The following is a 57,671-nucleotide window of genomic DNA, read 5'->3' as shown; positions in this document are numbered from 1 at the left end:
GGCACACACATCTAGAAAGAGGCTCATTAACGTGAGCCTCTTTTTTTATCTGTAAAATTCTATCTATTCAGGTTTGTAGAAAGCTTGATGACGAAAACGCCTAACGCTTCAATTGACAAGAGTTATAAACAAATTGGTTCGTAGTGGGCTGCCGTTAAGTTGGCTTTGATTTTTTCACGTAGAGCGATGTGGGCTGGGTTGTTTACCTCTCGCTTATGGTAGACGAACTTGTAAGGGATAGAGCGTATCGAAATGGGGCAGGGCAAAATTTGAAGTTTGAGCGCTTTGCTCCACTTGTTTGCAAAAGATTGAGACACGATCCCTAAACTGTCTCTTTGGGCGACATACAGCGCCATGCCCGCTAGCGAAGATGTGATCAAGTCGACCTTTCTTTCTTGAATTGTTTCCTTTGCTAGTTGCTCGAACCCCGACATGTTGTTCCATTTTCCTGAAAATAAACAGTGAGTTTCCTCATAAAATTGCTCTTTTGTGAGCGTGCCGTGTACACGGGGATGGTTCTCACGACAGATAACCACGGCTTCTTCCTCATAGGCATCTTCAATAATAAACGCTGCATCTTTCGTGATCACCGTATCGATTACTAGATCGACTTTTTGTTGTCTTAACAGCTCAAATAATAGGAATTTTTCGGGTGGTGATTCATAAAAAATAGTGTTCTTTATCGGGTCCATAATGTGCAACAAAATTTCCGAACAACACACTTCAAAATGATTTCTATCAGATATCGCATTGTCAATAATACTAACCGCTTGCTGGAATTGCGGCAGTAATTGATAAGCGGTGGAGGTTAGTGCGATACCTCGTCCTTTTTTAACGAATAATTGCTTATCTACGACTTGCTCTAAACGCTTTATTGCAGCGCTCACAGCAGGTTGTGTAAGTCCTAATTGTTCCGCGGCTTTTGTATAAGATTGAAACTCCGCAACAACAAGAAAAGTTTGGATCAAATTCAAGTCCATAACGTCACTCATAAATTTAATTTATAGGTTAACTAATTTTGACTGCATTTATCGCCTGAAATTAGTGCTTTATCTTATATCAACAATGGTATTGAAAAGCGAATACCGTTTTTTACGCACTAGCGAACTCTTGGAGATAATATGAAAAATGCGACCAAAACGAGCAGTAAAAAACTCGTACTTAACGCATGTACGTTAGCTTTGGGCGCTGCATCTGCAGTTGCACATGCAGCGGACAAACCCAACATTCTTGTCATCTTTGGTGATGATGTTGGTTACTGGAACCTTAGTACCTATAACCAAGGCATGATGGCGTACAACACGCCAAACATCGATAGCATTGCTAAAGAAGGTGCGAAGTTCACTAACTTCTACGCACAGCAAAGCTCGACAGCAGGCCGTTCTGCATTCATCACTGGTCAAATGCCTAAACGTACAGGTCTATCAAAAGTGGGCTTACCAGGCGCTCCGGAAGGTATCTCGGAAAAAGATCCGACGATTGCAACCGTGCTTAAACAAATGGGTTACGCAACCGGACAATTTGGTAAGAACCATTTAGGTGACCGAGACGAGCATCTTCCTACCAACCACGGTTTTGATGAATTCTTCGGCAACCTATACCACTTGAACGCAGAAGAAGAGCCAGAGAACGTGGATTACCCTAAAGATCCGGAGTTCAAGAAGAAATTTGGTCCTCGTGGCGTTATCCATTCTTACGCTGACGGCAAAATCGAAGATACCGGTCCACTTACGCGTAAGCGTATGGAAAATGTTGATGGTGAGTTTCTTGATGCCGCAGAGAGCTTCATAGAAAAGCAAGTAAAAGCGGACAAGCCGTTCTTTACTTGGTTTAACACCACTCGCATGCACAACTTCACACATGTTCCTGAAGAATACCAAGGTAAAACAGGTGCCGGTTTCTACGCGGATGGTGTTAAGCAGCACGATGACCAAATCGGTCAGCTACTTAACAAGATCAAAGAGTTAGGTGTGGATGACAATACAATCATTGTTTACACCACTGACAACGGCCCTATGGTTGATTTGTGGCCGGATGCAGGGATGACACCGTTCCGCTCAGAGAAAAACACTGGCTGGGAAGGGAGTTTCCGTGTGCCAATGTTGATTAAATGGCCTGGAAAAATTGAGGCAGGTAAAACATTCAACGGCATGATGTCATTAGAGGACTTTTTCCCGACACTAGTTGCTGCGGCAGGTGATACCAAAGTTAAAGACGAACTGCTAAAAGGCAAAAAAGTTGGCGATATGGACTACAAAGTTCACCTAGACGGTTACAACCAACTGCCATATTTAACGGGTAAGTCAGACAAATCCGCACGAAATGAGTTCGTTTACTGGAGCGACGACGGCGATCTTGTGGCATTGCGCCAAGGAAAGTACAAGTTCCACTTTATGATTCAAGAGAATGAAACGGGTATGGATGTATGGCGTAAGCCGTTCACTAAACTTCGTGTGCCACTGATCTTTGACTTGAGCATTGATCCATTTGAACGAGGCGATCAAGGCATGGGTTATTCTCGTTGGATGTACGAGCGTTCATTCTTAATGATGCCAGCAATGGATACAGTGAAAGAGGTGATGGGTACATTCAAAGAATTCCCGCCTCGTATGGAAGCAGGTTCGTTCGTACCTAAGTCTTCTAAGTAAATTAAGATTATATAGCGCTTTTTGGAGCGCTATATACCCAAATAGCTTCACTTTTGCTGTACAGCGCTCACGAGGTTATTTGGGTATATGTAATAGTGAGAAACGTATGAGTAAGATTTCCCCTCGCCATTCTACTACCATGCCTATTGTTCCTCTTAAAACGGCTTCTAAAGCACCAGTTTCGGGCGCGTATGACCGTCGATTCCATGTGATGGCAAAGCCAGGCGGAGCAAAGTGCAACATCGATTGTCAGTACTGCTTTTATCTGCATAAAGAAAATCTACTGCACCAAGAAAAGCAGCCAAAAATGGACGACGCAACACTGGAAGCGTTCGTGAAAAGCTATATCGAAAGTCAGGATGGCGAAGAAATTGTATTCTCATGGCAGGGCGGGGAACCGACGCTGCTTGGGTTGGACTATTTCCGCAATGTCGTAGCTTTGCAAAAGAAATATCAGCCGAAAGGCGTTCGCATTGAAAACGACCTTCAGACCAACGGCATTTTGCTAAACGATGAGTGGTGTGCGTTTTTAAAAGAGCACAACTTCCTAGTTGGCTTGTCGATTGATGGACCACGAGAGCTGCACGACAAATATCGCAAAGCCCGCAGCGGTAAGCCAACGTTTGATCTCGTGATGAAAGCGGTAGATAAGCTCAAAGCGCATGGCGTGAAATTCAACGCGTTGGTCACGGTGAATCGTCACAATGCGAAATACCCGCTCGAAGTATATCGATTTTTAACCCAAGAATTGGGTGTGACTTATATTCAGTTTGCGCCGGTGGTAGAAGCCAACAACTTCCAAACAACCGCGCCGCAGTTTTGGAACGAACAGATGATCCCAACCAAAGGCAGTGATCTGGCTAAACCGGGGCATCCAATGTCGATTGTAACGGATTGGTCAGTCGATCCTGAAGACTGGGGACGCTTTTTAATGGCGACCTTTGAAGAGTGGGTGAATAACGATCTTGGCCGTGTGCTGGTTAATCTGTTTGAAACCGCGGTGGCGCAAGTAATGGGGAAACCGTCTCAGCTTTGCGTGACGGCGGAGTTTTGTGGCAAAGGGTTGGCGATTGAGCACAATGGCGACGTGTTCAGTTGCGACCACTATGTGTATCCAGAATACAAACTCGCCAACATTCATGAACACTCACTGAATGAAATGGCCTTCTCTACAAGACAATATACTTTTGGCATGGCAAAACGCGATTCATTGCCGACGTATTGTAAGCAATGCCCTTACTTGCCTTATTGTTGGGGTGAGTGCCCAAAAAACCGTTTGATCAAAACGCCGAATGGTGAGAGTGGTCTAAACTATTTGTGTTCGGGAATCAAAATGTTCTTTGATTATGCGTTACCGATGTTGGTTGGTCTTGCACAACTTCTCCAATCTCAAGAACCGCAAAGATAACATAGTGAATATAACCTTAAGTTATTTCATTTGTTCTTATACTTAACTATCGAAAAGACGGCTTAAACCATTGAAAAGGTATCCTATGAACCACGCACAACAAGCGATAAAAGAACTCATCGAACAAACAGAAAAAAGCGTCATTGGACAAAGCCACGTGGTTCGAGCTTTAGTCATCGGGTTATTAACAAATGGGCATATTCTGCTAGAAGGTTTACCGGGAACGGCAAAAACACGTTCCGTAAAATCGTTGGCGAACTTGTTAAACACCAGTTTTGGTCGAATCCAGTTTACGCCGGATCTTTTACCATCTGACGTGACGGGTACTGAGGTTTATCAAGAGCTGGATGGTAAGCCGCAACTCCACTTTCAACCTGGGCCCATTTTTAACAGCATTGTACTTGCTGATGAGGTCAACCGTGCACCTGCCAAAGTACAAGCGGCACTGCTTGAAGCCATGGCCGAAGGCACAATCACAGTAGGCGATAAAACTCACGTATTGCCAGACTTATTTATGGTGCTTGCAACGCAAAACCCAGTAGAGCAAGAGGGCACGTACCCACTGCCAGAAGCGCAAATGGACCGCTTTATCATGAAGGTTACCGTCGATTATCCAGAAGATGACGCAGAACGTGACATCATTCGTTTGGTGCGCAGTGAAGAATTGGGTGCGGAAACCAGCAGCGAAATTATTACGCCAAAACACATCGAGCCAGACGTGGTGCTAGAAGCGCGCCGTCAGTTACCAAACATCGTGGTATCAGACCTAGTGGAAAACTACATCGTTGCGTTAGTGATGGCGACTCGTAAGCCAGAGCGTTATGCTGATTCAAACTTAGCAAAATGGATTGAGATTGGCTCTAGTCCTCGTGCTTCTATCGCACTCGACAAATGCGCTCGTGCGTATGCGTGGATGCAAGGACGTGACCACGTTACTCCTGACGATGTGCGTGCCATGGTTCCGTCTGTATTGGGCCACCGTTTTTCTTTGACCTACGATGCACTGGCAGATGGGGTCGATCATCAACGAGTCGTACAAGAGCTGCTAGATTGTGTAGAAATTGGGTAAGTGGGAGGCATTATGGCTAAGCCAACTCTTGCGCCAAAATCACAGGGGATGGATCCCCGTTTGTACTGCGATTATGCTCGTTTAGTACGTCTGCAAGCACAAGCAGAATCATTCAGTTTACTTCCTCATCTAAAAGCGGGTAGCGTATTCTCTGGCCGACACAATTCGTTGTTTCGCGGTCGTGGATTGAACTTCGAAGAGCTGCGCCATTACCAATTGGGTGACGATATTCGTAACCTTGATTGGAAAGTTACGATGCGTACAGGTAAGCCGCACGTGCGCAGCTATACAGAAGAAAAAGATCGCAACGTAATCGTGTGTGTCGACCAGAGAAGCACAATGTTTTTTGCTTCGACGCAAGTAATGAAATCAGTTGTCGCGGCAGAGATCGCAGCGATGTGTGGGTGGCGAGTATTAAAAGATGGCGACCGAGTCGGTTTTGTCATCGCATCCCCGCAGGCGTTGTTTCACAGCAAGGCACAGCGTTCGCAAAACGATCTTCTGGCGCAACTTAAACGTCTCGCTAAAGTCAATCAATCGCTCAATGTGGACTCCTGCAATTCCGAAAAAGTAACGTTCAGTCAATGGATTGAGCTTATTAAACGCATGAAGCCCAAGCAATCCACTTTGATTTTTATCAGCGACTGGAGCGACTGCGAGGAGCACCACCTTGATCACCTTAAACAGCTACAACAGCACAACGATGTTCTTGCAGTGATGGTCAGTGACCCATTAGAACAAGCGCTACCAGACGATTTGGCAAAATCGAAATGGGTGGTTGGTGATGGGCAGTATCAACTCAATTTAGACAGCAAAGCAAAGGTAGAAGCTGCGAGCGCAAAGCTTGAGGCTCGAACTAGCTTACAGCGTCAATCACTCTCTCAACTTATGGCGATGAAACACCTTCCGCACATCGAACTCGATACGACAGGTGAGCACATTAAACAATTCCAAAAACTGGTAGGAGGGCGTTAAATGAGTGAGCTTCCTACGCCTCCAAGTACCTACATACTCAGAGAGCTGCATGATGTGGCCGTACCATCTAGCGTGAGTTGGTACCCGCAAACTATTGGCTGGAAAATTTTAGCGGCGGTTGCGTTCATTGCATTGGTATATTTCGCATATCGCTTGGCTCGGCAATGGTGGCATAATCGTTACCGAAAAGAAGCACTACTGGCGATTTCGCAAATCAACCCGAGCGACAAAGACATGCCAAAAGTATTGTTCTCTGTGCTTAAAATAGTGCTGATTCATATTGATAGCCGCAACGCGAAATTGTTTGATACCGCCTTTCTGCGCAAGCTCGATGCGCTGTATCCGCAAACCAGAGACTCTCAAGCAAACTCGCAAATGGTTTTTAACGATGAGCTTTCAAAGTGCTGGCTACAAAGTATTGTTGACCCAAGCGTTACGCTAACCAACGAAGAGCGAGTAACGCTTATTGCTCGTGCGAAAAACTGGGTGAGTGAGCACCGTTGTGATGCTCAAAAAAGCGCGGCAAATAAATCACCACGATTGAAACGCAAAGCACATCAGGGAGGTCAACATGAATGATCTTCTTGCATCGATAACTGGTTTGTCTGGTTTTGAATTTGCTCACCCAATGTGGTTTCTGGTTTTGCCCTTGCCGTTGGTGGTGTACTACTTGGTGCCCGCATATCGCACTAAGCAAATGGCGATCAAAGTGCCGTTTTTTAGTCAGCTGGTGGAAGCGATTGGCGAGACGCCATCAGAAGGTGCAAGCCAGTTGACCCCGAGTTGGTGGCAACGAGCAACGTTAATTCTCTCATGGCTTTTGGTGGTGTGTGCGATGGCAAAACCCACCGTGTTAGGCGAGCCTCAAGTTCGCGAGAGTTTAGGCCGCGATGTGATGGTGGTGGTGGATCTTTCGGGCTCCATGGCCGAGCCAGATTTCACCTCACGTACAGGCGAAAAAATTTCTCGTCTTGATGCGGTAAAAGAAGTGCTGTCGGAGTTTGTTCAGTCTCGTAAAGGTGACCGATTAGGCTTGGTGCTTTTTGGTGATGCTGCTTTCGTGCAAACGCCATTTACCGCAGACCAAAAAGTGTGGCTCGAACTGCTTAACCAAACCGATGTGGCAATGGCAGGGCAGAGTACCCATCTTGGTGATGCGATTGGCTTAGCGATTAAAGTTTTTGAGCAAAGCGATAAGTCGCGTGGTGCTTTAGAACAAGACCAAAACCGTGAAAAAGTCGCGATTGTATTAACCGATGGTAACGACACGGGCAGTTTTGTTGAACCGATTGATGCGGCGAAAGTTGCGAAAGCCAAAGGCGTGAGAGTACACGTCATTGCGATGGGCGATCCGGAAACGATAGGTGAAACCGCGTTGGATATGGACACGATTCGTCGCATTGCGAAAGAATCCGGCGGTGAAGCGTTTGAAGCACTCAACCGTGATGAACTATCGGCTGCCTACGACGAAATTGGCAAACTGGAACCTCAACTTTACGAAAGCACCACATACCGCCCAAAACAAAGCCTTCATCATTACTTGATGGCGTTAGTGGTCATCATGCATTTGCTCGCGTTCAGCGTCGCAACACTCAAAAGAAGGGCTGTTACACGATCATCATTAGGAGAGAGCGATGTTTGATTCTCTTAGTTGGACGCAATTCTTTACGCAGTTTCATTTTATTCGACCACTGTGGTTACTGGCTTTGGTCCCCATGTTTTTCTTGGTGTGGTTACGCTGGCGAGAAGAAAGCAAGCCAAGCTGGAAGGATATTCTGCCCGAACATTTACGCAATGCTTTGACGATAGGTGAGCGAGGTTGGCGTAAGCAACTGCCGCTTAAGCTCTTGATGCTGATTGTGTTCATCGCCATTGTGATTTGTGCAGGCCCAACGTGGCAACGTGAATCTTCCCCCTTTGGCGAAGATAAAGCCTCTCTGCTGGTGGTGCTTGATAACAGCGAATCGATGCTGCAAAAAGATCTCCCACCAAGCCGCCTTGAGCGTTCCAAACAGAAAATACGCGATTTGCTAGCCGTGCGAAAAGGCGGAAAAACGGGGTTAGTCGTGTTTGCGGGCAGTGCTCATGTCGCGATGCCTATAACTCAAGACAGTAAAGTATTTGACCCGTTTTTGGCGGCCATTACGCCAGAAATTATGCCCGTGCAAGGTAAGCTTGCCGAAAAAGCTTTGCCGTTAATTGACCAACAATTGCAAGGTCAACCAGGCTCTACCGTTCTGTTGGTGAGTGATGGCGTTAATCCAGCCACGATTGAGCAATACCAAGCGTATTTCTCGGGCAAATCTTATCAACTGTTAATTCTTGCGGCAGGGAATGCTGACATTGTGAGTAACAACCCAATGGATTTGGATTCTCTACAAGAACTGGCTAGTCAGGCTAACGGTCGATTGGTGGAAGTGACCGTCGATAATAGTGATATCGAGCAACTGAATCGATACGTTGAGCGCAATATGCAGCTTAATGGCGAATCTTCAATGCCTTGGAAAGACATGGGGTATCAACTTCTGTTCCCAATCGCGCTGATCATGATGCTGTGGTTTAGAAAAGGGTGGTTAGTGCAATGGTGTGTGATTGCGATGGTGAGCGGTACACTGTTGATGCCGACCAGTGCAATGGCGGAGAACATTTCTGTTAAAGCCGAGCAGCCACAAGTTGTGCAAAAAGTGACGGCTTTCGACAAGGTGGCGCAATGGTGGTGGGATTTGTGGCTGACGCCAGACCAACAAGGACAGCGTTTGTTCAACCAACAAGCGTATTTAGAAGCTGCAAAACACTTTGTCGATCCATTACGCAAAGGGACGGCGTACTACTACGCTAGCGAGTTTGAACTCGCCCACAGTGCGTTTTTGGAAATGCAAAACGACCCGTCCGAAGAGGTTCGAGATTACGGTCTTTATAATGCGGCGAGTGCATTGGCGCGTCAGCGTGAATATTTGGCTGCACGTGACTTGTTAAAATCCCTAGCCAACAAGCCAACGTTAAGCGAGAGGCTAAGACCGGATGTTGAGCATAACTTGAAAGTGATTGGTGGTATTGTAGAGGACATCAACCGGATGAGTGAGAGTCAGGCAGGAACGGAGCAAGAAGCATCAACCGAGCTAGGCGATAACCCTCAAACCGCAGAAGGGGCGGATGAAAAAACGTCAGCGGAGTTGATGATTAAAGAGACGTTAAGTGCAGACGACATCTTAGGTAGCCAAGAATTAGCCGACAAATGGTTAAAGCGAGTCGAAGCGGATCCTAAATACTTCTTAAATGCGAAGTTTCAGATTCAATTGCGTTCAATAGAAACCGGAGAATCAACCTCTACTGCGAACGAAAATACAGAGGAGGCGGTGCAATGATGAAAAGCCACCGTTTTACGCACTTTGCTTTACCCTTGTGGTTAGTTATCTGTTTCGGTTTCCTCCTGAGCAGTAGTGTGTTGGCTCAAGATATTCGTGACGTTCAACGAGAGCATGGTGTTGAGTTACAAGCGTGGGTTGGTAAACAACCAACGGCTGGAGAGAAGCGGAAAACACCAAGTTTTAGCGTCAATGAGCAAGTTATTTTAACCATCGAAGTGGCAACGCCGCGTTGGTTTACGGGTGGTACGAGAATTGGCAATATTGAAATACCCAATGTTATCGCCAAACAGCGTAATCAACTAGCAACCAACTTTACTGAGCAAAAAGAGGGACAAACTTGGTCGCGTCAACGCTGGGAAGTGACTTTGTATCCTCAAGCTTCTGGTGATTTTGTGATTCCACCTGTCGCAGTGGGCGTTCAGGTGTCGGCGCCGGACGGCGAGAAGGTGTCAGGCACACTTTACACGCAGCCGATTAAGTTCAAAACCGTATTGCCATCGGGCCTGCTGAGTGGTGAGACACCTTGGTTTTCTGCAACAGATGTAGAGGTAAAGCAAGAGTGGGATACCTCCACTGAGTCACTCAAAGTTGGGGATGCAATCACGCGTAAAATCACCATTTCGGCTCAAGATTCACTATCTGTATTGCTACCAGACTTGTTGAAAGGAGAATCAACAACCCGTTATCAAGCGTATCCTCAACCCCACCGTTTGACAGATACGCAAACACGTGGTGATTACCAGTCAACACGCACAGAAGAGAGCGTGTACGTGATTCAACAAGGTGGTGAATTAACCCTGCCGGATTATGAGTTCCGTTGGTGGAACAGTAAGACTCAGCAAGTGGAAACGGTGATGTTAGAGGGCAAAACTTTTGCCGCGAAGCACACGTTGAAGTCCTTCATCAGAACGTACTTTGAATGGATTGTTTCCACGCTTGTGTTGCTGGGTTTTGTGATTATTTCATTGGTAGCCATTAAACGTTACTACCGCAACAGACCGACACCAGCATGGCTGACGTTCCACCGTTTGTTAAAGGCTAAACGTTGGTCTGAAGCAAGGACCATATTGTACAAACAATTGCGTTTAAATACGGCCGAGCTAGAAATGACCAAAGCCGATACGAGTGAATCGTGGCAAAAAAGTGCGTCGCGAATGCAAAATGGTGAAAATAGCGCTCATTTACTGAAGTCGATGTGGCGCAAAGTCCAGACCAAACAAAAACGCTTTAAATTCCGTATTCCGCGAGCGTTACCAGAACTGGACAAAGTCATTGGAAGAGATGGCAATGAATAAAACGGGGCGCTAATATAGCGCCTCGTTTTTATTAGAGAATAGAGTTCAAATGAGCCAAGAGTTTATGCGCCGCGCATTGGAAGTGTCCAAAAATGCGCTTCCTGAATGTCAACCCAACCCGCCGGTTGGCTGCGTGTTAGTGAAAGACAATCAAATCGTTTCTGAAGGTCATACTCAAGCGATTGGTGGCAATCACGCGGAAGTGGAAGCGCTGAATGCGTATCAAGGCTCGTTAGAATCGGTGACGGCATACGTTACGCTGGAACCGTGTTCGTTTGTTGGTCGCACGCCAGCTTGCGCGGTGACATTAGTCAAATCCGGCATAAGCAAAGTCGTCGTAGCCATATTGGACCCCGCCCCGCGCAACAGTGGTCGAGGTATCGAGATTCTAAAACAAGCAGGTATAGAGGTAGAAACGGGTTTGTGCGGCGAGGAAGTCAGCGAGTTTCTTACCCCTTACCTAGGCAAAGCCTAAGTCAAGCTTTACGTTGCACTATGGTGCCAGTTTATGTGGTGAATGAAGTGCGTCAAAATTGAGTTAAAACTCATTAAAACAAGCGATACCGCCCATTTATTGCACTTGGCTACGTGAAGGATCATGCTGTTAGATTAAAATAGAGAAAGTGACTTTTGAAAAATTTAATAGCATGAAACCGACCGACCTTAATCTTATTCCCATTTTCACTGCCATCTATGAAGAGCGTAACTTGTCTCGGGCGGCGGCGCGTTTAAACATCACCCAGCCTGCGGTGAGTAAAGCGCTAGCAAGGCTACGTGATATCTACGATGATCCATTGTTTCATCGTTGCGTTAAAGGTGTCGAGCCTACCTCGTTCGCGATGGATATTTATCCTGCTCTTCTAGCTTCAGTACAAAATTTCACTTCGACATTATCGGCCTCTAGTGAGTTTGACCCTAAAGTGTCGAATAGAGTGTTTTCTATTGCCTGTGTGTCCGTTGCAAGCTTTGAGTTGCTACCTCAAGTCATGAAACAAATCCGTGTGTCGGCGCCAAATGTTGCATTAGAAGTACATCCGCTTTTTACGGAAGATTTTGAAAGTGATCTGAGGTTACAACGATACGATTTGATCATTGATATCACACCAAGAGCAAGAACGGTGCTAAAACTGGAAACTGTACTTACCGAGCGTTTGGTGGTGGTATGTAGCGAAGCGCATCCACGCCTGAATGACGAGATTACGGCTGAACAATTTTTTGAAGAAGAACACGTAGTGGTTTCGCAGTGGCAGAGTCGTAAGAGCTTGTTAAACGCCGATGACATTGTCGACTTGGATAAGAGAAAGATTAAGTATCGAGCCTCAGGCGTACTAGAAATGCTCCCAATTATTTGTGGTAGTGAATACATTGGTTTAATGCCAGAGTCGATGATCAACTTGTTCAATAACACCTATCATGTTAAATCTTTATCAATGCCATTTGATGAACAAATGTATGAGCTTTGCACAATCTGGCATCCTAGTCGCACAAACGACAGCGCCCATCAGTGGTTGCGTTCACAGATTAAGCAAGCAGGAAAAGTCATCAACCAATAGGAAGTGCAATGAAAAAGACAATACGTGCCATCCTTAACGGAAAAAAAGCTGGGAATCCAGAGTTAAGAGATGCAATCATGAAAATGAGAGACAAAGGCATCGACGTGCAGGTGCGTGTGACGTGGGAATCTCAAGACATGCCGCGGCTAGTGAAAGAAGCGGTTGATGAAGGCATTGAACGTATTGTTGTCGCTGGTGGCGATGGGACCGTCAATGAGGCGGCTTCTGCGATTATTCAAATTGACAAAGAAAAACGTCCTGAGTTAGCCATTATTCCACTTGGTACCGCCAATGACTTTGCTACCGCTATTCAAGTACCTAATTCCATTAAGGCGTCTTTATCTCTTGCTGTTGAGGGGCAGTCCGCTTTGGTCGATTGCGTCAAAGCGAACGATCGCTGCTTTATTAACGTGGCAACAGCAGGGTTTGGTGCAGAAGTTACAGCAGAAACGCCTGTTGAACTCAAAAACTTTCTTGGCGGTGGAGCTTACACGCTAACTGGTGTTGTAAAAGCACTTGGCTTTAAACCATATGACGGAACAATAACGATTGAAGGTGGTGCGTATCAGGGAGAAATGTTGCTCGGTGCGTTTTGTAATGGGCGCCTTGCTGGAGGTGGGCAAGAGTTAGCTCCAAAAGCCATGATTAATGATGGGCTGATGGATCTAACATTGGTGCGCCCATTTTTACCTCATGAGCTGCCTAAAGTAATCGACGAGATCAATAACCCGAGTGAGAAAGGAGAGTTTGTGAAGTACACAAGAGCAAGCTGGTTGGAGATAGACTTCCCGAATCCATTGCCTCTTAATTTAGATGGAGAACCTTATCATTCGAGAACCATTAGATTTGATGTTCAGCCTAAGAGTATACGATTAGTCGTACCGCAAGATTGTCCTTGCTTGACTAGCTAAACGAGCGTTTTCCATGATTATTGCTTAACACAGCCACTAAAATGTGGCTGTGTTGTTTTTGTTGAGGTATTAGTCAACTTCTTAACGTTTTTGAACGGTCTCAACGTCTATCTGCGTAGCTGTCCAATCTGAATCAACCTCTCCTCGAATCATTACGGTATCTTTTGGTGTCACTTCTTGACCCATCCAATCTTCGTTGTCGATCTCTACTTCGATCTCACCAGTGTTGTCTTTGAACAAGTAAGTCTCGTTACCAAATGATTGAACAATATGCCCGGTTAGCACTACAGCGCTGTCGTCGGTTGCGTTGCGCGCCTCTTTCACCGTATTGATTGCACTGACTTCTGGACCATTAAACGCGGCGAAAGCCGAGCTTGAAAGTAGGGCAAGCATGGATGTTAAAAATACTCTTTTCATTATCCTCTCCTGATATTAGAAGTAATAAGTTGTGCCTACGTTAAAGGATGCAGTGTTTGCGTAGCTGTCTAGTTGGTATTTAGCGTTTGCGCCAATGGTGAGCTTTGACAACACTTGGTATTCCGCGCCCACAGAGAACATTGCGCCTAACTCGTTGCTCTTCTCAGAGCTATGGAAAAGCGTGTTGCTTATTTCCACATCGTCATTCGCGACAAGCTCATATTCTTGATGTTGAGCAACCTTGGCGTCGTATTGCGTGTAAGTTAAACCCGCTTTGAATTTTGTTGTCCATTTATCACTTAATGTATAGCTAAACACTGGTGCTAGCGAGACTTGTTTGGCTGTGATAGAGGAATCCCAATCCATTTCATGATGGTAATCTTTGCCATCAATTGTCTTGATACCAAGGTTCTTAGAACGGCCGTCATCAAGGTCAAACTGGCTGTAACCTAGCTCAATTGCCCAATTGTCATTAAACGAGTAACCGATAAAACCTGAGAAGATACCATCCTCAAGTTCTGGATTAAGTGTTACATTTTCAGATGAAAAGTGAGGTTCCAAGTCATGGTCAGTGGTACCTAGTCCATATTCCAGACCTACATAAGGAGCCGCAGATACCGAAACTGAGCAGGTAACGAGTAACGCAAGAATGGTTTTGTTCATTTTATTTTGCCTCTTCAAATCAACTTAATGAGTAGAAGCGCATTGTGTGTGATGAAGCGTGAAGTGATCGTGAAGAAACAAAAATATTTCAGAAAAAGAGCAAGGTGCGGTAAAAAAGAAATTGTTTTAATGAATATGCGCCAAGCTCTTTATATAAAGAGAGTTAACTTGCGGCGACGTAACACACCGCAAATGGCACATTAAGGCGAGTAAACTCTTTAATCCAACGCCATTGGTTATCCTGGAGTTTATCGCCCGGCCCTTTTACTTCAATCCATTCGAACTCGTTTCCTTTAAAAGCAATCAGATCAGGCATCCCATTGCGGTAAAGCTTTAGGTCACTCAATTGTATTTTAAATAGCGCCATCAACATGTTAGTTGGGATTGTATCGAGTGCTGTTTCGAGTAGTTCTTTACTTATTAAGCTCCAATGCACAAATGGATTGCTGATACCAAACTTCTCATCGTACTTTGTCAATAACGTATGAGTGTTACCCGTTTCCAATTCGTCAAACGCCGCATCTATCAAAGCTTGGCGCTTGGTAACAAAATCAGAATGGTACAAATCCAGAGGACGATGTTGATAGGCATTGATGAATGCGCCTTCGATGGGAGCGAAAATCGCATCCCAAAAAGTGAGACCAAGTAATGCATTAAGCAGTGCATTTTCGGCGTAAAATACAGTCCAGCCTAAGGACTCAAAATACGCTTTGCTGGCGAGTTCGACTCTCTGTTGAGATAAATCCAGTTCAAGGCGGTATTCCGTACAGGTTGGCTTCGTCACTCTTGGCACTTTCTCGCCTTGTTTTCGTTTTAACCGTTGCTCAAGTTTTTGTGCAACTTCGAGCTCAGACACATCGATCGGTGAGTTAAGCATATCTGTGACAATGTCACCAAATAAATCATCATGGTTTAATTTGTCATAGATACGTGCGCGTCGTTCTCGGCTCGGTGTGAGTTGAGTTTGGCCAAATAGAGACAGGGCGGTCTCTAGATCATTAAGCCGTTCGTAATCACGTGCTATGTCATTCAACATGTGCTCGCGTTTACGATCTACGTAACGGTGTTTAACGGGCTGAGGCATTGCCTCAATTAATAAGTCGAGATTGGCTTTGTCTTTTCGGTCAAATTGCCAGTACAGGTTGGCCAACTGGCTCAGTTCAATTAAACGGTCTATTTGCTCACGTGAATCAAAGAAACGGCGCACTTTACTCAATTGATATTGCTCGAACTGATGCAAACCTAAGTCATCAAGCACAAACTGACTTAAGTCTTGATGGGTGTTGGCAAAAAACAGAGTGAGCAACACGTCGATCATATGAACTGAATTGAGTTTGACGATCGTAAACTCAAGCTTCTCTATACGATCAAATTCCGTATTACTCAAACGTTCGACAAGGGCGTCTTTCTTGAGTGATTTCGGCAGTTCGGGATAAAGCGCAGAGATTTCTGGTTTGGTCAGTAAATTGGCCGCTAACTCTTGATGAGAAAGGGGTGGGGAAAGGGCTACAAACTCATGTTGACTCAATTCCGCCAGCGCTTCATTGATAGAAGGTATTTCTTGATAACTCAGCTTATCACTTCGAAACCAACATCCCTTTCGGCTGTATAAACGTACCAAAAGGCACTGGGCGTGTTTGCTCAAAGAATCAAACGAGCAAAGCCATGCGTGTTCTTCCTTGGTCAGTAAATCGCTGTACCAAGTTACTGCGTGATGAGTCAGCTTAAAGAAGTTCTCTAGATAGTAGTCTGGTGCAAGTTCGATAGGGCTTTCCATAAACGACCGATAACAAAAAAAGGCTTAACCCATAGGTTAAGCCTTTTTGCTATCAAATCAATTCGCAATTATGCGTTTTTTAGCTGTGCTACTTTCGCTTCAGACAATGGCTTAGTGATGAACGCTAGTACGATACATACTGCCATCATTGCTGAAGAAATTGTGTAAGCCAAGGTGTAGCCGTCGCCATTTGTCATCGAGAAACCAACAACCGCTGCGCCGATTGCACCACCGATACCCCATGCTGTGTAAAGCACGCCGTAGTTAGTGCCGTAGTTTTTCAGACCGTAGAACTCAGCCGTTAGAGTAGGGAATACCGCTAGAAGTGTGCCGTAACCTACCGCTGCGATTGCTGTACCGATGATCAGTGTAAACTCAGAGTCGAACGTCGCGAACAGCACCATGTTTACGCCTTGTAGAACGAACGCAAGTAGAAGCGTACGAACACCGCCGATTTTATCTGCAAGCATACCCGCGGCAACACGACCGCCAGAGTTAAATACAGCAAGAATAGACGCTAGGTAAACCGCGTTTGGCAAGTTTGCTTGAACGCTTGCGATTGTCGTGATGTTACCAATGATCATTAGACCAACAGAAGCTGCAAACGCGTACATGATCCATAGAGAGTAGAACTGTGGCGTTTTCAACATTGCTTTCCAAGTTAAGTCATCTGACTTTTTCACCGCTTTAGGTGCTTGGCCTTCTTTTACTTTAGGCTCCGCAGGTGTGTAGTCTGCTGGTGGGTTGTTGATGGTTGCTGCAAGAGGAACCGCAATCGCTAGGATACCAACACCAAGAGCCATAAAGCTAGTTTGAATGCCCATGCTGTCTATTAGCGCAGAAGTTACTGGCGCAAGGTAAATAGCCGCTAGACCAAAACCTGCCGCAATAATGCCGTTAACCATACCTTTCTTCGAAGCGTGGAACCACTTCATCGCAGAAGGTGATAGGCATGCGTAACCAAAACCGATACCTGCACCTGTGATCACGCCGAATGTAATGTTCAACATTAGTGGAGAGTTCACAAAGCCAGAAGCGATCATGCCCAGACCTGTAAGAACAGTACCTAGGATAAGGATCATTCGAGGGCCCATGCGGTCTTGAAGAATACCTGCAATAAGAAGACAGATAGAGAAAGTGATGGTTGCAGTTGCGTAAGGTGCAGAAGCTTCTGCAGCACTCCAGCCTGATTCAGTTACCAGTGCCTTGTTGAATACACTCCAAGCATACAGGATGCCAAGACAAAGGTTGATACAGAACCCTGCTAACAGGATGCGCATAGCTTTATCAATCTTGCTCATTTTTATTCTCAGTTTTTCCTCTTATTGGCAATGCCGCAAAGAAGGTTGGTTTAAAGATGTTTTTTCTCAAAATTAGTTTGCGTTTTTCAACGTTTAACGCAATGAGCGCGGATTATAACCAATAAATATGTGATTGGAATCTCTTTTTACGGTTACTGATAAAATAATTTGCAACATTAAAAGTGGATGTGAATTCATGGTTTTGTATGTAGTAAGAACGTTGTAAAAAAGTGATATTTTTTGTTCGCTAATAACGAATGATGAGTCAAGACAGAGAGGTTTTACGCTGTTGAGTGCACAGTTCACATTTCAAATAAAAAATTTCTAAATGTTTCCATGTTAACCATCTGTAACAAAAATGGCGAATTTATCATCTAACTGTCGTAAGTATCAGATGCAAAGGGTTTCTTAATTTTTAATTGTTAACCTTTTGTAATAATTGAAGCTGATTAGCTTTTATGTTCATTAAGTGAGCAAAAAAGTAACTTGTAATTGCTGATTTTAGGCGCAGAATATAGTGAAAAATGAGTTTTCATTTATGAAGGGATGCTTTTTAGATTTGTTGTGAGGTGACTTATGAAACTGTTCCTATTACTCATGGCTTCGGTATCCGCTGGTATCGCATCAGCAGACCACATCCATTCATTTATGTTGGGCTTATCTATTGCTTCTTTAGCGGTAGGTAGCTGTTATTTCTTCGCATTTCGCAGCTCGCGCTTTCCACAGCTTGCTTTATTCCTACTCATTTGCGGTATGCTTTCTAAGTTGACGATAACCGTAGTCGGTGTGATGTGGGGAATGTCCGCGGAATTAATCACGTCTCCAATCGTATTCGCACTTTCATATTTATTCTTTTCGCTTGCCGTTACCTACTTATGGTTTAGCTACAGAGAGAGCATCACTAAGATTCCTGACCGATTTAAGTCAGCGTAAATCAACACATTAGAATAAAAAAACGCCAGCACATTTGCTGGCGTTTTTAATTAAACGTAATTTTGTTCGGATATTGCTTTTAGTTTGATCGTGGCAATACCGTTAGGCACTCATTGGAACAAGCACCATAGTCCCAATAATCACCGTGATAAGGCCTGCTAGAACTGGAACGGATGTGCGTTTTACAACCTCAAACGGGCTGATGTTTGCCATACCTGATGTCGCAACGATTACGCCAGATACTGGTGAGATAGTACGGCCTAGGTTTGATGCTTGAAGCATCGGGATAATTAGGAAAGCAGGGTTTAATCCCATTTTCGCAGCCAAAGATGGTGCTAACTCCACGAACGCATAGAAAGGCGCGTTACCCGAACCCGTTGCAATTGCTGCTGCAACTGTCAATGCAGTTAGAATAAGCATTAAAGCAACGCCGCCTGCACCAGCATTATCTGCTAGATGAAGTAGGTTATCGATAGCTCCGATAGACATCAGACCTTGTGCAAAAACCCCAGCGGCAACCAAAAGCATCACAACGCCTTTGAACGCGTCAGCCATGCCTGCGTAACAAGAATCTAAATCTTCTAGTGATTTCTTACCATCGAACTTATTTACAACATAATGGATCAGAGCTCCAAGGAAAATCGAACCAACCACAATAGTGTAGATGTCTAGACTAAGTCCTGGAATGGTACGACCGTTGAATAGGAAAACGCCGATGATAGGTAGAAAAGGAAGAGCTGCATAAAACGCTGGTGCGTCAGCTTTGATCTCTGATACATCAATTTTTTCCATTGGTGTATTTTCTTTCTTATCTAAGTATTTGTTCCAGAAGAACGCTGCCGCTGCCATGACGATGATTGCGCAAATAGAAACAGGCAACACAGTTTGTACCGCAAACACATCAAGCTCTAAACCAGACTTTTCTGCTGCGATAACAACATCACCAGAAGTAGGAGAAAGGATGATTGCCGCTGGAGAGGCACACACTGCAACGGCTGCTGGACGAGAAATGCCCATCGCGACCATCATTGGGAATAATGTCGCCATTAATAGTACGCCAAGGCCTGTTGCAGAACTTACCGCAAGAGACATTAAACACGCCACAATGTAAGCCGCTACCAAAAGGACGTAAGGAGACTTGATGACAGAAAGCGGTTTAGAGAACTGTTTCACTACCACGTTGTTCGCGCCGATATGAGTCATGTATGACGCAAAACCACAAAGCAGCATGATTTGCATACCAAGACCGCCACCGCGGTATTGAAGCATGTATTTCACGTATTCAAGCGCATCTGTCACCATGTTACCAGTTGAGGTGATTTTTGACGGCAGCACGTCGTGCCCCAAAACGCCAGTCATAAGAAGTAAAGCAATACCAGCTGTCAGTAACACGCCCGCAGCTTTATAGCCTTTGACAATAAAGTAACCCACCGCAATGGTAACCACTAAGCCAATTAAGAGCTCTAACATAGGGATCTCCGAATGTTATGTAAAAAAGAAAGAAACTGTTTCAGTTTATGACAAGGAATTTACAGAATTCTTAGCTGTGGCACGAGACAAATATGGGGCTTGCATGATCTGAGACAAATAATAATTTAATAAATAATTTCGTTAGATTGTATTGTTGGAATTTGGTTTTCTAAGTGTTATGTGCTGGTTTGAAGCTATTTATAGGAAGGAAAATATGACTAGGAAAGTGAATGAATAAAGAGTGAATTGATTCACAATAGGAAAAAGACTTTACTCAGTAAGCAATTATTGGAAAACACTCTTCACAACAAAAAAGCTTCGCCGAAGCGAAGCTAAGTAATCGTAAGAATGAGGATAAACTATGCGTATCGACGAACCATAAGGTTCCAACTACGTTGCTGCCGTTCGAACTCTGCTTTAATTTGCTGGTACTTCATTTTCGTTACAGAACATTCGTATTTTTTTACCACACTGGCAGTTTTGGCACCGAGTACTTCTTTGCGCATCTCGTAGTATTCCTGCATGTGATGAACTAGAGTATCAAACTCGTGCTGTAGTTGATCGAGGATCGTTTGCGTATTCGGTTTCGATTCTAGCTTTTCTCTTGCTTTCTTCAAAAGTTGACTCGCACGGGCTTTTTCAATTCTAAATGTAGGCGTTGTGCGCAACTTAGATGTAAGTCCTAGCCAAGAACATGACTTTATCAACCACTTCGTTGGGTCGTAATGCCACCAATACACGCCATTGCGATAGTCATTCTCGAAAATATGATGGAAATTATGGTAACCCTCTCCAAATGTGAAAAAGGCGAGTACACCATTATCGCGAGCAGTGTTTTTGTCTGTGAAAGTTTGCTTACCCCAAATATGTGCGAGGGAGTTAATGAAAAAAGTCGTATGGTGACTCATAAAGAGTCGAGCCGCACCAACGACCAATAACATTCCCCAGATATCACCGTAGATCAGTCCGAGCATGACTGGGAAACCAATATTAGTCAGTAGGGCAAGTGGAACATAATACTTATGCTGCCACATGACGATTTTGTCGCGCTTTAGGTCACGGCAGTTTGTATATTCGTTTTCCTTTGATTTATTGTAATCACGTAACATCCACCCAATGTGAGAATACCAAAAACCCCGCTTGGCTGAGTACGGATCTTTATCGTTATTGTCGACATGTTTGTGATGCACACGATGATCAGAAGACCAATGTAATGCACTATTTTGCAAAGAAAATGCTCCTCCAATCGCAAAAATGGCGCGCAAAATAGGATGAGCTTCGTACGTTTTGTGGCTCCAGAGACGATGATAGCCTGCTGTAATAGAAAGGTTAGTAAAACTAAATGCAATCACTCCCCAAATTAGATGTTCCCAACCTAGTCCAAAATGATATGCATACCAAGGCATTACAATAAAAGTCAGAACAAAACTGGCAGAAAATATTAATGTATTCAACCAGATAACAGGTGGTTTGTTTTGAGTCACAGGTGTATCCCTAACTTTGAGCTAACAACTGTTCGCCAGAATATCAGCGTACACATGTAAGTCAAATTAAAGTTAGACAAATGTGACTATTCCTTTGGGTGTAGATTAAGGAACTTGATGGGATATTTTGCTTTTAATTGAATAATGAGTAGTATTAAAAAACGAGCTCTGGCTTAAGGTGTATAAAATCTGCCAAGAAACAAGTGTTATAAAGGTGGAATATACCGAGACTCTATAAAGAAGCAAAAATGTAAGAAAATAGGAATACGTAATGGATTTACGATTAGCGGAATATAAGGACTACGAGCGCATTGCGCATCTTCATGCGGATAGCTGGAAGCGTCATTACCGTGGCATTCTTAGTGATAACTATCTTGAGAAAGAAGCGATTGACGACAAACTACTGATTTGGCAAACCCGTTTGACCAACCCACCATTCAATCAGCACATTGTCTTGGCGGAGGAGGGAGGTTTGCTACTTGGCTTTGTTTGTGTGTTCGGCAACCATGATTTCGAGCGTGGAACCTTTATTGACGCATTGCATGTTGATGACAGTTACCGTGGTCGTGGTATTGGTAAGCAGCTATTACTTGCTGTCGCAGAATGGCAACAGCAGTACTTTAAAGACACAGGTCTTTATTTAGAAGTTGTGTCGCAAAACATTTCTGCGATTGAATTCTATCGCCACATTGGTGGACAAGAGGATCAAGAGCGAACTTGGCGCGCACCTGATGGCAAAGAGGTGTTAGAAAAAGTATTCCGTTGGAAGAACGCCCAGTCATTAGTTAGTGGGATTGAGGAAAACGTGATTTACTCCTAACCTAGCGTTCTAAAATATTAGATAAGAGCAGTCTCAACACTGCTCTTTTTTGTTTATGCACCCTAACGTTATGTTTTATTACAAGCTTTCTAGAAGTTAACCCCCATGGCTTTTAGTTCGAGCTCACATTGCTGAGCATTTTCAAACTGAATAGCAGCCATGCCAACTGCTCGGGCACCTTCAACATTGTAAGGCATGTCATCAATAAATACTGTCTCTTCGGGGTTAAGCTGATACTTTGAAAGTAGAGTTTGGTAGATCTCCGCTTGTGGTTTTAGTAATTGAACTTCAGAAGAGATGATTGCTCCATCAAACAGTGGCCAAAACTCATAGGTAGTACGAAGATGTTCCACAATTTCGTTGATGTTGTCTGTGAGCGCATATACGCCATATCCGGCACTTTTTACTCGTTTTAACAGCTCTATACTGCCGTAAAGTAGTATTTGAGTGTGTTTTACATAATAAAAGAAGCGGTCCATTTCTTCCGTCGTTACTTGGTGTTCACGTTGATAACGCTGTTTTGCTCCCCTTTCGGAGATCGTCCCTTTATTTAAATCTTTCCAGATTTGTGATGAAAATAGCATCTGAGCCATTTTCTCTGACTCTACGGAACCACCAAATGTTAAGCGAACGATTTCTACTGGAGACCAGCGTACCAATACATTACCTACATCAAAAATGACATTTTTTATCTGGAAAGAATTCATGACACACACCAAGCCAATTGTTTGTCACCGCGCTATATGCGGTGAGTGCTGTTTTTAAATCGTTGGAAAGCCGTGCCAAAGGCGCGACTTAAGTTTCTAGAACAAAATGAGATTAACATCCAATTGGATACAGAGCGATTATCGCAAAATTACACTAAACTATATGCAACTTTGTTTATTTGGTTGTAAATCAAGTGCAGCTGTCTTAAAAGATTGAAACTAAAGCTAAGTATTGCGAGCTGTTTACGTCATTTCGCGCTGCTTATAAATGATGATTAATATATAATTAGTTAATAATAAAATGATAAAAGTGAATCAAAATCACATTGTTGTGCGTCAGGCGGAGTAAGCAAAACAGATTATATGGACTCGATACGTAAGGTTTATCAATATGCAGAACCAAACCTAACTCTCGTTGGCTGGATGGGGTTTCTTGGCTTTCCGCTGTACTACTTTGTCTGGGAGTTTGCCTTTCCACAGGCTTATGAAAATTTACCTCTTAGATTGTTTTGCTCGTTATTGTTTTTCGGCATCATTTTTAGAAACCGCTTATCATCGACTTGGAGAGATTATGTTCCTATTTACTACCAAGTGACGATAACGCTGTGCTTACCGTTTTTCTTTTTTTATATGTTACTGATGAATGACTGGTCCAATGTATGGGTTATGTCGTTTATGTCTGCAATTTTCTTACACATTTTACTGGTTCATGTTACTAGGGTCATGTTTGCTCAAACCTTTGCTGGGATAGGTTTAGCAACATTCTTCGCTTGGGTTGCAAAAGGGTTCCATCTTGACTTGACCATGGATTGGACTCATGTGCCAATCTTTCTGTTTATTTATGTCTTCGGTAATTTGTTCTATTTTCGTAACCAAGTTGAACATGAAGCGAAAGTCTCGCTGGCAAAATCATTCGGGGCAGGGATTGCACATGAAATGCGTAACCCGTTGAGTGGGCTTTGCACTTCAATAGATGTTATCCAGTCGATCTTGCCCAACATGAAAGAGGCAGGAAAAGAGCAGTACGTCATGAGTGTAGAGGATGTCACCTTATTACGTGAAGTGAGTCAGGATGCAATGAACATTATCCAATCGGGTAATGAAACCATCGATTTATTGCTAACTTCGATTGATGAAAATCGAGTTTCTCGTTCTAGCTTCAAAAAATATTCAGTTCACTCGGTCGTTGAACAGGCAATTGAAAGCTTCAGTTATAAACGTGCCACTGATCGATTTGCCATATCGCTGGATGCGAGAAGTGAGTTTGAGTTTCTAGGTAGTGATACGTTACTTAAATACGTTATGTATAACCTCTTCAAGAATGCCTTCCATCACCGTAAATCTGAAGATTTTCACATACATGTATCCATGATAAGTTCAGAACGCTTTAATCAAATTGTTGTAACCGATAATGGTGCTGGCATTGCTCCTGATGTTCTACGCAATATCTTTCAAGACTTTTACACCACCGGCAAATCAGGAAGTTATGGTTTGGGTCTACCGTTTTGTAAAAAAGTCATGCGTTCATTTGGGGGGAACATTGAGTGTCAATCTCAGTTAGGGGAGTGGTCTCAATTTACATTAACTTTCCCACTAACGACATCTGATACCGTTAATGAAATCAAAAACGATCTGACTAAACTCAAAACCATTCTAACGGTGACTAGCCAAGATATCTTGGTGTCTAAAGTAACAGATATTAGCCGTTTTATGGGCTTTGACTCGACGATTTTAGATGCCAACCAAGTACTCAAAAAGAAAGAGTACGAGTTCGAATTCGATCTGATTTTTATCGATCTTGAGAGCTTAGCTCCAAGAGCAAACCAATTGGATAGATTAGAATCTCTCTTGTCTTTCACTGAAGCACGCATCGTTTATCTTTTTGAGCATCATCCGACTCAGAGAGCACGTAAGGCTGCATATGAACCTATTTGGATCGAAACGCAAGCCTGGTTATTGAATACTAAACCAACTATTGAGCGTCTCTTATATGATTCAAGCTATGTATCGACACCAACGGCCTCGGTGACGTTAGATAATTCAAATAAGCGCACAATTATGGTCGTGGATGATAATGAATCTTTGCGTAAATTCACGGCAATGTTACTTGAAAAGCAAGGCTTTGAAGTGATTCAGAAAGAAGACGGGCAGCAGGCTCTGGATACACTAGAGCAAGAAGATGTTGATCTCATTCTGATGGATATCGAAATGCCAATTATGGATGGTGTAGAAGCGTCTAGGCGAATTAGAAGCTCGGATAAAAACTATGCGTCGGTACCTATTATTGCACATACAGGGGATAGTTCACCTGTCACGTTGGACAAAATTGGGTCTTCGGGTATGTCTGACTTCATCGTAAAACCGGCGGATAAAAATCGCTTGTTCGATAAAATCGCAAACTGGATCTAATCATTCGCGGCTTGTTTTCTTGAGGCGAGTTGCTCACAACGAATAACACGAATAAAGAGCTCAGCAAAACTGTTGAGCTCTTTAGTTTTATCTACACACTAACTTACACAAACTCTAAGTCAGGGTGTGCAAATGCTTGTTGGCAGACAGTGAGTACATGATCAACTTCAGCAGCTGTCATGTCGGCATTGACTGAAAAACGGATGATGTTTTTGTTCCTTCCAGTTGCAGGGCGGCAAAACACTGCGCCGTAAACATTTCGCTCTTCGAGAAAATCGCGGACTCGCTCAGTGTTTCTCTCGTTGCCGCATTCTAATGCGATAATTTGTGATTCACTGCGAATAGTAAATCCAATGCGTTTTAAACCAACGGCTAAAGACTTGGCTCTTTCAAACAGAATATCTCGCTTATCATCTGATTTTCTTATGACGTCCAGTGTTTTCTCTAGCCGAATGATCTCTTGCGGTAATACGGTAGAACTAAATATTGCAGGGTACGCCACAAACGGAAGCGTCTTCGCCAGTTTTTCTGGGCCTAAAATCGCGCCAGCACGATAAGCAAATGTCTTGGCAAGACTAACGGTAATAAAATCTACCTTATGAGTTAAGCCAAGACCCTGCAGTACCCCCGCACCTTGTGGACCGTGTGTACCTAAAGAGTGTGATTCATCTACAACCAGGCCGCAGTCAAACTCCTGTGCTATTTCGTAGATATCACGTAGAGGAGCGATGGTCCCGATAGTGCTGTAAACCGAATCCACAACAATGATCCCTGAACCGTGACGTGAAATTTGTTTTCTTAGGTGACTGGTGTTGTTATGCATGAACGGATGAATTTGTGCTCCGGCAATACGTGCGCCTTCCCACAAAGACATATGTGCAAAGAAATCAATGTACACAGGTATGTTCGGTGCACAAATAGTCTGCAATAAACCGACATTCGCAGCCCAACCAGATTGAGAAAGTAGACAACTAGGCATACCAACGAAACTGGCTAGTTGCGTTTCAAATGCAGGTTTCGATTCATCATCTTGTAAGAAAATCGCGGACATCACGACGTTGTCATCGTGCTGGGAAATCGCATCACGATGAGCGTTTTGAATCTCCTTATTATGAGACAGTGCAAGGTAATCATTGCTTTGCAGGACGACGGCATTACACGGTGGGCGTTTACCAAGAACAAGGTGTTTTTTGTTCTCATTTGGTTCGATTAGATCTTGAATATAAAAATCTAGGCGTTCCTCGATAAAGGAGGGAAGTGGTTTGCTTTGTATAGTTTCACTCATAATAAATCTCTTCTTCATATGGAAAAACGCCAGCGCTGACACTTATTCATATTGCGGATTTTGGGGAGAGTGTCACTAACCAGGTTGCATAAGTTTGCAGACCCTTGCAAACTCGACATTTGAGGGTTGGATGGTGGCTGTAACTCTATAGGGGCCCGGGGTCTAAACTAGTTTGTGCTTAAAGTTTATACGGCGATTTTTCGGTGTTTTTTCGTGCTTCATATCTGGGATTTTGGATGAGGAATATAAAGTTTGAAAAGTGAAAAAAATGGGCGCATTAGATAACAAAAAAGGCGCGAAAATCGCGCCTTGAAACATGAGTAGATAAGAGACAAGCTTATCGCTTATTACGTAAATAGCGCTTACGACGCTCTTCTTTACGCTTCGCTTTCTCTTCTTCTTTACGGGCGGTTTCAATCTCGACTTCAATCAGTTCTTGAGTGATCATTTCTGGGCGTTCTAATGTAATTTGGCCCAAAGTGCCTTGACGAAGTTCGTGCAATAAGATCTCTGATACTTTGTGCAAGTCAACACGTCCACCTGCACGTAGTGCACCGCGGCGACGACCAATTTCTTCCATGATCTCGATATCTGATTCTGGAAGCTCTTCAATTTGATAACGCTCTTTAAGCTTGTCTGCATAATGAGCTGCTAGGTATTCAATGGTATAGAATGCGACTTCGTCATATTCCATCGCTGTATCTTTTACCGCGCCGGTAGCCGCAAGGCGGAAGCCACTGTGTGGATTTTCCACTTTTGGCCATAAAATTCCTGGAGTATCAGATAATACGATGCCATTTTGCAGGTTGATACGTTGTTGACGACGTGTAACCGCGGGTTGGTTACCTGTTACAGCGATTGTTCGACCTGCGAGGGTGTTAATGATCGTCGACTTTCCAACGTTTGGGATGCCCATGATCATGGTGCGAATGTTTTTACCAATTTCTTCTCGGTGTGGGGCAAGTTTGCGGCAAAGCTCCATGATTCGATGCACTTCTTGTGGTTCAGAAGTCGTGATCGCCATTGCTTTTACATGTTGCTCTTGCTCCAAGTGCTCAATCCACAGTTGAGTTAATTCTGGATCGGCCAAATCACGTTTGTTCAAAACTTTAACGACAGGTTTGTCACCACGGATTTGAGAAATCAAAGGGTTTTCACTACTGAAAGGAATACGAGCATCCAGTACTTCGATGATCACATCCACTTGAGGGATTGCTTCTTCGATCTCTTTACGTGCTTTGTGCATGTGGCCAGGAAACCACTGGATTGAGTTATTAACCATTTGAATTTAATACCTTAATTTTTCTAATGCTCCAGCGGTTGTAAAAGTAGCAATGTGAATCTTGAGTGACACAATACTAGAACGCATTTTCTAAAACTGTGTTTACTTCAAGCTGCTCGAAACCGCGGAGTTGAGCTTTCTTTCATGTTAATACGCCAGTTTATCATGGAATGATGATGAATCATTCAAGATGAAAGTAAAAAGCTATGGCGTGCAAACCTAAAAGCACACATCCCTTATGTATACCGACTCGCAGTGAATATCCGTCTGGGTGAGAGACCGAACGCAAACACTGTGTAGTCAAAGGTGGATTGTGTTGTCAGATTGTTCTGACGAATTTTGGTTTTTTGGTTTTATATCAAAGCTTTATTTTTATTTCGCTATTGAGCAAAGTTTGACTTTTATCTGACAAAAACTAGTCTGAGCTTCCATTCAGAGGAAGCAGTCATGCTCAGTATTCTTAGAAGTATTACGGTATCGTCCGTCGTCTTAATTTTTTTAGCGAGTTCTTTTTGCTCAACGGCCAAACAGAGTCCTAAACCGAAGGTCATCGTTGGTGTTATTGCGCAAGACGAAGCTAAAGACTCGTTTGACGGTAGCGTTGGTCCTTCGTACGGAATTAGTCTTGAGTATTTGTCTAACATTACTAAAGCTTTGGATTATGAGTTAGAACTTCGGACTTACAAGCATATTCCGTCTTTAGTTGCGGATGTCGAAAGCAAGAGGATTGATGGTGCGGTTGGATTTAGTAAAACAGCAGCAAGAGAAAAGCGTTTCTTGTTTTCGATGCCTTTTTTTTCGAGCACTATCGCTGTTTGGTATCGGAATGCCACTTACCGAGATAGTGATGCGCGTGATCTTAAATGGGTGTGTGTTGAGGGCAGTGTATATTGTGACAACCTCACTGAACGCGGTATCGATAAGATACATTACGTTAAAACACGTTTAGAGGCGTTTAATGAAGTTAAGCGAGGTAAAGCGAACGCGCTGATTTACACTTATGTTGGTATTACCCAATATTTGGATTTGAATGACATTGTAAAAGGGGTTGTCGATATTCCCAGTTGGTTGAAAAACGAAGAGGTGAGTTTTATCGCTTCGTTGGACAAACAGAGTCTGATCGATGACATCAACAAAATCCTTCAGTGGGAGCAAAATGGAAAAAATATTCGCTCCGTCGCCTCGAAAAATCCTTACCATATCAGTGATAAGTTATTGGTAGATTACCGACGTAATCATCAAAACAAACTAGTGATAACTTACAGCAGCAGTGACGAAGCTTATCCGTTTCTCTACCGAGATTCGCAAACGGGCGAGCTAGACGGTTTCTTTCCAGACTTCATCGACTTATTGCAGTCTCGTACTGGCTTGAGCTTTAAGTATGTGAAACCGACGTCGAGCCTTTCTAATGGATTAACGGCATTTGATGCCGATATAGTCCCCGTTTCTTATGTGGGTGAGCTACCTAAGTCAGATTGGTTGTTCACTAAACCATTCATGCACAGTAATTACGTGGCTATCCAAGCGGAGCAGAGCAAGCGAGATAAATCTGCATTGAAAGAAGCGGGTATTCTGCTCACTTTGAAAAAGCAAGGGTTAGTTCATTTGGGCACTTGGCAGCAAGGCCAAGTTGATCATTATGATGATTTGAAAAAGCTGCTTACCGATTTGAAATCGGGCGTTTTGGATGTGGCTTACATTCCTGACGACATCGTTCACAACATGATTGCACAAGATCAAGTCGATGGCTTGGTGATCAATGCGGAGGACGTTTTGACGTTCTCTAATGCATTTGCGGTTGCAAACCACAATACACAACTGCAACACATGTTGAACAGCATCATCGAAACCATTGATTCTAACGAGATCGAAAAACTGCAGCGTTCTCACCGAAGCTTCAAACTGACTTATGGCTATGACGCGGAGCAGATCGCTACATTTGTTGTTGCTGGTTCATTCATATTCTGTCTCATGTTAATTGCGGCGTATTTCACCTTATCTCACATGCGACTTAAAGTGAGGTTAGCCGAATTTAATGCTGACAATGAGGAAGCGCAAAAGCAATGGCTGATGGACATCATCAAAGAGATCAATAGCTTGGTTTTTATCCATAGTGAAAATAACCATATGGAGATGAGCAATTGTGCCAACTACAACAGTAAACAGTGCCAACAATGTAAGTTGAAAAGTGATTCTACGCACGCTCCTCTGGTGAATAATTTTGATGAACTGACCACTGTTATTGCTGGAAAGCGTGTTTCAGAAGAGGTTGCCTCGTCGGGCTGTGAACTTGATATTAAACATGTATATCGAGAACGCAAAGTCATCGCTTCTCCTAGCGGTAAGAACAAGTTTGTACTGACGGTTATTCAAGATATTACCCAGCAAAAAGAACGTGAGCAGGCGTTAATCGATGCGCAAAAAGAAGCGCAAACCGCGGTACGTGCGCGCGAAAACTTTTTGGCAACCATGAGTCACGAATTAAGAACGCCATTGTCGGCAGCACACGGCATCCTCGATCTGCTAAATCACCAAGTGACGGCAGATTCAAATCGCGAGTTAATTGCCCAAGCCATACGCTCGCTCAATCATTTGAATACGCTAGTAGACGAAGTACTGGATTATTCAAAGTTAGAAGCAGGGCACTTAACCGTCGCCCCAGCTAAGACCGACTTGCTTAAAACCTTGTGCGATGTGTTTCGAAGCTTTGAACCACGAGCGCTCGCGAAAGGTTTGGATTACAAAGTGACAATCAAACCATTTTCGAATGCTTTCATTGAAATCGACGCGCTGCGATTGGTGCAAATTACCACCAATCTGCTCTCCAATGCGGTGAAATTCACTGCGGAAGGCGAGGTTGGAATCAGTGTCATTCTTCATGAAAAGCAGCTTATTTTGAAAGTGGCGGATTCAGGTATCGGCATGACGGATGACCAACTCGAAGGCATTCTCAATCCTTTTGTTCAAGCGGATGACACTATTACGCGTAAATATGGCGGTACTGGATTGGGGCTGAGCATTGTTGACCGATTGATCGACTGCATGGGCGGCGTGCTCTACATCGATTCACAATTTGGCTTGGGCACGACGATTACTGTCAGACTGCCAATTGAGCATTGCGACTCTGAGCCAGACGTTTGTTTGAACTGGACGTATAGCGAGAGCTTACCACTTAATATTCGTCAGTGGTGTGACGCGTGGAAAATGCGTCCAGCGACGTTAAAAACAATGGTGGCGAACCTTCACCCTATACACGACAGCGATGCCAGTTTTAATGGCCTAATGCTGCGTGACGAACAAAGGGTACTTGGCAGTCTTACGCTAAGAGAGATTCAATATCCAGATACATTGTTCAATTTGCTCAGCCAAACGCAGCAAGAAACCAAGCTTAGTGACGTAAATCAAGAAGTGGTTTCTTGGGTCCTCGGCACGGTACTGGTCGCAGAAGATAATCCCATTAACCAAAGCGTGATAGCAATGCAGCTTCATGAACTTGGAATCGAACCTGTCATTGTGAACAACGGCCGCGAAGCATGGGAATACATCAACCAAGATGAAAACGTTGTGTTGCTGCTGACCGATTTTCATATGCCAGAAATGGATGGCTATGAGCTTGTTAGGTACGTGAAAAGCTCCGAATTTAAAGCAATTCCAATCATCGGTGTGACAGCAGAAGATGCTCGTCTTGCCATTGAACGTACACAGGATATCGGCATTGATGACGTGCTCTACAAGCCCTATGACCTTAATCAATTAAAAACCGTTTTGATTCCATTTATTGGCGAAAAAGAGAGGGGTAGGCTGCCCGGCTGGATTAAACGGTTCAAAGCACAGGACGCAAAAGAGATTGCGCGCGTGTTTAGTCAATCAATGTCTACAGATATAAAAAACTTAAACGCCGCATCGACTGAGCGAGACAAAAAACGGGTCATTCATGGCATCAAAGGAGCGGTTGGGGCGATAGGGGTAAGCATGCTGGCTGAGCTTTGTATTGAGGCAGAACGAGTTACTGCTGCGGAGTTTGACAGGCGAACAGCGGAGCTAATTTTACGAATCGAGCAGGAGATCGAAAACATAAACTATTGGGTAGAGACAAATGAATACACAACTTAATGTGATGGTGATTGATGACCATCCGCTACAAACCACAATACTTTCGCAAATATTGGATCGCTATTGCGCGCAAGTCATCCCTTTTAACTGTGTGGATGCTGCTATTCAGAGTGTGCAGGAACAACATTTTGACGTAATTTTTTGTGATATCCAAATGCCCGGGAAAGACGGTATCGATATGATGGAAATGCTCGATAAAGTCCAGTACCAGGGGCAAGTTGTACTGGTCAGTGCAATGGAATTGACCATTATTTCTGCGGTAAGAGCCATGTGCGAGGGATTTAGTTTTGAAGTATTGGGGAAGCTGCCTAAGCCATACGATGAAAATGAAGTCGTTGATTTGTTGGGTAAAATAAAAGATGAAAAAGCGAAACAAGTCAGCTTTGCTCAACCTATTGAAGTAGAAGATCAAGAATTCCTGTTTGCTCTGGCTGAAGGGCGAGTGAAAAATTATTACCAGCCTTTAGTCGATGTGCAAAGTGGGGAAGTGCTTGGGTATGAAGCGCTCGCGCGTTGGAATCATCCTATTTATGGTGTGTTACCCCCTCATTATTTTTTGCCAATTGTAGAGCGTTGCCGCCTTTCTGGAGAGTTGTTTCAAGCTGTATTGAGTAATGTTATTTATGACATGAAACACCGCGGATTGACGCAAAACGTATCCATCAATGTAGACCATGAAAATTTAGAAGATACGGCGTTCTCTCATTACTTTTTACAGCAATGTTTAGAGAGCGAGATTGACCCATCACAAATCACCATTGAAATTACAGAGCGAGATACATTTCAGACTAGCGCGTCCCTGTACAAGAATTTACTCAAGTTGAGGATGAACGGTGTCACTGTCTCAATAGATGATTTTGGCACGGGTTCATCGACGTTTGAAAAACTGGCTCAACTGCCATTCAACGAGTTAAAAATCGATCGTTCGTTTGTACAAGGTGTCGAATGCGACATCAAAAAACGCAACATCGTTGTTGCTATTTGCGCGTTAGCGAAAAGTTTGAATATACGACTGGTCGCGGAAGGTATTGAAGACGAAGTCACACTGCAAGCGATACGTGAGTATGGGATTGATCTTTGCCAAGGCTTTTACATTGATAAACCCATGCCACTAGAAGCCATAACCATACTAAATGAAAGATATGAATAAATTGAATTACTTGATCTTTGACGATCATCCTCTCGTTTGTGTTGCAATCAAGTCGTTGTTGGAAGAGTTAGGTAAAACAAATGGGGTATTTACTGCAACATCAGCGAAGATGGCATTACAAATATTGAAAAAGGAAGAAATTCAACGGTTGATCTTAGATGTGAACTTGGCAGATTGCGATGGGTTTGATTTCTACAAACGTATCAAATCCCATGGTTATGAAGGCAAAGTCATTTTCTTCTCCGCTGAAACTAGCCAAATGTACAGCCAAATGGCTTTTCGTTCTGGCGCTGATGGCTATGTGTGTAAATCGGAAAATCACGACATTCTTAAAGACGCGATAGAAGCGGTAGAGAAGGGGTATACCTTCTTCAAATTTAAGCAAGTTGTTAACAGCGTTCGAGAAATGCCACAACTTTCAAGCAGAGAAAGTGCAGTAATGAAGTATTTACTACAAGGAAAGTCCAATAGAGAAATCGCTTCAGTGCTATCAATAAGTGATAAAACAGTCAGCACATACAAACGCCGTCTATTGGATAAATTTAACGTAAAGAACATTGTTGAGCTAACAAGAGTGGCGGGGGCGTAAGACCGCATCATGACACTTAAAAGTATCGCGTTGTCTCTTTTCATCGCAACATTACTATTCGTCACTTCTGTCACAATGATTGGTGCGGTGTTAATTTCTTATGAAGTAAAGCAGTTCAACACTTACGCGAATAATTTAGCCAAAATAAAACAAAAAGTAATTCTCATGGGGCTATTGACGGAAGCGCAGCTCGAGCAATACAAAGGCATGAGCGTGAGTGAAGTAGAAGCGCAAACAGAGCTGAGCTTTCAAGATGCGATTTACTCCCTGTCACGTTATGAAAAACTTAATTACGTTGAAGCTGTTGCACGGAAATCGCTTCATCAGGCTGAAGCGTATTTATCAAATGCGTTCAATCGACAAAATGCCGTTATGTATTTTCGTTCTTATACTGGAAACAAACTCATCTTAGAGAGACCGATTGAAGCGCTAGAGGGAGTGAAAGCCACATTTGATGTTGATTGGTGTAAAAGTAACTATTCTTGTGTGTTAGCCGCGTGGAAAGAGCAACTAACGGACCGGGTATTGTTTTCCCTACCATTTAAAACGACATACTCCGATGACATGGCGATAAGCATCATGAGTCCGGTTTACTTTCAAGGTGAGTTAGTGGGAGAGTTTTCGGAACAATTGTACCTCTCGCCGCTTTATAATGATGGGAAAGCGGTGGATGTTCAAATAGCGAATGGGAACAAGCAAATGGTGATTTACTTCGCTGGCTACCCCTTTCCATCATTCGCGTACACCCAATCATATGTCGCAGACAACAACAATCTCATTGTTTACATGTACCCATTCAGTAAAATTGTACTGGATTACGTGTTCTTGTTTATCATCTTCTTTTTCGTAACTTTAGCGTATTACAACAAAGCTTATGAATCTAAAGAGAGCAAACTTCGCCTCGCGAAAGCACTGACGAACGTGACGAAAGATGATTTAACGGGATTGTTTAACCGCAGAGTCTTTCAAGATAGCGAATTCAAACGTCGTTTGGAAACCGCGCCATATTCCGTCATTGCAATAGATGGCGATAGGATCAAGCGAATCAATGACCATTACGGTCACCATGTAGGGGACGAAGTTATTGGGATTATTGCTGATGCTATGTCTAAAGTGTTTCGAAATAGTGATTATCTAGTTCGAACTGGTGGTGATGAGTTTGTTGCGATTCTGCCAGGTTGCAGTATCAGCCAATCTTCAATATTGGCGAAGAAGCTTCGTAGTGTCGTTAAAGATAACCGACTAAAGACCTTGGATATCGAGGTTAGTGTGAGTACTGGTATCGCGGCGAATGAGTTACACGAAACGCTTCAGGACGTTATTGTACGTGCAGATGAAGATCTCTATGAGATGAAAAAACACAGACAAAAGTCCCATTAAGCAGGTCTGGTATTGACTAAATGTTAAGTTACGGAACATAACCATGACATAACTGTTTGATTAATTTGACCAAACAGAATGAGTGGTCTTTTATATTAGAGCAGTCAACAAATAGTGATTGCTCTATTTATTCTCGACCTTACATCTGGTGTCGCACGTGAACAAAGATCTCGACTTAAACTTACTTAAAATACTTGTCTTACTGGATAAGCACCGTCAGCTCAAGCCCGTTGCGAAAGCGATGGGGAAGAGCGAAGCGTCAATTAGCAAATACCTTGCCCGATTGCGACTCCAGCTAAACGATGAATTGTTTATTCGGCATCCTCACCACATGGAACCGACGGACTATTTAAAACGTCAATTACCTAAAATTTCCGATGCACTCGAGAAGCTTGAAACTTGTCTAATTAGAGATGAGTTTGAACCGGAAAATTACGAAAAAGACATCACCATTTGTTTACCGCAAACCGCTCAATACTCATTTGGGCATTTACTTGCAATGGATTTAATGGCGCTGTTTCCCAAGGCGCACATTTCGATAGCAACGATTACAGAGTATACGATAGAAGAGATAATCCTAGGCAAAGTGGATGCGCAGTTACATTACTTCAACGAGGATGTTCCGAAATCTGTTTATCAGAAGTTCATCGGCTATGCGCCTGCTGTGGTAGTTGTCCCTGAAGAGCTGGGAATTACCACCCTGGAAGAAGCGGCCAAACTTCCCTTTATCATGTTAGAGATTATCGGTTGGAAAGAGAAAGAGCAGCTCGTTAAGCGTGCAATGGAAAGCCACGGTATGGTCATCAACCGTATTGCGGCTCTAGACAACGTAAGCAGCGTATTGAAGCTAATTAAGCAAAAAAGCGCCGCAACCGTATTACTTGAATATCAGGCGCCAATTGATGGATATAAATTTATAAGAGTGCCAGAGCATTTTTACCCAGATGGCTGGCCAAAAGTGGTTGTACAGGTGAAGCAAAGCTTAAGACATGATGCAATGCACCAGTTGTTAATCGGTGCTATTGCAAAATACATGAGCGCTTAGCGGCAAAACTCAATGTTTTCTGACTGAGGAATAGTATGCAGAAGTTCAATCAACGTGTCCGCATGGTACTTTTTCAGAATACGCGTTTTGTAGGTGCTGATTGTTTTAGCGCTGAGTGAAAGTTGTTCAGAAATCTTCTTATTTGAGTAGCCTTGTACAAGATAATGGAACACCATGGCTTCGCGATTTGAAAGTGTTACGTTACCCGACGATGGTGTGTGAGTCGACTTAAACATTGAGTAACCGCGTGAAACACTCACAATTGCGTCGATAATGGTCTCTCTTGTTTCATGTTTGCTTAAGAAGCCGTTTGCGCCCATTTCGTACGCTGCTTTAGAAAGACTCGAGTAGTCGCGTGAAGAAACAAATAACAGTCGGCCACGATATCCCGTCGCTAAAATGTTTTTGGCTAAACGCATACCATCGCGGTCGCCAAGCACTACGTCTAGAATAATCAAATCAATCTTTTGGCCTCGGACAAGATCCATCACTTCCGCACTGTCAGTGGTTTGAATCACTTCAGCTGCGTTGATTACGGATTCAACTAGAGAAGCAAGTGCTTCGCTATACAATGGTTGAGCGTCGATAATAAGAACATTATTCAAAGTGAACCTCACCTAATACATCAACTAGTGTGCTGTCAGGCGACAGCGCAATTGGATGAATAGGATTGTAGGAAAAACCTTGCTAAGAGGAAGGAAAATGACTCTTTCCAAAAGTGAAAATCAGTGTCTTGATTATGGGAATAGCGATGTCAGGTATTGAAATACCTAGTGATAGGATGATTGCTTAAAACTTACGCTGACAGAAAACTAACAAACTGAAAGTGTTCTATGCCTTCAGATTTTCTTGTGATGTTTCTAGCGCTTCGATTTAAACCCGTGTGTTAGCAAGCGCAGTTTTATACCAAGCCACTTGAAGAGAGCTTGTTCTACACCAGGCATGAGCACGGTAGCCAACTTTGTACTGATATCTGTTAGATAGGTTTGGCTATTGACGCTGAACATCACTTCAAATTATTTCTAAACTTTTCATTGACTCGGCCGCTAAAAGTGGAGGTGTTAATTCGCACTTTGGCCACTCATAATGTCGTGTTCAAAAATGAGACAATTTTACATGGTTTGGTATGGAAATGTGCGTTAGCCGTCCTTTTGATGGTTTACAAATTTTGTTGTAACGACTAAAAAGGACTTTTGGATTTTTAGCCAGAGAATGGCTTCTCATGGCGTTTGCATCAAACTTTTTCTGATGCGTATTTTTGGTTGGATAATTGGCTTTATGAGTAACGTAACCAGCACCATTTTGACAGAAAGTGGTACCAATGAGCTTGAAATCATCGAGTTTCATTTAGAAAAAACATTGCCAGATGGCAGCACAAAAACTTGTTATTACGGCATTAACGTTGCGAAAGTACGAGAAGTGATTCGCGTGCCAGAAACAACCGATTATCCAAACGCACAACCTCATATGATTGGTGTGTTCTCATCCAGAGATGTACTGACGCCTTTAGTGGATTTAGCTGGTTGGTTAGGTGTGCCAACACGACAAGATCTGGAGCGCAAGTTTGTAATCGTTACGGATTTCAACAAAATGACCAATGGCTTCTTAATTGACAGCATTTCGCGTATTCATCGTATCTCTTGGAATGATGTGGAATCACCAAGTCAGTTTTTGGAAGCGGGCGAACAAGATTGTGTAGTGGCCGTTGTCCGTAAAGAAGGCAACCTGATCATGATTCTCGACTTTGAAAAAATCATCGCAGACATCAACCCAGAACTGAGTATGGAAAAGTACGATGTGAAAGGGGACAAGTCGGTGGATCTCAACCAGAGAATGGTCGGTAAGCGTAATGCGAAAACGATCATGGTGGTGGATGACTCAGCATTTATTCGCTCTTTGATCCAAGATACATTAGCTTCTTCAGGTTACAATGTGATCACATGTAAAGACGGTGGTGAGGCGCATGAGAAGTTGATGAGCTTGATCGAGGTCGCGAAAGAAGAAAACTTGCCAGTTAAAGAGCTATTAGATGCGGTGGTTACGGACGTAGAAATGCCTCGAATGGATGGTATGCACTTAGTGAAGAGACTACGAGATACCGAAGCGTTTCATGAAATGCCGATCATTATGTTCTCGTCATTGATGAGTGAGGATAACCGAGCGAAAGCACTCTCTCTTGGCGCAAATGATACGATTACCAAGCCAGAGATTGGCCGCATGGTGAATATGATGGATAAATACGTGTTTAACTTTGCGTAAAAAACCGATCAGATGAAACAAATAAGGCTGCCGATTGGCAGCCTTATTTTTATTGAGGGCAGGGAAGAATATCTAAGGTATAACTCTCGTTTGGAGTCTGCGGTGGCCCATATAAAATTCCGCATTGTGTAAGGCTAGCTCTTTTTTCGTCGGCTGCAGCAATGACCATTTCGCGAGTTGTTGAACCAGCCGGGTGATGAAATGTTTTCCAATCCGAGTCTTCTTCGTTCAGTCCTTGCACGAGTAACTTCATCGATTCGCTATCAGAATCAGGATATCCATATAAAAAAACACAGCGCTTTGAACCACCAATATTACAGCCGTCAAATGGTAAATCAGCCATTAAAGCACTGTCTACGAAGTTTGAAACGTAAGGCTTGCTTTCCAATCCCGCAATCGCCATTTTCCCATAACCGACGGCTAATGCTGACGCAATAGCGCCTTTCATTCCTTCCAAACGAGCTTCACGTGCATCACTTTGAAGGTTTAAAAAGCGTGGCGCGGCAGTGACAGCAAGAATACCGAGCACGACAATAACTACGACTAACTCTATTAGAGTAAATCCCGTTTGTTTTTTCATATTATTTTCACAGCAAGTTAAAGGTAGAAAAACACTGACCGTACACTTGTTTATTGTGTAAATAAGTACGGTAATGATAAATCGATCAGTAGTATAAAGAGGTGAGTTGTAAAGTGCTATACCGACGCCGCACTAATTGACTTAATCCATTAAATGCAATGGAGAATTCACGGGTTTAATTCTGCTAGATTTTAAGAGGTCATTAATTCCGCTGAAGAAATGCTGCGTGAACAGGCGAGCATGAATCCTCTTCGATGTAAGCAAACATGTACATCAGCGGAATGAAATACAAAATGCAAATAAGGGCGAACCGCACAAATGGATTGTCTTTTTATTCACTTTGATGAATGCTACGCGGAATTCATATCGCAGTATGCCTGAGGTATTCATCATGCGAATATGCTTTGGTTTTGTGTTTATTTTTCAAATATAAGAATAATCTAAATGGAATTCGATTCGATAAACTTCCTTGCAATAGGTTTGATATTTCTTGGCTCTTATGTCCAGACCGCAATCGGTTTTGGCTTGGCTATTGTTGCCGCACCTTTACTGATTCTTTGGGCGCCAGAATATGTTCCTGCGCCAATTTGTTTAGTCGCGTTATTTATTTCGTTGATGAATGCGATGAAGCACCGCAGTAGTGTTGAAATCGGCGGCTTAAAGATGGCGTTGATTGGGCGAGTGCCGGGATCAATTGCTGGTGGCTTGCTACTCTTTTTTGTATCTACACAAACTCTCACGCTTTGGATTGGTTTGTTGGTGCTGTTTGCAGTCGTGGTGAGTGTTTTACCGTTTCGGGTTGAGCCTACGCCTTCGCGTATGACATGTGCTGGTTTCTTTTCTGGGTTGTTTGGTACCAGTTCTGCGATTGGAGGCCCTCCGATGGCGTTATTGTTGCAGCATCAAGAAGCGAATCAGTTACGCGGTAATTTATCGGCTTTTTTTGTTTTCAGTTCGATTATTTCACTAATAGTACAAATCCCAGTGGGCTTCTTCACATTGCATCATTTGGTCATTACTATTCCTCTATTACCTGCTGCGGCGCTTGGTTACTGGCTAGCAATGAAAACTACCCAGTCGTTACCAAAAGAAAAGATTCGGTTTGGGGCACTTATGTTGTGTTTTGTAAGTGGCTTTACCGCCGTCGTACAAGCGTTGAGCCAATAATGCCATCTGCATCATAAAGTCACTGCGGGATTGCATTCCTTTTTATGTATGGCGGACTTGTTTACTTACGCCAAATTGGTCGTTTAGATGGGCGATAGTTTTATGAATAACACTCGTTATGGCACTTTTATGGCAGCATTCTCCTTTGTGATCTGGGGATTGCTACCAATTTATTATCGTTATTTACCAAATGCTTCTATGGATGAGTTGCTAGCATGGCGAATCATTGGGTCTGTACCTGTCGGGTTTCTAATTGTACTTGGGATAACCCATCGAGGGCTGAATTGGAAAGAAATCTGGCTTGATAAAAAATCCTTGTGGTACACGTTTGTGGCGAGCAGTTTGATGTGTATTTCTTGGAGTGCGTTCACTTGGGCTTTGACCCATCATCGGGTCATCGATGCCAGCTTAGGCTTCTTTATTGGACCATTAGTATCTGTTGCACTGGGCGTATTTATTCTTGGGGATAAGCTCTCAATAGGCAAGCTTATTGCAATCGTGCTGGCAACAATTGGTGTTATGTATCAAGTGATTCACTATGGTCAGCTACCCGTTATCGCACTAACGATGGGGTTGTTCTTTGCTTTGTATGGGCTGTACAAGAAGAAGATAAATTATGACTGGAGTACAACCTTGTTTGTTGAGGCGTTGTTACTGACTCCAGTTGCACTCGCATATTTGCTCTATAAACAATGGGCAACTGGTGAACTGGCTTCGGGCACAGATACCACAACATTGCTTTTGTATTTTGGCAGTGCACCTATCACACTTTTACCACTCGTATTTTATTCTATCGCAATACGTATAACTAATTTATCAACCGTCGGTCTAATGCAATACATCGAGCCAAGCTTGCAGTTTGTGTTGGCAGTTATGTTTTTTGGCGAGTTGTTTGACGAAGTGAAAGCGGTGACCTTTGCATTTATTTGGGTAGGGCTGTTGTTCACAATTTTTGAAAGTATTATCAAAGGGCATCGGCGCAAAAAGCTGGTCAAACACCCCTTATAGTGGTTTCAATATTCTCACATATTAGCTTCTTTATTCTTATGCCCTCCATTCGAGGGCATTTTTAATGTCATGAAGCATTGGCTTTCGTTTTTTGCCCGAATAGAAATCATAACTTGAGATTATTTGACGCATTATCATAATGATACCGCTATAGTTATAGCCAAGTGACACGCTTATATAAGTGAAAACCAGATCAAGAAGGACGACATATGATCACTGCTCTGTATGCCAACATTCTCGCAATACTCATTATTTGGTTGGCTGTTCAAGTAATTAAGCAACGTCGCTTAAATCAAATTGCTTATGCCGATGGTGGGGTAGAGGCTCTACAAATTGCTCGTAGTGCCCAGAGTAATGCGACAGAATATATCCCCATCACCCTGATTTTAATGGCACTTTTAGAATTTAATAGTGCTTACCCAACATGGATACATCTCACCGGTATTATTTTTGTAATTGGTCGAGTTATTCATGCTAAAGGCATATTGAAAAAAGACTTGAAAAAGCGCATTAGAGGGATGCAGGTGACATTTCTGGTGATACTTTCATTGGTTGTGTTAAATATGATTTACCTGCCATACGATAAGTTATGGTAAGTCTGCGACGTTACATTCCACCACCTTGGGTACTCGTTCTGATTGGATTAGTACTGAATATTGGCGCGATCATCGTTACTAGCTTAGTCCTTGATAAGTTGGGTAAACAGCAATCGCAGCTCGCAGAGCAAACAGCAAAAAACTTGTATTCCATCCAACTCGCATGGAACAGTGTGGAAACCCTAGAAAGGAAAAGAGAAGCTTTACTGCTGCATGTGCACATAAGTCAGAGCGTAGCGATACCTTTAGAGCTAGAAGAGGTATTAGCAGGGCATTTATCTTCTTGGGTTCTCAACGAGTCGGATGAAATAAAAATTGATCAACTTCCTCAACTGATGTCAAAGATAAATCAGGCACAAGCTTCGTATAGAGACCGCATCGATAATTACTACATTGAGAATGTAGAGCTCAATGAGGTAATGGCAAAGCAGGATGAAAAGATCGCTTGGTACAAGAATATCGGACTCTTCTTGCAAGTATTCGGACTTGCGTTAATCCTTGCTCGCGACTTAGCTAGGAAACAATAAAAGCAAGAGCTAAAGATCAGGTTTATTGCGAAATGCCAATGGTAGTTTGCAAATTGCAATTTATTCGGTGAGCAAACAGTAGCTATTGGTTAAGTTTTAATGAAAGTGATTAAATAACAACCTGTTTTTGTGCGCTGAAAAGTTGGCACGCCTCATGCTTTAGTATGAGTGACCCTTTCTAAGCCGAGGGTCACCTAGCCAACTGACGTTGTTAGTGAACCATCTTGTTCACAAATATATACAGCCAATCACGACTCCTTGTGGTTGGCTTTTTTTTATGCAGTCTAGAACTGTGCTTTAATCCAGATCATGCGATGGTCGGAAGATACATCCTTACCATCACCATACTTACCGATACGTGCATCGTTAAATAGTTTACGGCCTTCTTCATAAGACGCTGACCAGTACACACCAGAGTCTATTACATTCAAATTTGCTGAAGGCAAGGCATAGTCTACCCCTAAGCCAAACGTTGAAGTGATGCGATTCGGATATGGGTGAGTTGAACTGCGGTCAACAGCGTGTTCAGCTGCACCAAAGCTTGTTGGGTAAAGCTCACCATTCATCACGGTTTGATTAACCAATGGATCGTTGTGCAGCTCTTGCATTACAGAGCTAATACCGTCACCAGACACTGGATCAAGGTTTTGATCACCCATCATTACGAATTTAGCGCCGTTCGTTAAGCCACCTGTTTTACCCGCATCGTCGTAAAAATAGTCTTTGCCTTGAATGTAATGATGCCAAAACTCCACTTCTGCTGCGTTTTGCGCTTTGTTTTTACCGGTGTCGAATACTGGTGGAGTAGGATGAGACATCAACAAGTGTACAACTTCTTCGCCGTTGCGAGTTGGAATGATGATTGGTGCGTCAACGTGGTTTTTCGAAGATAGACGCACTTGATCCCATTCTTCCGCTGAGTACCATTCATCACCACACTTCATGCCGTCTGGAATCTTTTGCGAACCATCGCAGATAGTAATGGTTGGAATTTTCGCACCTTCCATATCTTTCCATTTAAATGCTTGGAATGTACGTGTGTTTGCTGTGTCAATTTTATACTTAGACATAAGGGCAAATGCATATTGACCATGGTACATGCCAAAGCCCCATGCATCACCTGGCATTTGACCTGCGGTTCCATTGTTGTCGAGATCAAACTCACTCAACAACCCTGTATTAGTTGAGTAAGATTCAGCATAAGGGTATTCAATAGGCTCAAGGTTTGCTTCACCGCCCGCGCCATTGATGCTTTGCGCGACAGACAGGTAGTTCTTCTGGAATCCTTCAATGGCTGCTTTGTTTTCGCCTGTTCCGTCGTTGTTGTATTCCGCCATCATAAGAATATCAGGGCGATTCTTTTGAATGATTGCTGCAACGTTACGAATTTGAATGACTTTTTCCGCAGTGGTTTTGTCTTCGGCTGCGATTGAACCGTCTAAATAAGAGGTGACCAACGCAGTTTGCTGCGTTGGTTCAATTTGCATTTCATCTACCAAAGTTTCGAAGGTAGCGCGGTCAAAAGAGAGGTTGTAAGTCGCTATTTTTACTTCTTTAGGCTGAACATTGACGTATTCAGTATCGTCATTACATCCAGATAGTAGAGCGGCGCCAACAAGGATAGCGATAGAGGTTTTGATTGCTTTCATGGGTACGTCATACCTTATAATTAATTCGGCTGAATATTAAAGTCATCAGTCATTGTTTTAAGCGATATTAGTCACACAAACGTTTTCATATTTACATGTTCAATTAGTTTTTGTGTGATTTGTGCAATAAATGCAACACTTTCAACACCAGAAGGTTATATGTAAATTGTTAAAAAACGGTGTCGTTATTGATGCGAAATAGAGAGTCCGCCACCGTTAAAAAGAAAAGCGTAGAATTTAAGCGTACATGAGATGTTTGAGTTGTATGCTTATCGCCGTGTTTTATTTTTTATGTTTAAATTTCTGTATATAATAAGCAGTCAATCAGAAGTGAGGACGACCTCACCGCTCTATCTTTTCTCGGGGACGACCCCATCTCGTTGGGAAATGTGACATGGCTTGGGGAATTCTCTTCATTGCGGGCTTGTGTGAAATCGCATGGGCTGTCGGTCTTAAATATTCACAAGGGTTTACCAAATTCGGTGCTTCGGCATTCACTATTGTCTTTATGTTATTGAGCTTTTGGTTGCTTGGCATTGCGTTAAGAACCTTGCCTTTAGGCATTGCTTATGGCGTATGGGTAGGGATTGGCGCAATAGGCACGGCAGTCGTGAGTATTTATCTGTTCAATGAGCCAGCAACACTTATCAAAGCCTTAAGCTTGCTAATGATTGTCGCTGGTATCGCAGGGTTAAAAATATCAGCTTAACGTTAGGCTAAACACAAAACAGCCAGAGTCACTCTGGCTGTTTTTCTAAATGTCGTGTTTACGGTTCTGGGTAGGTATATCAAGCGTTGCGCTTAATAAAAGGTAACCGTAAGTGATGACCAAACGCATTAATTAATGCGCCTGTAACAATCAGACCGCCACCGACGTACGTCCAAATGATCGGAACCTCGCCAAAGAAAATGATGCCTAACAACACAGAAAATACGATCTGGATATACGAATAAGCGGAGGCTTTACCCGCTTGTTGAGTTTGCATCGCTTTGGTTAACCCCAATTGCCCAATTTGGGTAAAGACACCAACTAGAACCAACATGAAAGTCAGATATAGATCGGGCATTACAAAATCGTCGCCAATCAGTAAGAGTGAAGCGGGGAGAGCAACCAACGGGAAATAGAAAATGATCACTGAGCTGTCTTCTGTCTGACTCAGTTTTCTGACAATGACGTAGGCAATTGAGCTACCAAATGCGCCTAAGATCGCAATCATGACGCTAAACATTGGTAAAGCGCTATCTGAGCCTTGCCCCGTTTCTGGGCTTACCATGATATAGATGCCGAGTAAGCACAACGCAATACAAAGGAAAGTTGACGGCTGGATGCGCTCTTTCAAGAAAAATACGGCGAGTAGTGCAGTAAACACCGGATGAATATATTGGAAAATCGTCGCTTCTGCCAAAGGTAAGGTGGTCACTGAATAATATACACACATCAGAGCCATCGTGCCCACAGCACCGCGTGCAAATAGTAATGGCTTATTATTGCCCCATACAGAAATTCGTTTTCGCTTTACATCGAAATAACTAATGATAAGTGAAACGAGCGCTCTTGCTGCAACGATTTCAAAAACGGGGATACCGTAGTTGCCGACGTGCTTTACTGTAGCCGACATCAGAGCAAAGCCGAACGCGGAAAGCACCATAAAGCGCACACCGATGGGAATCATAGTGTTGAATAAATTGGACATTTTACTGCTCATTTGTTGCGACAGATCTCACTTTAGCATACTTAGTTAGCGATTAAATCCTCTCAACTCAAACACTTCTGTCGACAAGATGAATAAACAGTAGAATACGTAGCAATTAATCTGCCTCTCTCAGCGTAACAATAAAAACTCGATATTTAAGGAGCTTACATGATCCCGATAAAAGCAACGCATGTTTCAGGCGTTGTCATTTCAAAAATTGATGGCATAGAAAAAATGCTGTTACTTAAACGCGTAAAAGGTGGCTATTGGTGCCATGTTGCAGGTGGTATCGAAGCGGGTGAAGCCGGGTGGCAAACCATTTTAAGAGAGTTAAAAGAAGAGACACTAATTGACCAAGTTGAGTTACATACAGCAGACTTTCTAGAGCAGTTCTACGAAGCAAAAAATAACCGTATCATGGTTATCCCATGTTTTGTGCTATTTTGTCCGCCTAACCAATCAGTTGTTCTTAACGAAGAGCATACAGAGTATCGCTGGTGTACGCTTGAAGAAGCTAAGCAGCTGGCTCCGTTTGCCAATCAGCATCACCTATATGAACATGTATGGAAACATTATGTAGATGTGGCATCACTAACGCCATTTACGCTGATCGATCAAAAGGGCTAAATGAACGGCAACGGCTTTGATTAGTTTTTATAGAGAGGTTTGTTCTCATAAAATGAAGCGTTAGGATTTGCGCTGAGCGTTCACAATAAAAAGGAATAACATCTATGGATGAAGTCACATGCCAAGAGACGTATCAAGGAAATCACTTACAGAAGCGTTTTTCCGTCTCGCAAAGGGTCTCAATTGAGCCCCTCAACACGAAACACGCGTCCGCTTTACTAGAGGTTGTGAACACTCACCGAGAGAGCCTTGAGGGTTATCTACCTTGGACGGATTCTGTCACGAATCATAGAGAGGCCGTTAACTACATTTCCCAGCGAGTGAACAGTAACGCGCTGGATTCCCACTGGTGTGCAATTTATTTTGATGAGCAGCTTACGGGTGTTATTGGCATTAAAGGTGTGGATTCACATACGCGTGTTACTGAAATTGGCTACTGGCTTGCCAACAATGGGCGAGGCCATCGTGTGATTGATCAAGTGCTCGCAGTATTGATCCCTTTTTTGAAGCAGAAAGGGCACGCACAATTCATTCAGTTCCATTGTATGGAAGATAACATCGCTAGCATCAATATTGCTGAGCGTGCAGGCGCCACATTAAAAGAATACGTTGATCATGAGTTCGATATGCTTGACCGCTCTCAACGACTAGGCATTTATGAACTACGTTTGATGTAGTATCCACCCCAGAAATATTTTAATCAGAGTTCGAACTCTAACTTCACGAGCGCTACAATAGTAACATTGTTGCGCTCGTGTTAACTTGGGGCGTCATTGGCAGAAACTAGGCTAGGAGAAGCATCATGAACGCAATCACAGAGGTTGAAGTAGATAACTTGTTACAGCAAAGCCTCGGACGCTTAAAAGCGGCATATGCAGCCGAGCCTTATCCTAGTTTGGATGAACGTAAACAGCGCCTCGTTTTGTTAAAAAAATCGCTGCTTGAGAACAAACAAGCTTTGGTTGAAGCGTTAAGTGACGATTTTGGCTATCGCTCAGAATTTGATACCGCCATGACCGACGTTTTGCCAACGGTCTCGCATATTAATTATACCCTCAAACGACTAAAAAAATGGTGCAAACCCAGCAAGCGCGAATCCGGCTTATTGCTCGCACCTTCTAAAGTCACCGTTCAGTATCAACCGTTAGGTGTCGTCGGGGTCATTTCACCGTGGAACTTTCCTGTGATTTTGAGCCTTGCGCCTTTAGTGACAGCATTGGCTGCTGGCAACCGCGTGATGATGAAGCTCAGCGAATTTACGCCAAAAACCAATAAAGTCATCGTTGATATTTGCCGTGGGTTGTCTGAGTATGTCGAAGTTTTTGAGGGTGAAGCAGACGTCGCACAAGCATTCAGCCAACTGCCATTCGATCACCTTTTGTTCACGGGTTCTATGAGTGTTGGTCGCGCAGTGGCAAAAGCGGCAGCGGAAAACCTTACCCCGGTGACGTTAGAGTTGGGTGGAAAGTCCCCGGTGATCATTGCAAAAGATGCAGACATGAAGAAAGCCGTTGATGCTATCTTGTTTGGTAAATGCATTAATGCAGGCCAGATTTGTGTCGCGCCTGACTACGCATTTGTACCGCAAGAACGTGTCGAAGAGTTCATTTCGCTATTCTTAAAACGTTTTGAAAAGCTCTATTTAAAATCCAACAAGAATCAAAAGCTGACCCATATTGTCAACCAACGACAATATGATCGTTTGACTGCGCTACTTGAGGATGCAAAAGCGCAAGGTGCTAACCTTCACACTGTTGAGGCGTCGCCCCAAGAGGAACGACTTCTGTATCCTCATTTGGTCACGGATGTGTCGCCGAATATGCGAATCATGCAAGAGGAGATCTTCGGGCCATTTCTACCTGTTAAGCCCTACAATGCCGTTGATGAAGCGATTGACTACATTAATCAGCACCAAAGACCACTTGCGCTGTATGTTATGTCGGACGACAAATCGACTATCAAACATATTGTACGCAACACCCACAGTGGTGGCGTCGGCGTTAATGATACGGTTTTACATGTTGGCGCTGAAGATGCGCCTTTTGGTGGCGTTGGTGAATCGGGTATTGGGCATTATCACGGAGAGGAAGGATTCAGAACTTTTAGTCATGCGAAAACTATTCTTCACACACCGAAATGGTTGCCAAGAACGAGCGTATTAATGCGCCGTAGGGCTATGGCGATAAAAGCGATCCAAAAGATCTTTGTTCGATAATAATTATGATTTGATTGATAAAAAACCGCCCGAATAGGCGGTTTTTTGTTTCTATATGCTCTGAAACGCTGGGCACCAAAGTCCGAGAAACTTCCATCGCGTGCTACCAACAAAACAAAGAAAGGCTCTTGTTGAAAGAGCCTTGTTCAGGAAGTGTCGAGAGATCTTGGCAAGTTTAATGCAGAACTTCACTGCTGAATCTTAGATATCTACAGTCGTTCATCAGTTCTTTAAACGCCTTTCGGTCCAGCTTAATCAGAGTTTCATGATCGCCAGCTTCAAGGTAGACATGTTCCAAGTTTGCTAGTCTTTCATCGCAAACTGTCGACATGTGGTAAGGGCTACCAATCGGTGGAATAGCGCCGTGTTCACAATCGGTGAAGAGTCGGTAAACCATACGCTCTTTCACCAAGTGGAAGGTGGCATTAAATTCGTCGTTTAATCGCGACAAACTGATTTTGTTGTTGGCAGGTAAGACCGCCATCATATGACGCCCTTCATGATCCTCTAGAATAACACCTTTTGCGATATTCATTAAAGGCACACCTGCTGCAACACCACTTTGTAGCGAGCTATGACTGTGGCTGTGATTCACGGTTTGAAAGTGAATGTTATGCTCAGTCAAATATTCATCTAATCGGGTTGCAATCGTCATATAGCCTCCACGTGTATGAGACCCATAAAAAGTATAGGTTAGTCGGGCGACAATCGCGCATTTTACTCGGCGACACTGACGCTCTTTACGCTCCTGTTCTACGCTTATTGCAAGCCAGCGAGAAAGCATGGTTAACAATAATAAATAGGGGGCAACATGAGCAAGCCAATCATCGCTGATAACAAGCCGATCAAAGTAGAGTTGAAAGCTGGGCAAGAATATTACTTCTGCCGATGTGGGCGTTCTAAAAATCAACCTTACTGCGATGGGTCTCATTCGGGAACCGGCTTAAAGCCAATGAGCTTTAGTGCGGAAAAAGACGAAGATGCCTATCTCTGCCAATGTAAGCATACCGCCAATGCTCCTTTTTGTGATGGTACACACAAGCGATTTACCGCAGAGCAAGTCGGTAAAGAGGGACCGGAACAAAAGCGAGAGAAAAGAGACAAACCAACGGCGTCTGCTACTCAAGAAGAACCAACCCTCGAGTTTATCCACCAATTAGCGAGAGAAGGACTCTCTAAACTCGGTCATCATGGTCCGATGGCTGCAATGGGGGTTCCTAGGCATTTGCTACCACATTGGGATGCTATACAAATCATGGTGGCGCAAATGGCGACACAACCGTTGTTGGAAGACGTTCCTGTGTCTACCGAGTTGATTGTGGGACCAAACGCGCGTAAGCCGCTCAGACTCGCCATTCCTTTGTTGGTGTCGGACATGAGTTTTGGCGCACTTTCTGAAGAGGCGAAAATTGCACTAGCAAAAGGTGCAGAGTTGGCAGGGACTGGGATTTGCTCTGGTGAGGGTGGCATGTTACCGGAAGAGCAAGCCGCCAATTCACGGTATTTCTATGAGCTTGCTAGTGCTCAATTTGGCTACGACGAATCTAAGCTTCTTAATGTTCAGGCGTTTCACTTCAAAGGCGGGCAAGGAGCAAAAACGGGCACGGGTGGTCATCTGCCTGCAAATAAAAATGTAGGTAAGATCTCTCAGGTGAGAGGCATCCCCGAGGGACAACCAGCGATATCACCACCAACGTTCAAAGATCTTCACACTACTCACGATTTCAGAAAGTTTGCTGACAGAGTTCGTGGCATCACAGGCGGTATTCCAATTGGATTTAAACTCAGTGCCAACCATATTGAGCAAGACATTCAGTTTGCGCTTGATGCTGGGGCTGATTACATCATCTTAGACGGTCGCGGTGGTGGCACGGGTGCGGCGCCAACTATGTTCCGTGATCATATTAGTGTGCCCACCATCCCTGCATTAGCTCGTGCACGTAAGTACTTAGATGAAAAAGGTGTAAGTGACAGCGTCACATTAATCATCACTGGTGGGTTGCGAGTTCCTACGGATTTTGTCAAAGCGTTGGCACTTGGAGCAGACGGAGTAGCGATAGCAAACAGTGCGATGCAATCGATCGGTTGTGTCGCGGCTCGCATCTGCAACACCAATAATTGCCCTGCAGGCATTGCGACACAAAATGCCGATTTGAGGCAGCGTCTCGACGTTGAAAAGTCATCCCAGCAACTGAAAAATTTCTTCGAATCCTCGGTCGAGCTCATGAAAGTCATGGCGAGGGCGTGTGGTCATCACGCTCTGAATGAATTTAGTCATCATGATTTAGCGACCTGGGATCACAACATGGCGAGGCTGTCTGGGATTAAGTATTCAGGTATGGACTTAAACTGATCTCTATCCATATTTTCTGCATATAGGTACATGTTTGATAACAATTATTTATTCGCTGAAATGTTTGAAATTTTGACTTGGCGTTAACTAAAAAAACAGTGTATGAACTACGCTGTTTGAGGTGGATATTCGATTTATTGAATAACAAAGAGTGGTTACCACAACCACGACACGAAGGAGCATTATATGAGCAAAGCAAACGGCGGTTCGGTAGGTAAATGTCCAGTTATGCATGGTGGGCAAACATCTACAGATAAGTCGGTGATGGATTGGTGGCCGAATGCCTTGAACTTAGACATCCTGCATCAACACGACTCCAAAACCAACCCATTTGGTCAGGACTTTAATTACAAAGAAGAACTGAAAAAGCTAGATGTCGAAGCACTTAAAAAAGATTTAAAAGATTTAATGACTGATAGCCAAGACTGGTGGCCTGCCGACTGGGGACACTACGGTGGTTTAATGATCCGAATGGCATGGCATGCAGCGGGCAGTTATCGTATTGCGGATGGCCGTGGCGGTGCTGCTACAGGCAACCAACGCTTTGCTCCTCTCAACTCTTGGCCAGATAACGCCAACCTCGATAAGGCTCGACGCCTTTTATGGCCAATCAAGAAAAAATATGGCAACAAACTAAGTTGGGCAGACCTGATTGTCCTTGCCGGTAACATGGCGTACGAATCCATGGGCTTTAAGACCTTTGGCTTTGCGTTTGGACGAGAGGACATTTGGCACCCAGAAAAAGACACTTACTGGGGGTCTGAGCAAGAATGGTTAGCCACAAGTGACGCTGATAACAGCCGCTACTCTGGTGAGCGAGATTTAGAAAACCCGCTTGCTGCGGTAATGATGGGTCTTATCTATGTGAACCCTGAAGGGGTAGACGGTAACCCAGATCCTCTCAAAACAGCACATGACATGCGAGTGACCTTTGCGCGAATGGCAATGAACGATGAAGAAACCGTCGCGCTCACAGCTGGTGGTCACACGGTGGGTAAGTGTCATGGTAATGGTGATGCCGCAAACCTTGGCCCAGAGCCCGAAGCAGCAGACGTTCATGAGCAAGGTCTTGGCTGGATTAACCACAAAACACGTGGTATTGGCCGTGACACGGTAACGAGTGGCATTGAAGGTGCTTGGACAACGCACCCTACACAATGGGACTACGGATACTTCCACCTACTATTTAAGTATGACTGGGAACTGAAAAAGAGCCCAGCTGGCGCATGGCAATGGGAGCCAATCGACATTGAAGAACAAGACAAGCCTGTCGATGTTGAAGACGGTTCTAAGCGCTACAATCCAATCATGACCGACGCCGATATGGCGCTCAAAATGGACCCTGAATATCGTAAGATTGCAGAAAAGTTCCAAAATGACCCTGCGTACTTTGATGACGTTTTTGCTCGTGCCTGGTTTAAGTTGACACACCGCGATCTAGGACCAAAATCATGTTATTTCGGCCCTGATGTGCCAAGCGAAGATCTTATTTGGCAAGACCCAACGCCCGCAGGTAAGACAGACTACGATGTTGATTTAGTAAAAACAAAAATCGAAGCAAGTGGCCTATCCATTAGTGAGTTAGTAAGTACGGCGTGGGATAGTGCGCGTACTTACCGTGGCTCTGACCGCCGAGGCGGTGCAAATGGCGCGAGAATTCGCTTGGCTCCGCAAAAAGATTGGCAAGGGAACGAACCTGAACGTCTAAGACGTGTTCTTGCGGTGTTAGAAAAAATAGCAGCAGAAGAGGGCTGTAGTGTTGCAGATGCTATCGTGCTTGCTGGTAACGTAGGTATTGAACTGGCTGCGCGTGCCGCAGGTCATGATGTTTCCGTACCATTCGCGCCAGGCCGAGGTGATGCCACCCAAGAGATGACGGATGTGGAATCGTTCGAAGTACTTGAGCCTGTTGCTGACGGTTTCCGAAATTGGTTGAAGAAAGACTACGCGGTTAAGCCAGAAGAGCTTTTATTAGATCGTGCTCAGCTTATGGGGCTAACGGCGCCAGAAATGACGGTACTTATCGGTGGTATGCGCGTTCTAGGCAGTAACTACGGCGGTGGAAAAGAGGGCGTATTTACTGACCGAGTAGGCACTTTGTCGAATGATTTCTTCGTGAACCTTACTGACATGGCATATACGTGGAAACCAGTGAGTGCTAATCAATATGAAATCCGTGATCGTAAAACCGACGCTGTGAAGTGGACGGCTACTCGAGTGGATCTTGTCTTTGGTTCAAACTCGATCCTGCGTTCGTATGCGGAAGTGTATGCGCAAGATGATAATCAGGAAAAATTCATCCATGACTTCATCGCCGCATGGACGAAAGTCATGAACGCGGATCGTTTTGACTTGCAATAAGTGAAACGATGCCCGTCGGTAGATGGGTTGATGAATAAGTAAGAGAGGCGGGCGAAAAGCTCGCCTTTTTCTTTACCTATCTTTTTACTTTGATTGTTACTTTGATTGAAATCTAAGCTCATTTGAACCATAATAACTGGACCATATGAACCATGGGAGCTTGATATGGCAACTGCAGCATTAAAAAGCTTCAAACCGAAACAACCTCATAAAGCCAATTTCTGGTTTATGTTGGGTATTGAAGACGCTAAAACAGGTCGCACTGATGCGGTTCACAAAGGCTTTGAGCCAAAGGTGTATCGCAATATTGTTGAGCGTGTGAAGCTTTCTCAGAGTGAGTTTCAAAACGTCACATTGATACCTATTAGCACGATCAAGCGTCGTCTAAAAAACGATGAGCGCTTCAATACGCAAGAAAGTGATGCAATCTATCGATTAGCGATGTTATTGAAACTCGCGACAGAACTGTTTGACGACGAAGAGCGCGCGTTAAAATGGATGAGAGAGAATGTGTATGGATTAGGTGGAAAACGTCCACTTGATATGGTCTCGACCACGGTGGATTTTGAAATCGTAAAAGATTTGATCGGCCGTTTAGAGCACGGGGTATTCTCGTAATATGAAGCTCTATCGTCTCACACAAAAGAAATTTGCTGACACGCCATTCAGCCCCGTTGGCGCAAAGTTATTTGGAGGGCGATGGAACTCAAAAGGAACCGAAGCCCTCTACTTCTCTGAATCGGAATCCCTTTGCTCGTTGGAAGTGTTTGTTCACGTAAACAACGATCCTGCTATCACCAAACTTTACGATTTATATCGTATTGAAATGCCAGAATACCTCATCGCCACCTTAGATGAAGAAGATCTCCCTGTGACGTGGCGAGCAATACCGGCGAGCGAGTCTACGCAGTACATTGGTGATCAGTTTCTCAATGATCCTCATCCAGAGTTTGCCGCGCTGCAAGTGCCTTCAACGATTTCACCTCGTGATAAAAACTACGTGGTGAATCCAAATCATCCCAAAATGAAAGAGATCATCAAGAAAGCCGAAAAGCTCGATTTCGCGTTTGATCCGCGCATTTTCAAATAGACGCCTAGCTTTGTCTTGCTTTAAAGCATTCAGCGCTTACCTGAGATAAGCGCTGAAGCATAAAAGTTTATTCCCTTGGTTATTGTCGGTCGTAAGTGAACTGTTGCGCTTCATTTGTACTGTTGTGGTAATGCCCAAGCACCAACTCAGCACCTTTGTAAGATAAATGGCTGTCATCCGTATACATCGCATTGTTTGTACCAACTTTCATTCGACATACGCCATTTCTGCAAATGGCATCGGTCAAGTCGACAAACTCAACGTGCTCAAATTGCTCAAAGTAGTTCACTAACTTCGCCACGTTTTGAGGGTGATGTTGTTTGGGAGAAAAGTCGCAGGCAGACTCTTCTGTCTCGCCAAACAAACGCGCTTTCCAAAGGCATTCTCCTACCGCAAACGGTGCAGAAGGGGTTGGACCGAAAACGACCACTTCCTTTCCTTTCAGTTCATTCAATAATTTGGTTAATGATGCTTCATAATCGGCTTGTGAAAGCTCTTTATTGAAATTAGAAGAGATAACAACGCGACGAATGGAAGGGGTACTTAGAATGGTATCGACAGCCTCATTGAAGAACTGTCGGCAAGGAACTGAGCCAGCACCTTTGATGGTGTCGACATAACCGACCGCACAGGAATCTTGAGTAAGTTGCACCACGCCAGTTGGTGTTACTTCAGATAGACGCTTCACGTAAACCATGCTGTGACTATTGCCTAACACAGCGATGGCGGGCTGCGGCGCAGACGAGCACACATCGTTAACGTTGGTGTTGCCGTTGCAATCTAAACCATAACCGTTGTTAACGCGCATGGCCTCGAAAAATGCGCTTCTTTCTGGAAAACCACCGTTTTGATGACCGATAACGCCGAGCGTTAGCAAGGGCAACGTCAACAACACAATAACCGCGGACACAGTGCGCATGCTCATGGCTTTTCGGCTACGGAACGGCTTTTCAATAAAGCGCCAAGTGAAGTAAGACAGTACAAAAAGAGCGATAAAGTAAAGCGGGATATTGACGTCTTGTGTTGTGTCCAACACGTAGCGGTAAAAGACAAATAATGGAATGTGCCACAAGTATAAGCTGTAGCTGATTAAGCCGACGAACACGACCCACTTTAGGCTCAGTAATCTACCGCAGACATTGCCTTTAGAGGCAAACAAAATCACCAACGCGCTACCGATGACTGGCACCAGCAGCGTAATGCCCGCGCCATCTTGCGATTTTTCAAACAAAAGCGCGGAAGCCAATATCAAAACGATGCCAATGGTTGCTAGCGTATCGTTAGATTGAACTTGGACTTTTCTCATCACTAATGCGAGTAATGAACCGGTTGCCAGTTCCCAAGCACGAGAGAAGATCATGTAAAAAGTGAAATCAGGATCGTTGCTCGCGTAGACAATAGTCATCAAACTCAGCGCAAATACCACGATGAAAAAAGTTAGGTAAAACGCGTTTTTTCCACGAGCGAGTAGCATGAGTAGCAAAGGAATGACAATGTAGTATTGTTCTTCAACGCCCAAGCTCCATGTGTGGAACAGCGGGTTGGCTTGATCTTCTAAACCGAAGTAATTGTGGCCTTTCAAATACAGAAGAATGTTGGATGCGGAAAGAATGGAAGACACTGCGAACTGACCAACGTCTTTGTGTGGTTGCGGCAAAAATAGCCACCAAGACATCAAATAGCTGACGGCGATCACCACCAGTAAGAGGGGGAGTATGCGACGAATGCGTCGCTCATAAAAATCACCAAGGCTGAACTTCTGGTTTTCTAAGTCGTTAATCACGATGGTAGTGATCAAATAGCCGCTGATCACAAAGAACACGTCGACGCCAATAAAGCCACCAGCGAATTGCTCAACTCCTGCATGAAACAAAATCACCAACGTGACAGCAATCGCCCTTAATCCGTCTACTTCTGCTCTGTAAGTCATATCGTGTTGCTCCAACATTCCGTTTAATGAAGTAGAGCAAAATATGAACCAGAAATAATGTTTATTTAAATCAGTGCCTTAAAGTGATTGTCAAAATGAAAATGCTAGGTGGGTTAACGAATTCCCAAATTGAATTTCAATATGGAAAACCCATAAAGAATGATCTTAAGAAGCGCTAAATCAAAGAACGTAAAGCGCGAGGCACTTAGACTTCATTGAAAATGATTACGCTAAAGAAACGATGACAGAGAATACGATTCAGGAAAAAATTGCCAGCTCTACTTGTATCGAAGAGGCTTTGGATTACTTCGACATCGAGTTTGATAGCCGATTTATCGAAAACAACCGAACCGAGTTGGTTAAGAGGTTTAACGGCTACTTAATCCTCACTAAACCGGATGATTGGTTTTCAGGTCGTCGTGCTTTAAAAAATGCTTACTGTAAAGTACAACGCCGTTTGCTCAGTAAAACGACGCGCTCTGCGTGCCGAGGTTGTACATCTTGTCAAAGACGTTAATTCTGGTGGCTTGCCTAAAAAGAACCCTGCATCTTGGCGTCACAGGGGGAAGAGCAAGGTTCTTTTGGGTTAGCTATTGGTTTGTCGCGAGTTGCGAATCAGCTTTACGTAGATGAATTAACCCGCGTGATACGCAGGGTAGTCCACTAAGCCTTTTTCACCGCCGCCGAACAATGTGGCAGGGTCATGTTCTGCCAGTGGATAGCCATGTTTGATGCGGCTTGGTAAGTCTGGGTTTGCAACAAACGGACGGCCAAAGCCAATCATGTCAGCTAAACCACTTTCGATCGCGTGTTGCGCCTTTTCAGCGTTGTAACGACCGGCATAAATCAGTGTACCTTTGTACGCCTCACGAACTGCGGTTTTAAAGTTGTGCGGAGTGTCTGGCGCGTCGTCCCAATCTACTTCTGCAATGTGAATGTAAACCACATTGAGTTTATCAAGCAGCGCTGCAGCGGCGGTGTAGGTTTCGACTGGCGTACTATCAACGGTGCCATTTAACGAAGTGAATGGTGCAAGACGAACACCAACACGCTCAGCGCCAATAGCTTGCGTCATCGCTTCTATCACTTCACCAAGAAAACGCAGACGGTTTTCAATAGAGCCACCGTATTCATCGGTGCGGTTATTCGCTTCAGAATCGATAAACTGGTTAACCAAGTAGCCATTCGCTGCATGAAGCTCGATACCATCGAATCCGGCTTCTATCGCGTTTAGGGCGGCTTGGCGGTACTCTTCAATAACGTTCTTGATGTCTTGTTTGGTCATTTCACGTGGCTCAACCACGTCGACAAAACCCGGTTCGTCTGTGCCGTTATCGACAAATACTTTCACGTTTTCTGCTTTTAGCGCAGAAGAAGAAATAGGTTGCTCACCGCCAATGTTATCAGGGTGAGTCACGCGACCAACGTGCCACAATTGCGCGAAGATAGTGCCGCCATTCTCGTGCACCGCATTAGTTACCCTTTTCCAGCCAGCAATTTGCTCTGGGCTGTAAATGCCTGGTGTCCATGCATAGCCTTGACCCATTGGCGAAATTTGTGTGC

Annotated in this window: 50 protein-coding genes (1 of these 50 only partly in view); 33 read left to right on the top strand and 17 right to left on the bottom strand. The window is 43.8% G+C overall.

What is annotated here, in order from left to right:
* Positions 1-122 precede the first annotated feature (122 nt).
* Positions 123-980 (bottom strand): LysR family transcriptional regulator, encoded by an 858-nt coding sequence (locus R7O03_RS16425; protein ID WP_005376559.1) that lies wholly within the window; start codon positions 978-980, stop codon positions 123-125.
* A gap of 141 nt (positions 981-1,121) precedes the next feature.
* On the opposite strand from R7O03_RS16425, the gene R7O03_RS16420 reads away from it, so the two are divergent.
* The 11 genes from R7O03_RS16420 to yegS all read left to right on the top strand — a co-directional run bounded on the left by R7O03_RS16420 (position 1,122) and on the right by yegS (position 13,227).
* On the top strand, positions 1,122-2,648 hold the full coding sequence (locus tag R7O03_RS16420) for an arylsulfatase (RefSeq protein WP_017635363.1): 1,527 nt from the start codon (positions 1,122-1,124) through the stop codon (positions 2,646-2,648).
* Positions 2,649-2,754: 106 nt separating this feature from the next.
* Positions 2,755-4,056, top strand: coding sequence for an anaerobic sulfatase maturase (locus R7O03_RS16415; RefSeq protein WP_262664961.1), 1,302 nt, complete (start codon positions 2,755-2,757; stop codon positions 4,054-4,056).
* Between the two features lie 85 nt (positions 4,057-4,141).
* A complete protein-coding gene (locus tag R7O03_RS16410) occupies positions 4,142-5,125 on the top strand; it encodes an AAA family ATPase (RefSeq protein WP_005376549.1) in 984 nt (327 codons plus the stop codon).
* A gap of 12 nt (positions 5,126-5,137) precedes the next feature.
* The gene (locus R7O03_RS16405) at positions 5,138-6,100 is read left to right on the top strand and encodes a DUF58 domain-containing protein (protein WP_318131873.1); all 963 of its coding nucleotides are present in this window, start codon (positions 5,138-5,140) and stop codon (positions 6,098-6,100) included.
* Positions 6,101-6,679: a DUF4381 domain-containing protein gene (locus R7O03_RS16400; protein WP_318131872.1), complete on the top strand. Its 579-nt coding sequence runs from the start codon at positions 6,101-6,103 to the stop codon at positions 6,677-6,679. It abuts the gene before it with no gap.
* Complete coding sequence (locus R7O03_RS16395; protein WP_318131871.1) at positions 6,672-7,742, top strand: VWA domain-containing protein; 1,071 nt, start codon at positions 6,672-6,674, stop codon at positions 7,740-7,742. The genes R7O03_RS16400 and R7O03_RS16395 overlap by 8 nt, the downstream gene beginning before the upstream one ends.
* Positions 7,735-9,465: a vWA domain-containing protein gene (locus R7O03_RS16390; protein ID WP_213877260.1), complete on the top strand. Its 1,731-nt coding sequence runs from the start codon at positions 7,735-7,737 to the stop codon at positions 9,463-9,465. The genes R7O03_RS16395 and R7O03_RS16390 overlap by 8 nt, the downstream gene beginning before the upstream one ends.
* Positions 9,462-10,763, top strand: a complete 1,302-nt coding sequence (locus R7O03_RS16385) for a BatD family protein (protein ID WP_258497568.1) — start codon at positions 9,462-9,464, stop codon at positions 10,761-10,763. The genes R7O03_RS16390 and R7O03_RS16385 overlap by 4 nt, the downstream gene beginning before the upstream one ends.
* A 49-nt stretch (positions 10,764-10,812) precedes the next feature.
* On the top strand, positions 10,813-11,238 hold the full coding sequence (locus R7O03_RS16380; RefSeq protein ID WP_318131870.1) for a bifunctional diaminohydroxyphosphoribosylaminopyrimidine deaminase/5-amino-6-(5-phosphoribosylamino)uracil reductase RibD: 426 nt from the start codon (positions 10,813-10,815) through the stop codon (positions 11,236-11,238).
* Between the two features lie 172 nt (positions 11,239-11,410).
* Entirely contained in the window at positions 11,411-12,316 is a 906-nt protein-coding gene (locus R7O03_RS16375) for a LysR family transcriptional regulator (protein WP_005376541.1), read from the top strand.
* A gap of 8 nt (positions 12,317-12,324) precedes the next feature.
* Positions 12,325-13,227 carry a lipid kinase YegS gene (yegS, locus tag R7O03_RS16370; protein WP_017635356.1) on the top strand — a complete coding sequence of 301 codons (903 nt, stop codon included), beginning with the start codon at positions 12,325-12,327 and terminating at the stop codon, positions 13,225-13,227.
* Between the two features lie 81 nt (positions 13,228-13,308).
* Here yegS and R7O03_RS16365 read toward each other — a convergent pair whose 3' ends face one another.
* The 4 genes from R7O03_RS16365 to R7O03_RS16350 form a co-directional block, all read right to left on the bottom strand.
* Positions 13,309-13,644 carry a NirD/YgiW/YdeI family stress tolerance protein gene (locus R7O03_RS16365; RefSeq protein WP_318131869.1) on the bottom strand — a complete coding sequence of 112 codons (336 nt, stop codon included), beginning with the start codon at positions 13,642-13,644 and terminating at the stop codon, positions 13,309-13,311.
* Positions 13,645-13,659: 15 nt separating this feature from the next.
* Positions 13,660-14,307, bottom strand: coding sequence for an AcfA family outer membrane beta-barrel protein (locus R7O03_RS16360; RefSeq protein WP_318131868.1), 648 nt, complete (start codon positions 14,305-14,307; stop codon positions 13,660-13,662).
* Between the two features lie 163 nt (positions 14,308-14,470).
* Complete coding sequence (locus R7O03_RS16355) at positions 14,471-16,084, bottom strand: VRR-NUC domain-containing protein (RefSeq protein ID WP_318131867.1); 1,614 nt, start codon at positions 16,082-16,084, stop codon at positions 14,471-14,473.
* A 68-nt stretch (positions 16,085-16,152) separates the two neighbouring features.
* On the bottom strand, positions 16,153-17,385 hold the full coding sequence (locus R7O03_RS16350) for an OFA family MFS transporter (protein ID WP_318131866.1): 1,233 nt from the start codon (positions 17,383-17,385) through the stop codon (positions 16,153-16,155).
* A gap of 576 nt (positions 17,386-17,961) precedes the next feature.
* Here R7O03_RS16350 and R7O03_RS16345 point away from each other — a divergent pair.
* Positions 17,962-18,318 (top strand): hypothetical protein, encoded by a 357-nt coding sequence (locus R7O03_RS16345; RefSeq protein WP_005376535.1) that lies wholly within the window; start codon positions 17,962-17,964, stop codon positions 18,316-18,318.
* 102 nt (positions 18,319-18,420) lie between these two features.
* Here R7O03_RS16345 and dcuC read toward each other — a convergent pair whose 3' ends face one another.
* Together dcuC and R7O03_RS16335 are read right to left on the bottom strand one after the other, a co-directional pair.
* Positions 18,421-19,788 (bottom strand): anaerobic C4-dicarboxylate transporter DcuC, encoded by a 1,368-nt coding sequence (dcuC, locus tag R7O03_RS16340; protein ID WP_005376528.1) that lies wholly within the window; start codon positions 19,786-19,788, stop codon positions 18,421-18,423.
* Between the two features lie 359 nt (positions 19,789-20,147).
* Entirely contained in the window at positions 20,148-21,272 is a 1,125-nt protein-coding gene (locus R7O03_RS16335) for an acyl-CoA desaturase (protein ID WP_017821552.1), read from the bottom strand.
* 271 nt (positions 21,273-21,543) lie between these two features.
* On the opposite strand from R7O03_RS16335, the gene R7O03_RS16330 reads away from it, so the two are divergent.
* Positions 21,544-22,092: a GNAT family N-acetyltransferase gene (locus tag R7O03_RS16330; RefSeq protein WP_005376525.1), complete on the top strand. Its 549-nt coding sequence runs from the start codon at positions 21,544-21,546 to the stop codon at positions 22,090-22,092.
* An 89-nt stretch (positions 22,093-22,181) separates the two neighbouring features.
* Here R7O03_RS16330 and R7O03_RS16325 read toward each other — a convergent pair whose 3' ends face one another.
* On the bottom strand, positions 22,182-22,799 hold the full coding sequence (locus R7O03_RS16325; RefSeq protein ID WP_318131865.1) for an HAD family phosphatase: 618 nt from the start codon (positions 22,797-22,799) through the stop codon (positions 22,182-22,184).
* 363 nt (positions 22,800-23,162) lie between these two features.
* Here R7O03_RS16325 and R7O03_RS16320 point away from each other — a divergent pair, with 363 nt between their 5' ends.
* On the top strand, positions 23,163-25,208 hold the full coding sequence (locus tag R7O03_RS16320; RefSeq protein WP_318131864.1) for a response regulator: 2,046 nt from the start codon (positions 23,163-23,165) through the stop codon (positions 25,206-25,208).
* 103 nt (positions 25,209-25,311) lie between these two features.
* Here R7O03_RS16320 and cqsA read toward each other — a convergent pair whose 3' ends face one another.
* Both cqsA and ylqF read right to left on the bottom strand, forming a co-directional pair.
* The gene (cqsA, locus tag R7O03_RS16315) at positions 25,312-26,493 is read right to left on the bottom strand and encodes an alpha-hydroxyketone-type quorum-sensing autoinducer synthase (RefSeq protein ID WP_258470474.1); all 1,182 of its coding nucleotides are present in this window, start codon (positions 26,491-26,493) and stop codon (positions 25,312-25,314) included.
* 337 nt (positions 26,494-26,830) lie between these two features.
* Positions 26,831-27,775, bottom strand: coding sequence for a ribosome biogenesis GTPase YlqF (gene ylqF / locus R7O03_RS16310; protein ID WP_005376521.1), 945 nt, complete (start codon positions 27,773-27,775; stop codon positions 26,831-26,833).
* A 447-nt stretch (positions 27,776-28,222) separates the two neighbouring features.
* Here ylqF and R7O03_RS16305 point away from each other — a divergent pair, with 447 nt between their 5' ends.
* The 5 genes from R7O03_RS16305 (at position 28,223) to R7O03_RS16285 (ending at position 36,052) form a co-directional block, all read left to right on the top strand.
* A complete protein-coding gene (locus R7O03_RS16305; RefSeq protein WP_318131863.1) occupies positions 28,223-31,888 on the top strand; it encodes an ATP-binding protein in 3,666 nt (1,221 codons plus the stop codon).
* The gene (locus tag R7O03_RS16300; protein WP_005376519.1) at positions 31,872-33,038 is read left to right on the top strand and encodes an EAL domain-containing protein; all 1,167 of its coding nucleotides are present in this window, start codon (positions 31,872-31,874) and stop codon (positions 33,036-33,038) included. The genes R7O03_RS16305 and R7O03_RS16300 overlap by 17 nt, the downstream gene beginning before the upstream one ends.
* Complete coding sequence (locus R7O03_RS16295) at positions 33,031-33,627, top strand: response regulator transcription factor (RefSeq protein ID WP_318131862.1); 597 nt, start codon at positions 33,031-33,033, stop codon at positions 33,625-33,627. The genes R7O03_RS16300 and R7O03_RS16295 overlap by 8 nt, the downstream gene beginning before the upstream one ends.
* Before the next feature lie 9 nt (positions 33,628-33,636).
* The gene (locus R7O03_RS16290; protein WP_017635346.1) at positions 33,637-35,007 is read left to right on the top strand and encodes a GGDEF domain-containing protein; all 1,371 of its coding nucleotides are present in this window, start codon (positions 33,637-33,639) and stop codon (positions 35,005-35,007) included.
* 157 nt (positions 35,008-35,164) lie between these two features.
* Positions 35,165-36,052, top strand: a complete 888-nt coding sequence (locus R7O03_RS16285; protein ID WP_017635345.1) for a LysR family transcriptional regulator — start codon at positions 35,165-35,167, stop codon at positions 36,050-36,052.
* Here R7O03_RS16285 and R7O03_RS16280 read toward each other — a convergent pair.
* A complete protein-coding gene (locus R7O03_RS16280) occupies positions 36,049-36,657 on the bottom strand; it encodes a response regulator transcription factor (protein WP_017821556.1) in 609 nt (202 codons plus the stop codon). The two genes, R7O03_RS16285 and R7O03_RS16280, sit on opposite strands and share 4 nt — an antisense overlap.
* A 673-nt stretch (positions 36,658-37,330) precedes the next feature.
* Here R7O03_RS16280 and R7O03_RS16275 point away from each other — a divergent pair.
* Positions 37,331-38,311 carry a chemotaxis protein gene (locus R7O03_RS16275; protein WP_025998672.1) on the top strand — a complete coding sequence of 327 codons (981 nt, stop codon included), beginning with the start codon at positions 37,331-37,333 and terminating at the stop codon, positions 38,309-38,311.
* A 49-nt stretch (positions 38,312-38,360) separates the two neighbouring features.
* Here R7O03_RS16275 and R7O03_RS16270 read toward each other — a convergent pair whose 3' ends face one another.
* Positions 38,361-38,891 (bottom strand): prepilin-type N-terminal cleavage/methylation domain-containing protein, encoded by a 531-nt coding sequence (locus R7O03_RS16270; protein ID WP_258479224.1) that lies wholly within the window; start codon positions 38,889-38,891, stop codon positions 38,361-38,363.
* Positions 38,892-39,335: 444 nt separating this feature from the next.
* Between R7O03_RS16270 and R7O03_RS16265 the strand changes: the two genes are divergently transcribed.
* The 4 genes from R7O03_RS16265 to R7O03_RS16250 all read left to right on the top strand — a co-directional run bounded on the left by R7O03_RS16265 (position 39,336) and on the right by R7O03_RS16250 (position 42,189).
* Positions 39,336-40,058 carry a sulfite exporter TauE/SafE family protein gene (locus R7O03_RS16265; protein ID WP_042520743.1) on the top strand — a complete coding sequence of 241 codons (723 nt, stop codon included), beginning with the start codon at positions 39,336-39,338 and terminating at the stop codon, positions 40,056-40,058.
* Between the two features lie 102 nt (positions 40,059-40,160).
* Positions 40,161-41,066 (top strand): EamA family transporter RarD, encoded by a 906-nt coding sequence (gene rarD, locus R7O03_RS16260; RefSeq protein WP_025998671.1) that lies wholly within the window; start codon positions 40,161-40,163, stop codon positions 41,064-41,066.
* Between the two features lie 209 nt (positions 41,067-41,275).
* The gene (locus tag R7O03_RS16255) at positions 41,276-41,662 is read left to right on the top strand and encodes an MAPEG family protein (RefSeq protein WP_005376510.1); all 387 of its coding nucleotides are present in this window, start codon (positions 41,276-41,278) and stop codon (positions 41,660-41,662) included.
* On the top strand, positions 41,656-42,189 hold the full coding sequence (locus tag R7O03_RS16250) for a hypothetical protein (protein WP_054574616.1): 534 nt from the start codon (positions 41,656-41,658) through the stop codon (positions 42,187-42,189). Before R7O03_RS16255 ends, R7O03_RS16250 begins: the two co-directional genes overlap by 7 nt.
* Positions 42,190-42,473: 284 nt before the next feature.
* Here R7O03_RS16250 and R7O03_RS16245 read toward each other — a convergent pair whose 3' ends face one another.
* Complete coding sequence (locus R7O03_RS16245; RefSeq protein WP_258614605.1) at positions 42,474-43,838, bottom strand: endonuclease/exonuclease/phosphatase family protein; 1,365 nt, start codon at positions 43,836-43,838, stop codon at positions 42,474-42,476.
* Between the two features lie 394 nt (positions 43,839-44,232).
* Between R7O03_RS16245 and R7O03_RS16240 the strand changes: the two genes are divergently transcribed.
* Entirely contained in the window at positions 44,233-44,547 is a 315-nt protein-coding gene (locus R7O03_RS16240) for a DMT family transporter (RefSeq protein WP_005376506.1), read from the top strand.
* 79 nt (positions 44,548-44,626) lie between these two features.
* Here R7O03_RS16240 and R7O03_RS16235 read toward each other — a convergent pair whose 3' ends face one another.
* The gene (locus R7O03_RS16235) at positions 44,627-45,532 is read right to left on the bottom strand and encodes a DMT family transporter (RefSeq protein WP_258614602.1); all 906 of its coding nucleotides are present in this window, start codon (positions 45,530-45,532) and stop codon (positions 44,627-44,629) included.
* Between the two features lie 168 nt (positions 45,533-45,700).
* Between R7O03_RS16235 and R7O03_RS16230 the strand changes: the two genes are divergently transcribed.
* From R7O03_RS16230 to R7O03_RS16220, 3 genes are all read left to right on the top strand, one after another.
* On the top strand, positions 45,701-46,159 hold the full coding sequence (locus R7O03_RS16230; protein ID WP_005376504.1) for an NUDIX hydrolase: 459 nt from the start codon (positions 45,701-45,703) through the stop codon (positions 46,157-46,159).
* 104 nt (positions 46,160-46,263) lie between these two features.
* Positions 46,264-46,836 carry a GNAT family N-acetyltransferase gene (locus R7O03_RS16225; protein ID WP_047101443.1) on the top strand — a complete coding sequence of 191 codons (573 nt, stop codon included), beginning with the start codon at positions 46,264-46,266 and terminating at the stop codon, positions 46,834-46,836.
* A 125-nt stretch (positions 46,837-46,961) separates the two neighbouring features.
* The gene (locus tag R7O03_RS16220; RefSeq protein ID WP_318131861.1) at positions 46,962-48,374 is read left to right on the top strand and encodes a coniferyl aldehyde dehydrogenase; all 1,413 of its coding nucleotides are present in this window, start codon (positions 46,962-46,964) and stop codon (positions 48,372-48,374) included.
* Between the two features lie 175 nt (positions 48,375-48,549).
* Here R7O03_RS16220 and R7O03_RS16215 read toward each other — a convergent pair whose 3' ends face one another.
* Complete coding sequence (locus tag R7O03_RS16215) at positions 48,550-49,029, bottom strand: aminoacyl-tRNA deacylase (RefSeq protein ID WP_005376501.1); 480 nt, start codon at positions 49,027-49,029, stop codon at positions 48,550-48,552.
* Positions 49,030-49,185: 156 nt separating this feature from the next.
* On the opposite strand from R7O03_RS16215, the gene R7O03_RS16210 reads away from it, so the two are divergent.
* The 4 genes from R7O03_RS16210 to R7O03_RS16195 all read left to right on the top strand — a co-directional run bounded on the left by R7O03_RS16210 (position 49,186) and on the right by R7O03_RS16195 (position 54,178).
* A complete protein-coding gene (locus R7O03_RS16210; protein WP_158155964.1) occupies positions 49,186-50,727 on the top strand; it encodes a glutamate synthase-related protein in 1,542 nt (513 codons plus the stop codon).
* Between the two features lie 186 nt (positions 50,728-50,913).
* A complete protein-coding gene (gene katG / locus R7O03_RS16205; RefSeq protein ID WP_017820988.1) occupies positions 50,914-53,088 on the top strand; it encodes a catalase/peroxidase HPI in 2,175 nt (724 codons plus the stop codon).
* A gap of 165 nt (positions 53,089-53,253) precedes the next feature.
* Positions 53,254-53,706: an antitoxin Xre/MbcA/ParS toxin-binding domain-containing protein gene (locus R7O03_RS16200; RefSeq protein ID WP_213970385.1), complete on the top strand. Its 453-nt coding sequence runs from the start codon at positions 53,254-53,256 to the stop codon at positions 53,704-53,706.
* 1 nt (position 53,707) lies between these two features.
* On the top strand, positions 53,708-54,178 hold the full coding sequence (locus tag R7O03_RS16195) for an RES family NAD+ phosphorylase (RefSeq protein ID WP_005376497.1): 471 nt from the start codon (positions 53,708-53,710) through the stop codon (positions 54,176-54,178).
* Positions 54,179-54,257: 79 nt separating this feature from the next.
* Here R7O03_RS16195 and R7O03_RS16190 read toward each other — a convergent pair whose 3' ends face one another.
* Entirely contained in the window at positions 54,258-56,108 is a 1,851-nt protein-coding gene (locus tag R7O03_RS16190; RefSeq protein ID WP_213970386.1) for an acyltransferase family protein, read from the bottom strand.
* Positions 56,109-56,349: 241 nt separating this feature from the next.
* On the opposite strand from R7O03_RS16190, the gene R7O03_RS16185 reads away from it, so the two are divergent.
* The gene (locus R7O03_RS16185) at positions 56,350-56,625 is read left to right on the top strand and encodes a nitrogenase-stabilizing/protective protein NifW (protein WP_318131860.1); all 276 of its coding nucleotides are present in this window, start codon (positions 56,350-56,352) and stop codon (positions 56,623-56,625) included.
* Between the two features lie 117 nt (positions 56,626-56,742).
* Here the strand turns inward: R7O03_RS16185 and R7O03_RS16180 are convergent, their stop codons facing one another.
* A protein-coding gene (locus R7O03_RS16180) for an alkene reductase (protein WP_206958814.1) crosses the window boundary here: on the bottom strand, positions 56,743-57,671 show its 3' portion. Its footprint extends 172 nt past the window's final position; the window shows 929 of its 1,101 coding nt (coding positions 173-1,101); its start codon lies off the right edge, out of view; its stop codon occupies positions 56,743-56,745.

It is taken from the genome of Vibrio sp. Vb2960 (assembly GCF_033337665.1).
Taxonomy (GTDB): Bacteria; Pseudomonadota; Gammaproteobacteria; order Enterobacterales; family Vibrionaceae; genus Vibrio; species Vibrio alginolyticus.
The sequence above is the reverse complement of the archived record's forward strand: the minus strand, read 5'-3'. Positions and strand labels throughout refer to the sequence as shown.

What these genes read in the sequence shown, in the direction of transcription:
- R7O03_RS16250 (WP_054574616.1), top strand. Translation starts at nt 41,656, where the DNA reads ATGGTAAGTCTGCGACGTTACATTCCACCACCTTGGGTACTCGTTCTG.
- R7O03_RS16425 (WP_005376559.1), bottom strand. Translation starts at nt 980, where the DNA reads ATGGACTTGAATTTGATCCAAACTTTTCTTGTTGTTGCGGAGTTTCAA.
- R7O03_RS16220 (WP_318131861.1), top strand. Translation starts at nt 46,962, where the DNA reads ATGAACGCAATCACAGAGGTTGAAGTAGATAACTTGTTACAGCAAAGC.
- R7O03_RS16225 (WP_047101443.1), top strand. Translation starts at nt 46,264, where the DNA reads ATGGATGAAGTCACATGCCAAGAGACGTATCAAGGAAATCACTTACAG.
- R7O03_RS16345 (WP_005376535.1), top strand. Translation starts at nt 17,962, where the DNA reads ATGAAACTGTTCCTATTACTCATGGCTTCGGTATCCGCTGGTATCGCA.
- R7O03_RS16330 (WP_005376525.1), top strand. Translation starts at nt 21,544, where the DNA reads ATGGATTTACGATTAGCGGAATATAAGGACTACGAGCGCATTGCGCAT.
- R7O03_RS16270 (WP_258479224.1), bottom strand. Translation starts at nt 38,891, where the DNA reads ATGAAAAAACAAACGGGATTTACTCTAATAGAGTTAGTCGTAGTTATT.
- R7O03_RS16305 (WP_318131863.1), top strand. Translation starts at nt 28,223, where the DNA reads ATGCTCAGTATTCTTAGAAGTATTACGGTATCGTCCGTCGTCTTAATT.
- R7O03_RS16390 (WP_213877260.1), top strand. Translation starts at nt 7,735, where the DNA reads ATGTTTGATTCTCTTAGTTGGACGCAATTCTTTACGCAGTTTCATTTT.
- R7O03_RS16240 (WP_005376506.1), top strand. Translation starts at nt 44,233, where the DNA reads ATGGCTTGGGGAATTCTCTTCATTGCGGGCTTGTGTGAAATCGCATGG.
- rarD (WP_025998671.1), top strand. Translation starts at nt 40,161, where the DNA reads ATGAATAACACTCGTTATGGCACTTTTATGGCAGCATTCTCCTTTGTG.
- R7O03_RS16210 (WP_158155964.1), top strand. Translation starts at nt 49,186, where the DNA reads ATGAGCAAGCCAATCATCGCTGATAACAAGCCGATCAAAGTAGAGTTG.
- R7O03_RS16290 (WP_017635346.1), top strand. Translation starts at nt 33,637, where the DNA reads ATGACACTTAAAAGTATCGCGTTGTCTCTTTTCATCGCAACATTACTA.
- R7O03_RS16365 (WP_318131869.1), bottom strand. Translation starts at nt 13,644, where the DNA reads ATGAAAAGAGTATTTTTAACATCCATGCTTGCCCTACTTTCAAGCTCG.
- yegS (WP_017635356.1), top strand. Translation starts at nt 12,325, where the DNA reads ATGAAAAAGACAATACGTGCCATCCTTAACGGAAAAAAAGCTGGGAAT.
- R7O03_RS16295 (WP_318131862.1), top strand. Translation starts at nt 33,031, where the DNA reads ATGAATAAATTGAATTACTTGATCTTTGACGATCATCCTCTCGTTTGT.
- R7O03_RS16195 (WP_005376497.1), top strand. Translation starts at nt 53,708, where the DNA reads ATGAAGCTCTATCGTCTCACACAAAAGAAATTTGCTGACACGCCATTC.
- R7O03_RS16185 (WP_318131860.1), top strand. Translation starts at nt 56,350, where the DNA reads ATGACAGAGAATACGATTCAGGAAAAAATTGCCAGCTCTACTTGTATC.
- R7O03_RS16200 (WP_213970385.1), top strand. Translation starts at nt 53,254, where the DNA reads ATGGCAACTGCAGCATTAAAAAGCTTCAAACCGAAACAACCTCATAAA.
- R7O03_RS16395 (WP_318131871.1), top strand. Translation starts at nt 6,672, where the DNA reads ATGAATGATCTTCTTGCATCGATAACTGGTTTGTCTGGTTTTGAATTT.
- dcuC (WP_005376528.1), bottom strand. Translation starts at nt 19,788, where the DNA reads ATGTTAGAGCTCTTAATTGGCTTAGTGGTTACCATTGCGGTGGGTTAC.
- R7O03_RS16380 (WP_318131870.1), top strand. Translation starts at nt 10,813, where the DNA reads ATGAGCCAAGAGTTTATGCGCCGCGCATTGGAAGTGTCCAAAAATGCG.
- R7O03_RS16355 (WP_318131867.1), bottom strand. Translation starts at nt 16,084, where the DNA reads ATGGAAAGCCCTATCGAACTTGCACCAGACTACTATCTAGAGAACTTC.
- R7O03_RS16320 (WP_318131864.1), top strand. Translation starts at nt 23,163, where the DNA reads ATGGACTCGATACGTAAGGTTTATCAATATGCAGAACCAAACCTAACT.
- R7O03_RS16350 (WP_318131866.1), bottom strand. Translation starts at nt 17,385, where the DNA reads ATGAGCAAGATTGATAAAGCTATGCGCATCCTGTTAGCAGGGTTCTGT.
- R7O03_RS16300 (WP_005376519.1), top strand. Translation starts at nt 31,872, where the DNA reads ATGAATACACAACTTAATGTGATGGTGATTGATGACCATCCGCTACAA.
- R7O03_RS16235 (WP_258614602.1), bottom strand. Translation starts at nt 45,532, where the DNA reads ATGTCCAATTTATTCAACACTATGATTCCCATCGGTGTGCGCTTTATG.
- R7O03_RS16405 (WP_318131873.1), top strand. Translation starts at nt 5,138, where the DNA reads ATGGCTAAGCCAACTCTTGCGCCAAAATCACAGGGGATGGATCCCCGT.
- R7O03_RS16385 (WP_258497568.1), top strand. Translation starts at nt 9,462, where the DNA reads ATGATGAAAAGCCACCGTTTTACGCACTTTGCTTTACCCTTGTGGTTA.
- cqsA (WP_258470474.1), bottom strand. Translation starts at nt 26,493, where the DNA reads ATGAGTGAAACTATACAAAGCAAACCACTTCCCTCCTTTATCGAGGAA.
- R7O03_RS16325 (WP_318131865.1), bottom strand. Translation starts at nt 22,799, where the DNA reads ATGAATTCTTTCCAGATAAAAAATGTCATTTTTGATGTAGGTAATGTA.
- R7O03_RS16410 (WP_005376549.1), top strand. Translation starts at nt 4,142, where the DNA reads ATGAACCACGCACAACAAGCGATAAAAGAACTCATCGAACAAACAGAA.
- R7O03_RS16400 (WP_318131872.1), top strand. Translation starts at nt 6,101, where the DNA reads ATGAGTGAGCTTCCTACGCCTCCAAGTACCTACATACTCAGAGAGCTG.
- R7O03_RS16245 (WP_258614605.1), bottom strand. Translation starts at nt 43,838, where the DNA reads ATGAAAGCAATCAAAACCTCTATCGCTATCCTTGTTGGCGCCGCTCTA.
- R7O03_RS16230 (WP_005376504.1), top strand. Translation starts at nt 45,701, where the DNA reads ATGATCCCGATAAAAGCAACGCATGTTTCAGGCGTTGTCATTTCAAAA.
- R7O03_RS16375 (WP_005376541.1), top strand. Translation starts at nt 11,411, where the DNA reads ATGAAACCGACCGACCTTAATCTTATTCCCATTTTCACTGCCATCTAT.
- R7O03_RS16265 (WP_042520743.1), top strand. Translation starts at nt 39,336, where the DNA reads ATGGAATTCGATTCGATAAACTTCCTTGCAATAGGTTTGATATTTCTT.
- R7O03_RS16215 (WP_005376501.1), bottom strand. Translation starts at nt 49,029, where the DNA reads ATGACGATTGCAACCCGATTAGATGAATATTTGACTGAGCATAACATT.
- R7O03_RS16360 (WP_318131868.1), bottom strand. Translation starts at nt 14,307, where the DNA reads ATGAACAAAACCATTCTTGCGTTACTCGTTACCTGCTCAGTTTCGGTA.
- R7O03_RS16190 (WP_213970386.1), bottom strand. Translation starts at nt 56,108, where the DNA reads ATGACTTACAGAGCAGAAGTAGACGGATTAAGGGCGATTGCTGTCACG.
- R7O03_RS16275 (WP_025998672.1), top strand. Translation starts at nt 37,331, where the DNA reads ATGAGTAACGTAACCAGCACCATTTTGACAGAAAGTGGTACCAATGAG.
- ylqF (WP_005376521.1), bottom strand. Translation starts at nt 27,775, where the DNA reads ATGGTTAATAACTCAATCCAGTGGTTTCCTGGCCACATGCACAAAGCA.
- R7O03_RS16415 (WP_262664961.1), top strand. Translation starts at nt 2,755, where the DNA reads ATGAGTAAGATTTCCCCTCGCCATTCTACTACCATGCCTATTGTTCCT.
- katG (WP_017820988.1), top strand. Translation starts at nt 50,914, where the DNA reads ATGAGCAAAGCAAACGGCGGTTCGGTAGGTAAATGTCCAGTTATGCAT.
- R7O03_RS16420 (WP_017635363.1), top strand. Translation starts at nt 1,122, where the DNA reads ATGAAAAATGCGACCAAAACGAGCAGTAAAAAACTCGTACTTAACGCA.
- R7O03_RS16255 (WP_005376510.1), top strand. Translation starts at nt 41,276, where the DNA reads ATGATCACTGCTCTGTATGCCAACATTCTCGCAATACTCATTATTTGG.